Raw genomic sequence first — 56,985 nt, forward strand, 5'->3', positions numbered from 1 at the left:
CACCGCAGAAAACATCGCCGCACACTACGGCATCAGTCGCCAGACCCAGGATGAGTTGGCGCTGCTTAGCCAACAGCGTGCCGCCCGGGCGATTGCCGAAGGGCGTTTTGCCGGGCAGATCGTACCGATCGAAGTGGCGACCCGTAAAGGTACGGTTTCGTTTGCGACCGATGAGCATGTGCGAGCGGAGGTTAACGCCGAACAATTGAGCCGCATGAAACCTGCGTTCAAAAAAGACGGCAGCGTCACCGCCGGCAACGCATCTGGTCTGAATGACGGTGCCGGCGCGCTGATCATGGCCACCGGGAAAGTCGTACAGGAACAAGGCCTCAAGCCGATGGCCCGACTGGTGGGGTATGCCCATGCAGGCGTTGAACCGTCGATGATGGGACTGGGACCGATTCCCGCCACCCGCCTGGTGCTCAAGCGCGCGGGCCTGAGCGTTGCCGACCTTGATGTCATCGAATCCAACGAAGCCTTTGCGGCCCAGGCCTGTGCCGTAGCGCAAGAACTGGGCTTCGATCCGGAGAAGGTCAACCCCAACGGTTCGGGCATCTCGCTGGGCCACCCGGTAGGCGCCACCGGCGCGATTATCGCCACCAAAGCCATTCACGAACTGCACCGCACTCAGGGCCGTTATGCCCTGGCAACCATGTGCATTGGCGGCGGCCAAGGCATCGCCGTGTTGTTCGAGCGGGTTTGAGTACAAGGACATGAAGATGAACCTGCAGAACATTGGCGTTATCGGCGCAGGCACCATGGGCAACGGCATTGCGCAAATCTGCGCACTGGCCGGCTTCAACGTGACCTTGCTGGACATCTCCGACAGCGCCTTGCAAAAAGCGCTGGCGACTGTCGGCAAGAACCTCGACCGGCAAGTTGCCAAGGCGTCGCTGACCGAGGAGCAAAAGCTCACGGCTTTGGACAAGATCCGCACCAGCACCGACTACAGCACCCTGCACAACGTGCAACTGGTGATCGAGGCCGCGACCGAAAGCCTCGAACTGAAACGGCGAGTGCTGCAGCAGATCGCTACCCAGGTCAGCGCCGACTGTGTCATTGCTTCCAACACCTCATCGCTGTCGATCACCGAGCTCGCCGCCAGCGTCAGTTCGCCGGCGCGTTTCATCGGCCTGCACTTCTTCAACCCGGTGCCGGTCATGGGGCTGATCGAAGTGATTCGCGGCCTGCAAACCAGCGACGCGACTCATGCCCTGGCCATCGAGTTGGCGCAACGCCTGGGCAAGACCGCGATCACCGCCGGCAACCGTCCGGGCTTTGTGGTGAACCGGATTCTGGTGCCGATGATCAATGAAGCGATCCTGGTGTTTCAGGAAGGCCTGGCCAGCGCCGAAGACATCGATGCCGGCATGCGTCTGGGCTGCAACCAGCCAATAGGCCCATTGGCGCTGGCCGACCTGATTGGCCTGGATACGTTGTTGGCGATCATGGAGGCGTTCTACGACGGCTTCAACGACAGCAAGTACCGCCCTGCTCCGCTACTCAAGGAAATGGTCGCGGCCGGTTATCTGGGGCGCAAGACCGGACGTGGCTTCCATGCCTATGACTGAGCGCTGCTCACGCTTCGCCGAGAGCCGGGACAAGGCCCTGGAGCTGTTCGCCAGCAAGGGTTTTGGCCAGGTCGGCATGCGTGAGCTGGCAGCTTACCTGGGGCTTGCCCCAGGCTCGCTGTATCACCATTACCCGAGCAAACAGCACTTGCTGCTTGACCTGATCGAGGAATTTTACGACGAGCTGCTGGCAACCCTCGGACGTATCGAACGACAACCGCGAGACCTGCGCGCCAGCTTGCAAAACGTCATCCACGCGCACCTGAACCTGCATCGGGAAATGCCCTGGCATTTTCGTCTGGTGGAACGCGACAGCGGTTGCCTGAACGACGATCAGCAAGCACGTGTGCGGCAGTTACAGGAGCGCTACGAACGACAATTGCTGATGTTCCTCTGCCCCTCGTCCCGATTCAGCGAGCAAGGGTTACTGGCTGCCGGGCACGCCATTGCCAGCATGCTCAACAGCGCACCCAGCTGGCTGACGCTCCACCCACTGGATGATCGGGAACGGGACGGATTACTGGAGAACCTGCTGACCGGAGCCATTGAGCGTTTGCTGACCCATGCCTCCTGTGATCTGCCAGATGTTCGGACAAAGGTTGCCTGAACAGCACTCTCCCGATTCATTTCAGCTCAGGCAGCGCCTGGATTGCTGACCCGTGCGGTTCGAATAAACAACGCGCGTACCTTCTCCCAAAAGTTACCGCCCAACACGAAAAAGCTGCCGATCAACATCAGGTCGCCCAATAACTGCAACTGCCAGAGATTCGGTCTGAGTCCAGGCCAGATGCTATCGATGTAGGGTTCAATAAAGGATGAGATCAATGGCAAGCAGAACATGACCAGACCCACTCTGTGGCGAACGGGGCCCACTTGAAATTCTGCGCTGGGCGCGAGCGCAGACACGTAGCCAAACACGCTGCGTTTCAACTGCTGAAAGCCGGACTTGCCCATGACCGCGATAACGAGGATCAGCAAAACCTTGTTGCTGATAAACAGGACCCCGGTCAGCGCCGCGATCCTTGAGCCAGGCACACCGGCTGCTGCAGCAAGCGGTACCATCAACCAGGACCCAAGCATCAAACAGATAATTGCAATGCCCACTTTGAAGCGCCAGCCGGCTGAATGCTGTTTAACTACGCCGTCGGTGCTATCCATAATTTTCGGACCTCTTCTTATTCGGCGACTTACTTTATGGCGCTTGAAAAGCGTAGCAGTTGCTTGCGAGAACGATCTTCCAGATTCGCGGTGGCCATAGAACTGATCTCGCATCCAACTACGGCTCGCGGATGGCAACCGACCACCCGCGAGCCAGTAGCATCAAGCCAGCAGCTTGAGCTCGTCTTTACCGTATTTGAGGGATTTTTCGTCCGGGATCATCAGACCAGTGTGCTCGTTGCGCCCCTGCAGGATGAAACGCGCGTCCGACTTGCCCAACTGGGTAGCGGCCTGCTGGCTGTCGGCGCCGATCTCGCCCTTCTTCATGCGGTTGACGATCACTCCGACCGCCGTATCGTTGAAGTCGCGCAGCATCCAGGCATCGCCATCGCTGTCGCCAGCCACCAGCACCGGACCATAGCCCTTCTGTTTAACCAGCACATTCTTGATGCCGACGGTCTTGCCCGGCCCGTAATTGAAGTGCCAGTCCGGCTGATAGCGAGTGGTGTACTTGCCGTCTTCCATCGCCATGCGCAGGCCGATCACGTTCTCGGGCGGTACGCCGTATCCGTAATGAGGATTGCCGGCGAACACCCGCACCACATCGTCGATCGAGGCGGTGCTGACATAGACGTCGATACCGTTGGCGCGCAGCGTGTGCATCAGGCCACGGATCTCCTCATGAATGCGGATGCCATGGAAGTGCGTATCCGCCACCACCCCTGCCTTGCCCGGAATCGTGCGTGAACTCTCGTACTTGACCTTGCGCAGCGCATCACCGATCGCGTAGTTATTTGACGCTTCAGCCATCGCCTGCAATTCAGCCGTGGTCATGTTCTTGTAGAAATACAAAATCCACTTGTAGCCGATGTCCACCGGGTAACTGTCGCAGATCGCGTCGTACATGAAGTAGAGCTTGGCGAGAAAATCCTTGTACTGCTCGCTCGTCTGGATTTCCTCCAGGCTCTTGTCGCCGGCGAGTCCCTTGTAGTTGGCGTGCAACCAACGGTAATCCGCTTCCACATCGCTGGCGATGTCTTCCATGGTGACCGGCTTGCCGTCCACCGTGGTGTAGTCCTTCATGAACGCGCCGTTCGGCACGTCCTGACGCACCACGGCGGCGAACTCATCCGGGGTCAGCTTGTACTGCAGATGATTGATCTGGTAGACCAGCAGCGCTTCTTCACAGTCGTTCATGATGCAGGTGTTGTCCCAGTCGAACACCGCATATGGGCGCTGCTCAGGACGATAGGACGCACTTTTGCTGCCGTGCTGGTCGATCACCGCCTGCAGGCGCTGAGTGTTGAGCGGCGACCAGCGCGCCGGATCCAGCGCGCTCGGCGTGGCCGGCGGCGTGGCCGGCGGCGTGGCGGCTTGCGTTATACGAGAGGACAACAACAGCGGGGTTACGACGGAAACGGTAGCGAGGGTGTTCAGAAACTGGCGACGCTGCATGGTATAGCTCCTACTTCTAGACGATAGGTTACAACCGAGGCGATGGCGGAAGCGTGTTTCGAAATATGGACGATAGGGAAAAACCGTCCGACGACGAGGCTATCTTCAAATACACAAAAATACAATATTGCCACAATATTACATTTTGATGATTCGCAGACTGCGCCTGAGCAATGCTTATGGGGCCGCACCAAACTTGACAGTGACCGACGCCCCTCCACAATGCGTGCTCGGACAGCGACTCAAACAGCAGGACACCCGGCATGTGGCAAGAAGAGCGTTACCAGCGGATTCGCGCACTGTTATCGACCTTGCAGCGCGTTACCACCGACCGCATCGTCACCGAGCTGAATGTTTCACGCGAGACCGTGCGGCGCGACCTGGTCGCTCTGGAAGAACTGGGGGAGTTGAAGCGGATACACGGCGGCGCCATCCGCGTCGAGGACGAGGCGCCCATCGCCGAGCGGGCGAACATCAATGTCAAATTCAAGCGTGACCTCGCGCGCGCAGCGGTCAGCCTGCTGTCGCACGGACAGACTGTATTTATCGACGCGGGCACCACCACCGTCATCCTCGCCGAAGAGCTGGCCAAGCTGGGCGGGTTAACCGTGATCACCAACTCGTTCAACGTGGCGCTGCAATTGCGCAATCCCGCCGCGCCGGGTAGCCAGCACAACGAGGTGATCGTACTCGGCGGTTCGCTCGACGACCGTGCTCCGGCTACGGTGGGTGGCACCACAGTGGCGGAAATTGGCCGCTATCGGGCCGATTTCGCGCTGTTGTCACCCGTCGGCATCGACGCCCTGCGCGGTGCCAGCAACTACGACCACCGCGAAGCCGAAGTCGCCCGCGCCATGGCTGACAATGCCGAGCGCGTGGTCATCCTCGCCGACTACAGCAAGATCGGTGTCGAGAGCCGCGTCGCCTTCTGCCCTCCAGAACGCATCGACCTGCTCATCACCAACCACAAGGTCAGCACCGAAGCGGCGTTCGTCGCACTGAATGCCAAGCTGAGACACATTGTCTTGGCGTAGCGCGGTATGGGTGAGGGGCATCGTGCACTCTTCGCCACATTGCTTTTCGGGACAGCCAATCGCTCAACTGCCACTGAACCAGTTGTAACCCTGATCCTCCCAATAGCCACCGGGGTAATCATTGGTCACAAATATCTCCACAACATGTTTGGGGTTCTTGAAACCCAGCTTGGTTGGCATACGCAGGCGCAGAGGGTAGCCGTATTCCGGCGGTAAGACCTGATCGTCATAACTCAGGGTCAGCAGCGTCTGCGCGTGAAGCGCTGTGGGCATATCGATGCTGGTGTAATAGTCATCAGCGCATTTCAACCCGACATATTTGGCACTGGTATCGGCGCCCACACGTTGCAGAAAGGTCGAAAAAGTCACCCCGCCCCACTTGCCGATGGCACTCCAGCCCTCCACGCAAATCAGCCGCGTGACCTGACTGGTCTGCGGTAGCTGGTTCAATTCGGCAAGGGTCCAGCTGTGCTTATCCTGGACCAGACCGCTAACCGCGAGTTTGAAGCCAGCACCGTCGATGTTCGGGATGCTGTTGCGGTCGTAATAGGCGTTGAAGGGAAACGGGCGCGTCATCATCGACTCAGGGTAAGTCGGTGCCAGTCTGTTCGGATCGAACAGCGCCGCCTGAACCTTGTCATTGAAGCGCGAGACCATTTTCAACATGGACTCTACGGAGTCGCTGTCATCCAGGCGACAGCCTGTCAGCAAGGCAATCCCCCCCAGTGTCCAGGCATGGCGAAGAAATTGTCTACGCGCGGGCAGGTCCAGTTCCTGCGCCACCGATTTTATGATGGCGGGTTCATCCACCCCATCTTTTCCAATCTTTCTGTTCATGAGTTAGCGCCCACGCAGCATGGCAATCAGGGTGCGTGGCACGAGGGCCACCATCACCAGATGCACCACGGTAAAGGCGACCAGCAGGGCCATGCAGACAAAATGCACGATGCGCGCCGAGTCATAACCGCCCATCAGCTCCCTCAGCAAAGGAAACTGCACGGACTTCCAGATCACCAGTCCCGACAGCACCAGCACAATGAGATCGAGCACGACGAAGAGGTAGGCGAGCTTTTGCAGGGTGTTGTAGTGCCGCAAGTCTGCATGAGCGAGCTTGCCTCTTAGGGCCGCCAGGAAATCATGAAAGACCTCGCTGGGACGGATGGGGAAAAATTTGTAGACGATGCGGCCGGAGAAGATATTGAGCAGAAGGTAAATAATGCCGTTGACGAGCAGTATCCACATCGCCGCAAAGTGCCACAGCAGCGCCCCCGCCAACCAACCACCCAAGGTTATACCGGCAGGAATCTGGAAGGAAAAAATCGGCGAGGCATTATAGATACGCCAACCGCTCATCACCAGGATGACCACAGCGATGACATTGATCCAGTGGGTCAGCCGTAGCCAGATCGGGTGAATAGTTTGGGGACGACTCATATGCCCTACCCTGCCGGTAAAGTACCGGTGAATTCCCCCCGACCACCACGAAATGTGTTGGCTCTATCCCCCGTTGTTGATGGGCCACTCCAGTGGAGTCGCGAACAACGTCGACCCTACCGACGTATTTACCAAGATTAGCATCGGTTTATAGACGCCGTTTTTACATTAGTCGTCCTGAGGTTCTTATTGACCGTCAGACTCAATCCGACAGGCTCTTGCTGACAGATTCACAATTGTACAGTCCGTCACCAGCGACTAGACTCCCCCGCATGAAACACTATCTGCGGTGTTGGCTCATTTTCCTGATCAGCCTGGCGCTTCCCCTCAGCGGGATGGCGGGCGTTCAGGCACCGACAGAACCTTGCCCAATGAAAACCGTGGGCATGGCGACGATGGATGATATGGGGCAAGACTGTTGCCACGACATGAAAAGCCCCACCGAGCACGGTAAACCCTGCAAACCGGGCCAGGAATGCAAAACCGGCGGCATGCTGCAAGTCTCGATCATCAAGCCTCCTGTTACCTTGTTCAGCCCTGTTGTACCTTCCTTCTCCAGCGATTTCCTGCCAGCACAAACCCCTTCGGGGGTGTGGCGACCGCCTCGCGTTTGATTCCTGTACCGCACTGAGTCCCATCGCACTTTGACGCGATGGCCTATCTGCGCGCATGTCTGAAAAGACGCGCAGTGATTCATCACAGGAATTGTGAACATGAACTTCCTACGTTATTGCGCAGGCTGGCCCCTCATGGCCGGCCTGGCAGCAGGCGTACTGGCATTGCCGAGCCTGGCCGCCCCACTGACACTCGATGAAGCCTTGCGACTGGCCGAAAACAACGCCCCGTCACTGACCGCCCAAGCCGCCAAACTCCAGGCTGCCAGCAGTGCTGCCGTTCCAGCCGGCGAACTACCCGACCCGAAGTTAAAGCTCGGCGTGCAGAACTATCCGATTGGCGGCCCCGAACGCTGGAGCATTAACCAGGACTCCATGACCATGCAGATGGTTGGGGTCATGCAGGAAGTGCCCAACCGCGACAAGCGCAAAGCACGTATTGAAGTGGCCGATGCGGCCGTTGACCGAGCTGCAGCTGAAGGCCGTGTCGAGCGCCTGAACGTCCGTCAAGCCACAGCACTGGCCTGGATCAGCAGCTACTCCGTCGAGCGTAAGGAAGCGCTATTCCAGGACTTTTACAAAGAAAATCGTCTGTTGAGCGATACCGTGCGGGCACAGATTGCCGGTGGACGAGCCCAGCCTGCCGATGCGGTAACGCCCAAGCAGGAAGCGGCTCAATTGGCGGATCAACAGGACGACCTGGTCCGCCTGCGCACTCAAGCTCGAGCTGCGCTCAAGCGCTGGATTGGCCCGGCCGCCAACGACCCGCCCACCGGCAGTTTGCCGCAATGGCCCGTCGAGGCCTCTGGCTACACCCATCAGCTGCAACATCACCCCGCTCTGGCGGCCTTCGAACCGATGACCCGCGAAGCGCAGGCAAAAGTCCGTGAAGCCGAAGCGGATAAGCAGTCCGATTGGAGCTGGGAACTCGATTACCAACACCGTGACCGTCAGTTCGGTGACATGGTCAGCGTGCAGCTCTCGTTCGACCTGCCACTGTTTCCCGGCTCCCGACAAAATCCAAAAATCGCCGCCAAACACGCCGAACTCAATCAGCTGGAGGCAGAGCGTGAAGATAGGGTGCGCGAACATACCCAGCAATTGGAGGACAGTCTGGCCGAATACGAGCGTCTGAATCGGGCCGTGCGGCGCAGCCAGGACAGTCTGGTGCCCCTGGCCAAGGAAAAGGTCGGACTCACCATGGCCAGCTACCGCGCCGGTAAAGGTGACTTGGCGGCAGTCATCGCTGCCCGACGTGAGCTCATAGAGGTCCGCCTCAAACAGATCGACGTCGAAGAACAGCGAGCCCTGACCAACGCACGCTTGTATTTCAATTATGGGGAACCCAGCCAATGAGCGCTCGAATCTGGAAAACGGCTGTGTTGACTGGCGTGTCGGTTGCCCTAGGGGTTGCAGGCGGTTACTGGTTCGCTCGGCAACACATGAACGCCATGCCTGATGCACTCGCCACACAGAGCCCCAAGACGCAAGACGAACGCAAGGCCCTGTATTGGTACGATCCGATGTACCCGCAGCAGAAGTTCGACAAACCGGGCAAGTCGCCCTTCATGGACATGCAGTTGGTGCCGCAATACGCCGACGCGGCAACGAACAGCGCGGCCATCAGCATCGACCCCAGCCTGACCCAGAATCTCGGCCTGCGTCTGGCCACGGTGACCCGTGGAGTCCTCGCTTCCAGCCTGGACGTGGTCGGCATGCTGACGTTCAACGAGCGCGATGTCGCCGTGATCCAGGCGCGTACTGGCGGTTTTGTCGAGCGGGTTTATGCCCGTGCTCCCGGCGATGTGCTCAAGGCCAATGCACCATTGGCGGATATCCTGGTACCGGAATGGGCCGCAGCCCAGGAAGAGTTCCTCGCACTGAAACGTAATGGCGATGCCGACTTGCTGACAGCTGCCCGCCAACGGCTGCGCCTCATGGGGATGCCGGCAGCGCTGATTACCCAGGTAGAGCGCAGCGGCAAGATTCAGCCGAACCTGACCCTCACCAGCCCCATCAGTGGTGTGCTGCAAGAGTTGGATGTCCGTATGGGCATGACCGTGGCGGCCGGCGAGACGCTGGCTCGCGTCAATGGCTTGAGCAGCGTCTGGCTAGCGGTAGCCGTTCCAGAGTCGGAGACCGGATCGATCGTCGTCGGCCAGACGGCAGAAGCACGCCTTCCTGCCTTCCCGGGGACAGTGCTCAACGGCACGGTCAGTGCGATTCTGCCCGAAACGAATAGGGACAGTCGGACCGTTCGCGTGCGCGTCGAGCTGCCCAACCCTGACGGGCGTCTGAGACCCGGATTGTCGGCGCAGGTGCGCCTGAACCAGAAGACCGGGCAAAGTGTGTTGTGGGTGCCGAGCGAAGCGGTCATTCACACCGGCCGGCGCACGCTGGTGATGCTCGCCGAAGACGCCGGTCGCTACCGTCCGGTAGAGGTACAACTCGGGCAGGAAAACGACGGCAAGACGGCGGTATTGAAAGGCTTGCAAGAAGGTCAACAGGTGGTCAGCTCAGGTCAGTTCCTGCTCGACTCCGAGGCCAGCCTCAAGGGCATCGTCGCAAGTGAGCGCCTGGAAAAATCAGGGGGTCAGCCATGATCGCCGCCCTTATCCGCTGGTCAGTGGCCAACCGCTTCCTGGTCCTGTTGGCCACGCTATTCGTCACCGCCTGGGGCGTCTGGTCGGTTCAAAGCACCCCTATCGATGCACTGCCAGACCTCTCCGACGTTCAGGTGATTATCCGCACCCCTTACCCAGGTCAAGCGCCACAAATCGTCGAGAACCAGGTGACCTACCCGTTGGCCACCACCATGCTCTCGGTACCCGGAGCGAAAACCGTACGCGGTTACTCCTTCTTCGGCGACAGCTTCGTGTACGTGCTGTTCGAAGATGGTACCGATATGTATTGGGCCCGCTCGCGCGTGTTGGAGTACCTGAGCCAGATACAAAGCCGCTTGCCGGCCAGCGCCAAACCGGCCTTGGGACCCGACGCCACGGGGGTGGGCTGGATCTATCAGTACGCCTTGGTGGATCGCACCGGTGGACATGATCTGGCGCAATTACGCGCACTTCAGGACTGGTTTCTCAAGTTCGAGCTGAAGACCCTACCGAATGTCGCGGAAGTAGCCACCGTGGGCGGAATGGTCAAGCAGTACCAGGTGCAGCTCGACCCACTCAAACTCGCCAGCCTGGGCATCACTCAGGCGCAGGTCACTGAGGCGATTGGCAAGGCCAATCAGGAAACCGGTGGGGCTGTGCTGGAAATGGCGGAGACGGAATTCATGGTCCGCGCTTCCGGCTACCTGAAGACACTGAATGACTTTCGCGCGATCCCGCTGAAACTCGATGCTGGTGGTGTGCCAGTGACCCTTGGCGATGTGGCCACGATCCAACTGGGGCCGGAGATGCGTCGCGGCATCAGCGAACTCGACGGTGAGGGTGAGACTGTCGGTGGCGTGGTGATCCTGCGCAGTGGCAAGAACGCCCGCGAGACCATCGCAGCGGTCAAAGCCAAGCTCGACGAGCTGAAAAGCAGCCTGCCGGCGGGCGTGGAAATCGTCACCACCTACGATCGCAGCAAGCTGATCGACCGCGCCGTGGAAAACCTCAGCCATAAACTGCTCGAGGAGTTCATCGTCGTTGCGTTGGTCTGCGGGATTTTTCTCTGGCATCTTCGCTCATCCCTGGTGGCGATTATCTCGCTGCCGGTGGGCGTGCTGATTGCCTTCATCGTCATGCGGCACCAAGGGATCAACGCCAACATCATGTCCCTGGGCGGGATCGCTATCGCCATCGGCGCCATGGTCGATGCCGCCGTGGTCATGATCGAAAACGCCCACAAGAAAGTCGAGGCCTGGCACAAGGCCCATCCCGGGGAAGAGCTGAAGGGCGAACATCACTGGCACGTGATGACCGAAGCGGCGGCCGAAGTCGGGCCGGCGTTGTTCTTCTGTTTGTTGATCATCACCCTGTCGTTCATTCCGGTATTCACCCTGGAGGCGCAAGAGGGTCGCCTGTTTGGTCCCCTCGCCTTCACCAAAACCTACGCCATGGCGGCGGCAGCCGGATTGTCGGTGACCCTGGTGCCGGTGCTGATGGGCTACTGGATTCGCGGACGGATTCCCAATGAGCAACAGAACCCGCTGAACCGTTGGTTGATCAGGATCTATCAACCGGCCCTGGACGCGGTGCTGCGCCGACCAAAAATCACCCTATTGGTCGCGCTTCTGGTGTTTCTCAGCGCGGTATGGCCGATGTCCCGGTTGGGTGGCGAGTTCCTTCCACCGCTGGACGAAGGCGATCTGCTCTACATGCCTTCGGCACTGCCGGGGTTGTCGGCACAGAAGGCAGCACAACTGTTGCAGCAGACCGACCGCCTGATCAAGACGGTGCCCGAAGTCGAGCACGTTTTCGGTAAGGCCGGTCGTGCCGAAACCGCCACCGACCCGGCGCCACTGGAGATGTTCGAGACCACTATCCAGTTCAAACCACGCGAGCAATGGCGACCCGGATTGACCCAGGAGAAGTTGGTGGAAGAGTTGGATCGGGTGGTGCGTGTTCCGGGGCTGACTAATATCTGGATACCGCCGATCCGCAATCGCATCGACATGCTCGCCACCGGGATCAAGAGCCCGATCGGGGTGAAAATTGCCGGTACCCACCTGACGGAGATCGATGCGGCGACTCAGGCCGTCGAGCGCGTGGCCAAGGATGTGCCCGGTGTCCGTTCGGCCCTGGCCGAACGCCTGACCGGTGGCCGTTATATCGACGTGGATATCGACCGCAAGGCCGCTGCCCGCTACGGACTGAATATCGCCGATGTGCAGTCGATCGTGGCCGGCGCTATCGGTGGGGAGAACGTTGGGGAAACCATCGAGGGTCTGGCTCGTTTTCCAATCAACGTGCGTTATCCCCGTGAGTGGCGTGACTCGCTTGGCGCCTTGGAACAGTTGCCGATCTACACCCCACTGGGGAGCCAGATAACCCTCGGCACGGTGGCGCAGGTCAAGGTCAGTGAAGGCCCGCCGATGCTCAAGAGCGAGAACGCCCGGCCTTCCGGCTGGGTGTATATCGACGTACGTGGCCGGGATATTGCCTCGGTGGTCGCCGACCTGCGCCGGGTCGTCAGTGAACAGGTGAAGTTGCAGCCAGGCATGAGTCTGAGCTACTCGGGGCAGTTCGAATTTCTCGAGCGAGCCAATGCACGGCTCAAGCTGGTAGTACCGGCCACGTTGCTGATCATTTTCGTGCTGCTCTACCTGACCTTCGCCCGCTTCGATGAAGCCGTGTTGATCATGGCCACTCTGCCGTTCGCATTGACTGGCGGCGCATGGTTCCTCTATCTGCTGGGGTACAACCTGTCGGTGGCCACCGGTGTTGGCTTTATCGCACTGGCCGGTGTATCGGCCGAGTTTGGCGTGATCATGCTGCTCTATCTGAAGAACGCCTGGGCCGAACGTGAAGATCTCGGCGACAGCACCGAGCGTGGGCTGGTCGCAGCGATTCGCGAAGGCGCGGTGCAGCGCGTTCGGCCCAAGGCCATGACCGTGGCCGTCATCATCGCTGGTCTGCTACCCATCCTGTTGGGCAGCGACACCGGCAGCGAGGTGATGAGCCGTATCGCCGCGCCTATGGTTGGCGGCATGGTCACCGCCCCCTTGCTCTCCCTGTTCGTCATCCCGGCAGCCTACCGTTTGATGCGCCGCCGAGACCTTCGGCGGCAACAAATCCTCGAGAGGGGCGCGAGTTTGGCAGCGCCTTTATCGAAGACTTTACGGAGTTCGAATCAGTGATGATTCGCGACTGAAAGCGAGGCTACGGAATTGGCCCTGCATCCTGGAAGCCGGCTGCAAAAAGTCGAGCAAGGCCTGCCGAGTGTCATGCCAGGCCGCCGGGTGCTCCATATCGAGGAAGTGCCCGGCGTTCTTGATGGTATGGAACCGGGACTGACGGGCATGAGCGGCAAAAAGCCGGGCGTCTTCCACCGAGGTGTACTCATCCCATTCACCGTTGACAAACAGTAACGGGACTTCGATGGCGTCGGCACAGGCAACGTAGCAGTGAGTGTCCTGGGTCAGGACCTCATTGACGTGAAAATGCATCTGCCGGTATTCGTGTTCGGCCAGGCTGCAGACATGGCGGTGATTAAAACGTTTGAACAACGATGGCAGGTGCTTGCCGATGGTGCTGTTGATCAAGCGTCCGACATTGAGGCGATCGCAGGCCTGGAGAAAGTTCAGGCCGCTCTCCAGGTAATCGCGCATCGGCGTATTGATCCTCGCCGCAAATGAATTGATCACCGCCTTCTCGATTCGTCGCGGCCGCTGGGCCAGCGCCAGCAAGGTAGCCGCACCGCCCCAGGAAAAGGACAGCACATGGTGCACGGAAAAGTGTTCGATCAATTCCAGCAGTATCTCTGCCTCGTCTTCCTTTCGAATCGGTTGGCCATGGAGGTTGTGCAGTCTCGACTGACCGGCGTAAGGCTGGTCGTAGAGCACCACATTGAATCGCGGCTGCAGGTAACGCACCGTTTGAGCAAAGGATGCGGTAGTTGCCAGCGAGCCATTGACCAGAATGATCGTTTTGTCAGCGGCGGCGTTGAGATAGTGCTCGGTATAAACCTTGTATTTCTTGCAAATCTCGACGATGGCAGTTTTCGGCATCATTTCATTTTCTTCCCTGAACAGATTGGACTAAGCGCACAGCATGAGCGGTTGCCCAGACGGCATTCATGACTGATCAGTCACTGACTGACCAGAGGTTCAGAGTTAAGCAGGGATTTTCCCGTCTGCAAGAACCCGGACGAGTTATTCCGTCGGGTCGCAAGCGATCAGCTGACCTCGGGGCCCGAATGCACAAACCCGGTGCAGACACCTCGCCCGGGATTACTGCCTTCGCATAACCCATGCACCTATGGGAAGATGCTTGCCGCCTTGAGTCGGCGATGAATTGAGTCGAGCCTCTCCTTTCCATGCCTGAAATATCAATCATGAACCGGATCACACGCGTATCAAGTACCCGTACCAAGGCGCTTTGCAGACTGTGTCTGTCGGTATCGCTGCTGATGACCCACAACGCGTGGAGCGCACCCTTACCGATTGAGCTGTTTATCCCCGACGCTCCCCCACTGACGTTTGTCGATGATTCCAAAGGTCACGGAATCGTCGGAGATCTGGTGCTGATGGCCGTTGCCAAAGCCGGCTATGTCGCTCATGTACAGGCGCTTCCCTGGGCCCGATCGCAAAAGCATGTCAGTGAGAATCAGGACATCTTGATAGCCCCCTTGTCTCGCACGCCAGAACGTGAAAATCGCTACACCTGGATCGCCCCGATCATGCCCATGGAGCGAGCTTTTTTCAGCCTTGAGCAGCAAGTGAACAGCTTCGAAGAAGCCCGGAAGGTCTACCGTGTGATCGGTGTAGGTCTGGGCAGCGCGCAAGAGGAAATCCTGCGCGAACAAGGCTTCGGCAACGAGCAGATCTACCCGCTGACCATTGGTGACAACCCCGCGCAAATGCTCTTGAGGGGGCGTATCGATGCCTGGTTCAACGGCATCCCGGAGAGTCGATACATCTGGCCGAAGGTGTCTCGACGCAAACTGTTCATGAGTCCCGTCATGAACAGCGCGACTCTCTATCTGGCCTGCTCGAAGCAATGCTCCCCGCAACGGGTACAAGACTTGCGCAAAGCGGTTGAAACGCTTCGCAGTGACGGTGCTCTCGCGCGTATACAAAAGCGCTATTTGTCGCAGTAGTGAATCCTGAATAAGCGCTTTTTCAAATAAGCACTGGCGGTCAAGGTCAGTGACGCAGCAGTTTGCGCAGCGGCACGCCGTCCTTGAGCACCGGAGACTTGATGACGATGTAACTGAAGTACTTGGAAATACCGATGTTCTTGTCCAGCAGGCTTTCGATCACTTCCTGGTAATGCTGGATGCTGCGGGTCATGAAGCGCACCAGATAATCGTAGCCACCGCTGATCAAATGGCATTCGAGCACTTCATCCACCAGACGGATATTGGATTCGAACTTGGCGAAATCTTCGCGTTTGTGGTCGCTCAGGGTGACCTCGGTGAAGACCGTGACCGAGTCGGTGATCTTCGCCAGATTCAGGTGAGCCTTGTAGCTGGAAATATACCCGGCCGATTCAAGTCGTTTGACCCGTTGCAGACAGGGGCTGGCCGACAGCCCCACAGCATCGGCCAGGCTGACGTTGGTCATGCGCCCGTCTTTTTGCAGCTCAACCAAGATGCTGATGTCGATCCGGTCCAGTTTCACTAAACCTTCCATTGCGTACCTCTTGATTGTCGTTTGTAGGACAATCTTCTAGCAAAATCAGCGCCGTAAAGACAGCTGATGCTGAGCCACCAGATCAGCCATGCTGTTGATGCAGTAATCCGCCGCGCATGGCGATGGGTGTTTTGCCTGGCCGCGACAGATCAGGCACACATCGGTGGCCGCCTGTCGACCGGCCGAAGGTCGGGTCACTTGCAGTATCGCACCGGTTTCAAGGTTATTGGCCTGTAGCCAGTCCTGATCGAGCAAAGGGTCGCTGGCCAGTGAAATGAAGTCGTCGGGCATGACCCCCAAACGCTCACAGAGCAGCCCTCGATCTTCGGCATCCCGATCGCCATGCACCAGCAAACGATAGAACTTGCGCAGGTACAACATCGCGCCGGGCGCGTCCTCGAACAGCGACCAGTTGGCGACCGAACGGGCAAAGCTCATGCCCTCCTCCCAACTGGCTTTCAACCCCCAGCGCTCAGCCAACTGGCGATGGGCGAAACACAGCAACCCACTAAAGCCCAGCTCACCGAAACGCGGGTAGAGCGCACGCACGACCTCGCTGTATTCGGCCAGTATCCGGTCCTTGTCCGGGTTACCGCCAAGGCTTTCGAGCAGGGGTTGCAGTGCCGTCCAGACCCCCGAATCCCGATCGACCAGGACTTCATCGCAATCGATGAGCAGCGCTCGATAATCAGTCAGCCCCATGGTGTGCAAAGCCTCCGATGATGCATTCCATCAATCCATGCTCCATAAACGCTCACGAGAGATACCTTGCGGTACCGCCCGGAGTACGCATGAGCTCAGTTCAAGACTCGTGCCAGTGCTGCTTGAAGAATCTGCAGCGCTTCGTCGACCTGTTCTTCTGTTGTCACCAGCGGCGCGAGGAAGCGCAGCACGTTGCGGTACACGCCGCATTTGATCACCAGCAGGCCACCCGTTCGGGCTTCGTCGATCAGCCGTTGATTCAGATCCGCATCGGGAGTGCGGGCCTCGTCATCCTTGATCAGTTCGATCGCCAGCATGAAACCGCTGCCGCGCACGTCACCGATTTGCCGGTGACGGGCCTGCAAGCGTAGCAGCCCCTGACGCAAACGCTCGCCCAAGGCGTCGCCACGGGCCAGCAGTTGTTCTTGCTCATAGGCCTCGATCACCGCCAACGCTGCCGCGCACGACAGGGCGTTACCGCCGTAAGTGCCGCCCAGGCCTCCGGGCAATGGCGCGTCCATGATCCGGGCCTTGCCGACCACGCCGGACAACGGCAAACCACCGGCGAGACTCTTGGCGACGGTCACCAGGTCTGGCTGGATGTCGGCGTGCTGGAAACCGAACCACTTGCCGGTACGGCCAAAACCGGTCTGGATTTCATCGAGAATCAGCACGATGCCGTGCTTTTCAGTGAGAGCACGCAGCGCCTGGAGGAACTCCACGGGTGCCGAGAGGAAACCACCGTCGCCCTGGACCGGTTCAATGATGATGGCCGCGACCCGTTCAGGTGCGACCTGGGTGGCCAACAACTCGTCCAGTGCCTTGAGGGCCATCTCACTGCTGACGCCCCGATAGGCATTCGGATACGGTGTATGAAACACCTCGGGCGCGAACGGCCCGAAGTTCTGCTTGTACGGTTGACTCATGCCGGTCAGCGTGGTGCCGAGCAACGTGCGACCGTGAAACCCGCCACGAAACGCGATCACTGCCGAGCGGTTGGTGTGGGCTCGGGCGATCTTGACGGCGTTTTCGACCGCTTCAGCACCGGAGGTAAAGAACGCCGCTTTATACGCTTCGTTGCCACCGATCATTTCGCACAAACGCTGGGCCAGATCGAGATAAGGCTTATAGGCCACCACCTGGAAACAGGCGTGGGAGACTTTTTGCAGTTGGGTCTGCACCGCAGCGACTACTTTCGGATGGTTGTGGCCAATGTTCAGCACGCCAATGCCGCCGACAAAATCCAGGTAGCGCTTGCCATCCACGTCCCACAACTCGGCACCTTGGGCGCGATCGATCACCAGCGGGTGAGCGGTAACCAGGCCACGTGGCACGAATTGATCGCGCTGACGGAGCAAATGAGGGGTTTCGTCGACTTTGCTATTCATGGCATTTCCCATCGTGAGTCCGGCAACCGGGAAGTGGTTGCGATGCTGTTCAGGTTAAGGCTTGTGCGAAACGAACTACGCCGAACTTGCCCTCTGAGAAATTCGGATCGACTGTTTTCACCCTGCCAAACGGCAGATTCCTTCAGCCCGCCGAATCTGCCGGGCCGTGGTCGATAGAACGTGGCACAACGCGTTTAACCCGGCCCTTTCAACAGATCCTGCGCTGTCATTGCTCCATGATGGACAGCACCTCCTCCCTCAGGAAATGCCCATGGCCCTGCTTTATAAAGCTGACCCCGTGCGCGGCGAACAGTGGAAAGCGCTGTTCGCCGAACACGCCCCGGATATCGAATGGCGCGCCTGGCCAGACATCGGCGACCCCAGGGATATTCAGTACCTGGCCGCCTGGCAGGCACCTGACGATCTCGATATTCTGCTGCCCAATCTGCGCGTGTTGTTTGCGGTGTCCGCCGGGGTCGATCAACTGGACTTGAGCCGCTTGCCGACGAGCTTGCCGGTGGTACGCCTGCTGGACCCTGGCATCACCCGTGGCATGTGTGAATACGCCAGTTTCGCGGTGCTCAGCCTGCATCGGGACATGCTGCGCTATCGCCAGCAACAAATGGCCCGCTGCTGGCAGGCACACTTGCTGCAACCGGCGGCCAAGCGTCGGGTTGGCATCATGGGCCTCGGTACCCAGGGCCGGCAGATTCTGGCGACCTTGCAGCCCTTGGGTTTTGCGCTGTCAGGCTGGGCGCGAAGTGCCCATCAGATCCCGGGCGTCGATTGCTATGCCGGTACCGAGCAGTTGCCAGCGTTCCTGAGCCAGTGCGACATTCTGTTGTGCGTGCTGCCGCTGACCGAACAGACCCAAGGCATTCTCGACCGCAAACTATTCCGGCAACTACCTCATGGCGCGGCGCTGATCAACATGGGGCGTGGCGGGCATCTGGTGGAAAGTGATTTGCTTGAGTCACTGGACAGCGGGCAACTGAGCGGTGCCGTACTCGACGTGCTACAGGAAGAACCGGCGCCGGCCGACCATCCGTTTTGGGATCATCCGCAGATTCTGCTGACCCCGCACATTGCGGCGATGACACAGCCGGAAAGTGCGTTCGGGGTGTTGTTGGAGAATATTCGCCGGCATCAGCGGGGGGAGTTGATGGTGGGCCAGATCGATCGCAATAAGGGTTACTGAATAAAACACAAAACAAATGTGGGAGCGAGCTTGCTCGCGATGGCGATCTGTCAGTCAACATCAATGTTGAATGTCAGCCCCTCATCGCGAGCAAGCTCGCTCCCACAGTTGTTCAGTGGTGTGGGTCAAAGCCTGTCGGCAATCGCCTTTCCGACATCCTGAGTCGAACCCTTCCCGCCCAGATCCGGGGTGATCGGCCCGTCGGCAATCACCCGCTCGATCGCCTGCAGAATCCCGTCATGCGCCGCGCGATAACGCTCATCACCGTTACCGAGAAAATCGAGCATCAACGCCCCGGACCAGATCATCGCAATCGGGTTGGCGATGTTCTGCCCATAGATATCCGGTGCCGAGCCATGCACCGGCTCGAACAGCGACGGAAAGCGCCGCTCGGGATCGAGGTTGGCCGACGGCGCAATACCGATAGTCCCGGCACACGCTGGCCCGAGGTCGGAGAGGATGTCGCCGAACAGGTTCGACGCCACCACCACATCAAAGCGATCCGGTTGCAGCACGAAACGCGCGCACAGAATGTCGATGTGCTGTTTGTCCCAAGTGATGTCCGGGTACTGCGCAGCCATCAATGCGGTGCGCTCATCCCAGTACGGCATGCTGATGGAAATGCCGTTGGACTTGGTCGCCGCCGTCAGGCGTTTGCGCGGCCGGGTCTGGGCCAGCTCGAAGGCGAACTTGAGAATCCGGTCCACGCCACGCCGGGTGAACACCGACTCTTGCAACACGAATTCATGCTCGGTGCCTTCGAACATCTTGCCGCCGACCGAGGAATACTCGCCCTCGGTGTTCTCGCGGATCACCACAAAATCGATGTCCCCCGGTTTGCGCCCGGCCAATGGGCACGGCACACCGGGAAACAACCGCACCGGGCGGATGTTCACGTACTGGTCGAAGTCCCGACGGAACTTGAGCAACGAACCCCAGAGGGATATGTGATCCGGCACTTTGTCTGGCCAGCCCACGGCGCCGAAGTAAATCGCGTCAAAACCCTTGAGCTGTTCGAACCAGTCGTCGGGCATCATCTGCCCGTGTTCCAGGTAGTAATCGCAATGGGCCCAGTCGAGCACCTCGATGCTCAAATCCAGCTGCCATTTCTTCGCGGCCTGCTCAAGGACTCGCAGCCCTTCGGGCAGGACTTCCTTGCCGATACCATCGCCGGCAATCGCGGCGATTCTGAATGTCTTGCTCATCAATCGTGCCTCCCCGTATCTGTGAATTACAGCCCACCGATATGGAAGGCTTTGACTTCAAGGTACTCATCCAGGCCGTACTTGCTGCCTTCACGACCAAGACCCGACTGCTTGATGCCGCCGAACGGCGCGACTTCCATGGAAATGATCCCGGTGTTGAGGCCGACCATGCCGAACTCCAGCGCTTCGCCGAAACGCCACGAGCGGCGCAGGTCCTGAGTGAAATAGTAGGCGCCCAAGCCATAAGGCGTGGCATTGGCCAGCGCGAGTGCTTCGGCCTCCTCGGTAAAGCGCATCAACGGCGCCACTGGGCCGAAGGTTTCTTCGTTAGCCAGCAACATGCCGGCGTGGGCATCACCGAGGACCGTTGGCTGGACAAATTGACTGTCGCCCTCGGGAACACCACCGCAGAGCAACCGCGCGCCCTGGCTCAGGGCATCGTCGATATGTCGGGCGACTTTGCTCACCGCCGCCGGATTGATCAGCGGGCCGATAGTGACGTCGGCATCCAGGCCGTTGCCAACTTTGAGCTTGCCCACCTCCTCCACCAGCCGCTGGGCGAAGCGTTCGTAGATGCCGTCCTGCACCAGGATGCGGTTAGCGCAGACACAAGTCTGCCCGGCGTTGCGAAACTTGCTGAGCATGATGCCCGCCACCGCCTGCTCCAGGTCGGCGTCGTCGAACACAATGAACGGCGCATTGCCGCCCAGTTCCAGGCTCAAGCGCTTGATGTGTTCGGCGCTCTGGCGCATCAGCAACCGGCCGACTGCCGTCGAGCCGGTGAAGGAAATCTTGCGTACGCTCGGGTTACCGGTCAGCTCTTCGCCGATCCCCGCCGGCATCCCGGTCAGCACATTGAACACCCCGGCCGGAATGCCGACCCGCTCGGCCAACACCGCCAGGGCCAGAGCCGACAACGGCGTCAGGTCCGAAGGTTTGACGATGATCGGACAGCCGGCCGCCAAGGCTGGCGCGCACTTGCGGGTGATCATCGCGTTGGGGAAGTTCCACGGGGTGATGGCGGCGCAGACTCCGACCGGTTGCTTGAGGGTCAGCAGTCGTCGATCGCCGCTGGGGGCCGGCATGGTTTCGCCGTAAACCCGCCGAGCTTCCTCGGCGAACCATTTGACGAAACCGGCGCCGTAGCGAATTTCACCTTTGGCTTCGTTCAGCGGTTTGCCCTGCTCGCAGGTCATGATCAACGCGAGATCGTCGAGGTTGTCGATCATCGCCCGATACCAGCATTCCAGCAGCACCGCGCGCTCGGCCGCCGGACGTGCGCGCCACGCCGGCCAGGCTTTTTCGGCCGCTTCAATGGCACGGCGGGTTTCCGTGCCTTGCATCGCCGGTACGCGGGCGAGCAACTGGCCGTTGGCCGGGTCGATGACGTCGAGCGTCGCGGCGTTGTCGGCGCCGATCCACTGCCCATCGATATAGGCGAGTTCTGTCAAAAGGCTTGGGTCTTTCAAACGATTCTTGAGCATGGTCGAGGTCCTGATCCGAGACACTTGCCAGTCTAGGGAGGTGCCACGGATGAGGATGCTGAAAGCGCCTTGAGGGCAGTGTCGGATGCTGAAATTTTCGGTGGGACGGCAGGCTCTACCGAGGCGATTCATGGACTTTCAGACAAACACAAAACCCTGTGGGAGCGAGCCTGCTCGCGATAGCGGTGTGTCAGCTAACATCAATATCGACTGGACGGACGCCATCGCGAGCAAGCTCGCTCCCACATTTGATCTCTGTTTGCCCTACAACCTATCAACACCACAGTTCTACAATTTCAAGGAACCGAGCAGGCCTTCAAGAAACCGCTCACCGGCCTCCATCTGGCTGATCTCGATAAACTCGTCCGGCTTGTGCGCCTGTTCGATCGAGCCCGGCCCGCAGACCACCACCGGCACATCCAGGCGCTGCTTGAACAACCCGCCTTCGGTGCCGAACGAGACTTTGGCGGTACCGGTATCCGGCGCAGCGAAGTTCTTCAGAAAGCGCACGGCTTCAACGCTCGGATGCGTTTCCAGCCCCGGATAAACGTTGAGGGTTTCGATCTCGATGTCCGCCACGCTGGACAGCTTTTTGGCCTCGCGCACGATCACCTCGGCACGCTCTTGCATCTGCTCCAGGAATTGATCCAGATCGTCTGCCGGCAGGTTGCGCACCTCGAAATCCAGGGTGCACAGGTTCGGCACGATGTTCAGCGCCTTGCCGCCAACGATCTGCCCGACATGCACGGTGCTGTAAGGCACGTCGTAGTCCGCATCCCGAGCGCCCTGCTCTTGCAATTGCTGCTGGCTTTGACGCAGTGCCGCAATGAAATCGCAGGCCACGTGAATCGCATTGACCGAGCGCGGTGCCAGTGACGAGTGAGCCTCCAGACCCCGGCAGTAGGTGCGGTAAGAGCCCTTGCCCTTGTGCCCGAGCACAAACTGCATGTTGGTCGGTTCGCCAATCAGGCACAGGAATGGCCGTACCGGCGCCAGGTGCAACACGTCCAGTAAGCGCCGTACGCCGACGCAACCGGTCTCTTCATCATGGGACAGCGCCAGTTGCAGCGGTCGACTCAACGAATGATCAGCGGCGTCGAGCATGGCGTCGATCGCCAGGGCGATAAAGCCTTTCATATCGCAGCTGCCGCGACCATAAATCCGCCCCTCCTGCAGCGTCGCCTGAAACGCCGGAACGGTCCAGGCCTGGCCCGCTGCCGGGACCACGTCGGTGTGCCCGGACAGCAGAATCCCCGGTAACTCTTTGGGGCCGGTGCTGGCGAACAGGTTGGCCTTCTTGCCGGTTTCATCCTTGACTATCAGCGACTCGATGCCCTTGCTCAGCAGCAAGTCACGTACGTACTCGATCAAGGCCATATTCGACTCCGAAGACACGGTATCGAAGGTCATCAAGCGTTTGAGAATTTCCAGTACACGGGGTTTCATGAGGCCTTGCTCCGTTGCTCGGACAAAGTGGCGAACCGGCGGATGGAGAACGGCTCAATCGAAGTGCTGGTGCTGCCGGTGCTGATCAGCTCGGCCATCACGTCGCCGACGCCCGGGCCGAGCTGGAAACCGTGACCGCAGAAGCCGAACGCGTAGAACAACCCGTCGACCGTACCGCTGGGGCCCATCACCGGCAGGGAGTCAGGCAAGTACCCTTCGATGCCGCTCCAGACGCGGATGATGTTCAGATTGCCGACACCCGGCAGCAGGCGACGCATCTGCTGAATCTGGTTGAGGATGCTGCGCGGCTCGACCTGAGCCCGACGGGTCAGCATGTCCGGCTTGCTGCGGTAGCCGCCACCGATGACGATGTTGCCACGCGGGATCTGCCGGAAGTAAATCACTTCTTCCGGTATTTTGGTGTACACGCCGATCACCGTCGGCAAGGCGTACGGCACCGGCTCGGTCACGGCCATTTGTGGGCCGTGAGTGTCCAGCGGCACCGGCTCGCCGAACTGCGCCGAGAGTTTCTGGCCCCAGGCACCGGCGGTAATCAGCAAACGTTCGGCGCTGAACTGGCGACCATCGGTGGTGGTGATGTTGAACTCACCGCCAACCTTTTGCACTTGCGCGACTTCGGTCTGCTCTTCGATCCGCGCCCCCAGGCGCCGCGCTGCCCGGGCAAACGCCGGGGCTGCCAAACGCGGGTTGGCGTGCCCGTCGTGTGGCGCGTAGGAGCCGCCCTTCACGTCCGGCCCGAGGAACGGAAAACGCCGGTGCAGCTCAGCGCCACGAAAGATTTGCAAGTCCAGTTGCGCCGCCTCGGGGGCGGCAGCGTAGGCCTCAAGTTCAGCGATTTCGTCTTCGCGATAACACACCCGCATGTGGCCGCTGGCGATGAATTCGAGGTCGTCGTCGATCAGTTCCGGCAGGCGCTTCCACAACGCCCAGGAACGGTTGGCCAACTCCAACTGGCCGAGGAACCGACCCTGACGCCGGACGTTGCCGAAGTTCACGCCGCTGGCGTACTGACCGATCTGGTCGCGCTCCAGCAGGACCACCGACTGCCCGCGCTGGCGCAGGAAAAACGCCGCCGCCGAGCCCATCAGGCCGCCGCCGACAATCACCACATCGGCTTTCTGTAGCGTCATGGCGACACCTCCTCGGTGAGCATCGAAAGCGGTTTGACCGGTGCCTGGCCGCGCTGGCGGCCGACCTGTTGCACACTGACGCCCGCCGCCGCGGCAATCACCTCGGCTCCGGCCTGGGAGCAATAACGGCCCTGGCACCGGCCCATGCCGACCCGGCTGAAGGCCTTGGCCCGATTGACTTCGCAGGCGCCCTTTTCGCTGACGGTGCGACGCAATTCGCCGGCGCTGATCATCTCGCAGCGGCAGACAATGGCTGCGTCCGGCAAGGCTTTGGCTTGTGCCGACGGCCAGGGAAACGCCTGGGCCAGGCCGAGGCGAAACCGGTCCATCAGCGCCAGGGCGTGGCGTTGTTTGTCGCGCAACCCGGCATCCACCGGCTGGTGCAAATCCTCCAGCAACGCCATGGCGACCAAGCGCCCGGCGTGTTCGGCGGCATCCGCCCCGCGAATTTTCGAGCCATCACCGGCGGCATATACACCGTTTACCGAAGTCCGACCTTCTTCATCGGTGGCCAGCAACCATTGGCTGGACGCCTCATCGAAACGCAAACGGCAACCGGCCAGATCCGCCAGTTGGGTTTCCGGGCGCAAGTGATACCCCAAGGCCACGGCATCGCACTCCACGGTCAAGGTCGCCCCTGCCGCCGTACGCACCCGCACACCGCTGACACCGCTGACCGCATCGCCCAGCACTTGCAGCGGAGAAATGCCCAGATGCACCGGAATCTTCGCCCGGTACAACTGCGCCAACAGTTTCATCCCGGTGAACAGCACTCCGGGGCGCGCCAGCAGTTTCGGCAAGGCGCCGATGCGCTTGCTCAGCGGCGAAGTATCGAGCACCGCCGCCACGTTGGCACCGGCCTTGAGGTATTGACTGGCGACCAGATACAGCAACGGCCCGCTGCCCATGAACACCACGCTGTGGCCGATGGACACCGCCTGGGACTTGAGCGCAATCTGCGCGCCGCCGAGGCTGTAGGTGCCCGCCAGTTGCCAGCCTTCGATCGGCATCAAGCGGTCGGTGGCACCGGTGCAAAGGATCAGTGCGTCGTACTCCACGGTCGAGTGTTTGCCCTGACTGACGCAGCACAGTTGCCCCGGCGTGAGGTTCCACACCAGCGTATCCGGGCGGTAGTCGATCAACCCGCGCAAACGGTCGAAGCTTTGGTGCAGGTCCCGGGCCTTGGCGGCCTCGGTGCCATACAGCGTGGCGTAATCGCGGGTAAAGCCTTCCGGTTGGCGACGGTAGATCTGCCCGCCATCCCGGCGATTTTCATCGATCAGGATCGGCTTGCAACCCGCCGCCAGCAAGGTTTCGGCGCAGCGAACACCCGCCGGCCCGGCGCCGACGATCACCACTCGATGAGTGCTCAGCCGTGCAGTGGCCATATCGCCTCCGGTTGTGTAGTGACGATATCCAGCCCTTCACGGACTTCGTTGGAACAAGCGCGCAGACGTTCGCCGCTGCGGGTCCAGACCCAGCAATCCTGACAGGTGCCCATCAGGCAGAAACCGGCACGCCGGCCCGAATCGAACTCCGACTGACGCAGCGCCGAACCCTGGGTCAGCAACGCAACCATCAGCGTGTCGCCCTGCAACGCCTCGATGGGTGCGCCGTCCACCCTCAATTTGACGGTCGGCCGGCCCTGCTCGGCCAGCCTCACAAAACGCCCTTTCATGCATAGGCTCCCTGGATCATGCTGTTCAAATCCTGCTGGGTTTTCAGCAACTCGGCACTGTCGTGATGACAGAGGATTTCACTGCCGCCGACAATCGTCCGGCGGTTCGGCGCAGTGTGATTGCACAGACCGTCGATCCGCACCGGGCAACGATTGAGGAACATGCACAACTCCGGCACGTTGGCCTTCGCACCGATCGGCGGCAGCGTCCCGCAGGTGGTGCCGCAGTTCTCCAGCCAGCCCTGGCGCAGTTCCGGCACCGAATGAATCAACAGGTCGGTGTAAGGGTGGAACGGCGCCTGGGCAAACGACTGCCGACTGCCCTCCTGAACCTTGTAACCGCTGTACATCACCACGATGTCGTCACACAGCGCGCGCACGGTGGAGATGTCGTGGCTGATGAACAGATACGACACTCCCAGCTCCTGACGCAGGTCGCGCAGCAGTTCAAGAATCGCCGCGCCGACCACCGTATCCAGCGCCGAGGTCACCTCGTCGCACAGAATCAGGTCCGGCTTGGCGGCCAGCGCCCGGGCCAAGTTGACCCGTTGCTTTTGCCCGCCAGAGAGCTCATTCGGCCGACGCTCGGCCATGCTCCGTGGCAAGCGCACCAGGTCCAGCAGTTCACCGATACGCTCGCGCAAGGCGGCGCCCTTGAGGCCGAAATACATCTTCAGCGGTCGGCTCAAAATGGTGCTGACGCTGTGCATCGGATTGAGCGCGGTGTCGGCGTTCTGGAAGACCATTTGAATCCGGCGGAATTGTTCGTCGGTACGCTCGGAAAGGCTGCCGCCCAATGGCTGACCATCGAAGGTCAGGCCACCCAACGCCGGTGTCAGCAATCCGGCCACCACCCGCGCCAGGGTCGATTTACCGGAACCCGACTCGCCAATCACACCGATGGCCTGGCCCCTGCGCACCGTCAGGTCGATGTCTTCCAGCACGCGGATCGACGGCATGCCTTGGGTGTTTTTGTTGCCATAGCCGGCGGTCAGACCTTTGATGGTCAACAACGGTTGGTCTTCGGCGATACCGCTGGGCGGGCGGATCGTCGTATCCGGCCGCGCCGCCGCCAGCAGGCTGCGGGTGTATTCATGGGCCGGGCCTTTGAGCAAGGGCGCGGTGGCGCTCTGTTCGAAGATCTGGCCACCATTGAGCACCACAATCTGATCGGCCATCTGTGCCACCACGGCCAGGTCGTGGGACACGTAGACCGCCGTCGCCCCACGTTCACGTACCACCCGTTTGAAAGCGCGCAGCACGTCGATTTGAGTGGTCACGTCGAGGGCGGTGGTCGGTTCGTCGAGCACCACCAGCAGCGGATCGCTGATCAGCGCCATCGCCGCCATCACCCGTTGCAGTTGCCCGCCAGACACTTGGTGCGGATAGCGCTGGCCGATGTGTTCAGGGTCCGGCAGGGCCAGGTCGCGGAACAGCTCGATGGCTTTGGCTTCGAGCACGGTCCGGTTGCCCAGACCATGAATCAACGCGCCCTCCACCACTTGGTCAATGAGCTTTTTCGCCGGGTTGAACGCCGCCGCAGCGCTTTGCGCGATATACGACACACGGTTACCGCGCAGGCCTTGCAGTTCGCGTTCGCTCAACGCCAGCATGTCGTGTTCGCCGACTTGCACCACGCCGCCGGCCAACCGGCAACCGCGCCGGGCGTAACCGAGCAGCGCCAGGGCGATGGTGGTCTTGCCGGAGCCCGACTCACCGATCAGCGCCAGCACTTCGCCTTTTTCCAGGGAGAAGCTCACACCCTTGACGATCTCTACTTCACCGCGCTCGCCACAGGCGACTACGCGCAGGTCCTGGACTCGAATCAATTCACTCATCTCAATGCCCCCCCGTACGTCGACTACGCCGGGACGACAGCCTGTCGATAAACAGATTCACACCAATGGTCAGGGTGCCGATGGCCAGGGCCGGAATCACGATGGCCGGCGCGCCCTGATTGAGACCACCAATGTTTTCGCGCACCAGAGATCCCAGATCGGCATCCGGCGGTTGCACGCCCAGACCGAGGAAACTCATGCCGCTCAGCAACAACACAATGAAACCGAAGCGCAGCCCCAGGTCGGTCAGCACCGGGTTGAGCATGTTTGGCAGGATTTCCACACACGCGATATACAACCGGCGCTCGCCACGGGTTCGGGCCACTTGTACATACTCCAGCGCTTCGATATTCACCGCCATGCTGCGGGCAATGCGGAACGCGCCGGGGGTGAAACTCAGCACCGCCGTGCAGATCAGCAACGTGACCGAAGAGCCGAAGGCCGAGACCATGATCAGCGCCAGCATCTTGCTCGGGATCGAAATGAAAGCGTCCATCAGGCGACTGATTATTTCATCCAGCCATTTCGGCGAGACCACCGACAGCAGTGCGCAACTGGTGCCCAGACCGCTGGCCAGCACCGCCGCGACCAACGCCAGGCCGACCGTGAAACGTGCGCCGACGAGGATCCGGCTGAGCATGTCGCGGCCCAGGTAATCGGTGCCGAAGGGGTACGCAGCACTCAGGCTGTCGAAGACATTGTCGGAGACCACTTCGCCGACCGGGTGCGGCGCCAGCCACGGGCCGAAGACCGCCACCAGCAACCAGATAAAACACATCGCAGCCCCGACCAGACCCAGCCAGGACGGCCCATGAGACACCTTGCCAACCGACAGGTCGGGGGTCACAGGCGTCGATTTCACAATGAGCTTGTTCATTGGTTTCTCAGCCTTGGATTGGAAAGAATCGCGCACAGGTCGGCAATCAGCACCAACCCCAGGTACGCCGTGCAAAACAGCATGGTGCAGGCCTGGACCAGCGCCATGTCACGGTTGGTCACCGCATCGACCATCAGGCTGGCGATGCCGGGGTAGTTGAAGATCGTCTCGACGATCACCACCCCGCCCAGCAGATAGGACAGACTCAAGGCGATGGCATTGGCAATCGGCCCGATGGCATTGGGCAAGGCATGGCGCAGGACGATCCGCACCGGGCTCACGCCTTTGAGCCGGGCCATTTCCACATAAGGGCTATCGAGTTGATCGATTACCGCGGCCCGGGTCATGCGCGCCATTTGCGCGACGATCACGCAACAGAGCGTCATCACCGGCAAGGCGTAAGTGCGCAGAAATTGCAGCGGTGAGGTGATGTCACTGGCATAGGACAACGCCGACAGCCAGCCCAGGTTCACCGCAAAAATCAGTACCGCCAGCGTCGCTACCAAAAACTCCGGTACGGCAACCATCGCCAGGGTGACAAAGCTGAGGAAGCTGTCGATGCGCCCGCCCCGGCCCATGGCCGAACCGATCCCCAGAATCAAGGCCACCGGCACTGACACCAGCGCCGTGGCGGCCGCCAGCATCAAGGTATTGGGAACCCGCCCGGCCATCAAGTCTGTAACCGGCATGGCGTTGGAGACGGACTGCCCCATATCGCCGCTCAGCAGGCTCATCAACCAATGCAGGTAACGCAACACACCGGGCTGATCCAGCCCCAGTTTCAGGCGCAAGGCCGCCACCTGTTCCGGCGTGGCGAACTGCCCCAGAGCCTGTTGCGCCGCGTCCCCCGGCAGTACCGCCGTGATGGCGAAGACCACCATGGACACGATCAACAAGGTCACGATCGCGGCGCCCAGACGCCGGCCGATCAACCACAGTGTGTTGCTATTCATCGCCCTGTTCTCCTGCAATGTCGCGGCGGCACAAACATCATCGGCCCATCAAGCATCCAGCCAGACCTGCTCGGCGAACATGTAGCCCATGAAGCCGCCCAACGGGTTGCTGCCATAGCCTTTGACGCGCTGGTCGACCGCATCGATGTTGCTGATGAACACCGGGATGCCGATACCGCAGTGGTCATGCGCCAGGGTCTGCATGTCCGCGTACATCTTGCTGCGCTTGGCGTCGTCGGTTTCACCCCGGGCGAGCATCAGCAACTGGTCGAACTGGTCGTTCTTCCAGCCGGACTCGTTCCACGGCGCGCTCGACTGGAAGAACTGCGAAAACATCACGTCGGCATTCGGCCGCGGGTTGATGTTGCCGAAGCTCAACGGGTGTTTCATCCAGTGGTTGGACCAGTAGCCATCGCTGGGCAGACGGTTGACGTCGAGCTTGAGTCCGGCCTGTTTCGCCGATTGCTGCAGCAGCACGGCGATGTCCACCGAACCGGTGGCGGCAGGTGACGCCACCAACGGCATGTTGATGCTGTCCATGCCGGCCTTCTTCAGCAGGAACCTGGCTTTCTCCGGGTCGTAGACGGTCTGCGGCAAGTCCGCGTTGTAGTAGCGCGAACCGGGGGCAATCGGATGATCGTTACCGACCACTGCATAACCACGGAACACCGCGGATTTGATCTGCTCGCGGTCCATCAGGTGCTTCATGGCCTGGGTGAATTCCGCGCTTTTTCCGGGCATCTGATCCTGACGGATGATCAAGTCAGTGTAGTTGCCCGACGGTGCATCCACGACGCGGTGGCCGGCGCTGGCCTTGATTCGTGCGGTGGATCGCGGGTTGACCTCGTTGATCATGTGCACGTCGCCCGAGAGCAGCGCGTTGATCCGCGACGGCTCGTCGGCAATGGCGATGAACTCGATCTCGTCCAGATAAGGCAGGCCCGGTTTCCAGTAGCCGGTATTGCGCGCAGCAATCGAACGCACACCCGGTTTGAACTCCTTGACCTTGAATGGCCCGGTACCGATGCCCTGATTGAAGTCGGTGGTGCCTTCGGGAACGATCAGCAGGTGCGACACCGCGAGAATCGACGGCAGTTCGGCGTTCGGCGCGCTCAGGCGGATCTGCACTTCATTGGGGCCAGTGGCCTTGATCTCAGCGAACTGTTCCATCAGCGGCATGACCTTGGAACCGGTCAGTGGATCCTTGTGCCGCGACAGCGAGAACACCACGTCGGCAGCGCTCAGGGTTTTGCCGTTGTGGAAGGTCACATCCTTGCGCAAGGTGATGGTCCACAGCGTGGCATCGGTGTTGTCGATACGCTCGGCCAGCTCCAGTTGCGGCACCAGATGGCTGTCGAAACGGGTCAGGCCGTTGTAGAACATATAGTGGCGTGCATAGTCGGTGGACAGCGCACCTTTGGCCGGGTCCAGGGTATCGGCGGTGGAACTGGACATGCCGGCGACACGAATCCGCCCGCCCGGCTTGCCTTTGCCGGGGCTCGCGGCTTCGTCGGCAAACAGTTTGCCGGCGGCGCCGAACAGACTACCGGCGCCCGCTGCAGCCACTCCGGCGACACCGAGCAGTTGCAACGCGTTGCGGCGTGACATGCCGCGATTGAGGCCTTCGAACACTCTCAGGCTTTCCTGGCCGGAGATCAGTTTGGAGTCGATCTTGTTATCAGTCATATCAGTTGTACCTGTCGATAATGAGAAGGCTCATGCTCGCGGTTGTCCGGAGCGTTTTGAAACGCAAACGACGGTGACGCCACAACTTCAACTCAATGCAAATAGTCCTGGAACCGGTAATAGGCGCCCACCAGCGGCAGGAACCACGGTTTGCCGAAATGCCCGGGAATCGCCGGCCAATCAAGTTCGCGCCAGGGGTTGGCCTCGACCTTGCCGGCCATCACCTCCGCCATCACCTGCCCCATGTGCACCGACATCTGCACCCCATGGCCGCTGTAGCCCATGGAGTGATAAACCCCGCCGTGCTGGCCGGCACGGGGCAGCCGGTCGGAAGTCATGTCCACCAGTCCGCCCCAGCAGTAATCGATCTTCACGTTGGCCAACGCCGGGAACATCTGCACCATCGCCGCCCGCAGCACCTTGCCGCTCTTCGCGTCGGAGACGCTGTCGGACATGGCAAACCGCGCACGGCCGCCAAACAGCAGGCGGTTGTCCGGGGTCAGGCGAAAGTAGTTACCGATCATGCGGCTGGTGACATAGGCTCGCCGACCGGGCAGCAACTGGTCGATCAGGCTCTGCGGAAGGACTTCGGTGGCGATCACGAAACTGCCCACCGGTACGATCCGCCGCCGATACCAGCCCAACCCGCCGTGCTGACAGGCGCCGGTCGCCAGCAGCACTTGCCCGGCGTGCAGCGAACCCTTGGCGGTGTTGACCTGATAGCCGCCGGCCTGGGCTTTCCAGTCCGTCACCGGCGTGTCTTGATAGATCAACGCACCGTGCCGTGCGGCCGCTTCGGCCAGACCGACGCCGAAGCGCCCGACATGCATCTGCACGCCGTTGCGCTGCAGCAATCCTCCGTGAAACTGGGCCGAGTCGACTTCAGCGCGGATCTGTTCGGCGGTCAGCAACTCGACATCGGCATCGACCTCCCGGCGAATCAATTCGCAAGTCCGCGCCAAGCCCTCGTAGTGCATCGGCTTGGCGGCCAGCTTGAGCTTGCCGTTACGCTTGAGGTCGCAGGCGATTTGCTCCTGCTCCACCAGCGAAACCACGCTGTGCACGGCACTCTCGTAAGCCTTGTAATAGGCCCGCGCCTTGTCGGCGCCGAGACTGGCGCTCAGGCCGGCGTAATCCTGAGCCACGCCGGTATTGCACTGACCGCCGTTGCGACCCGAGGCTTCGCCGATCACCCTGCCGGCTTCCAGCACCACCACACTGGCGCCCTTCAAGGCCAACGCCCGAGCCGCCGCCAGGCCGGTGAAACCACCCCCGACGATGGCCACGTCGACCTGCCCGGGCAACGCGCCGGACTGAGCACCGGTGAACGCCGGTGCAGTGTCGAGCCAGTAGGATTCACTGCCCATATCTAACCCGCCTTATGCCAAAAAGAGTGCCGTTGCCGTTACGACTCAGAGACCGACCAGTGCCGCCAGCCCACCGATGTCGGTGATCTGCCGGTACTCGTAGAACGCGTTGGCCGGGACTTCGTGACCACGGGCGACGAAGGCCTTGTTCTTGATCTTCATGTCGTGGGCCGGCATCAGGTCGTAACGGAAGCTCGACGACACATGCAAGATGTCTTCCGGGCCACAGTTGAGGTTGTCGAGCATGTACTCGAACGCGGCCAGGCGCGGTTTGTAGGCTTGTGCCTGTTCGGCGGTAAAAACCTTGTGAAAGGGTGCGCCGAGCTTATCGACGTTGGACATGATCTGGCTGTTGCTGGCGTTGGAGAAAATCACCAGCGGGATCTTGTCGGCGATTTTCGACAGGCCGGCCGGTACGTCCGGGTGCGGGCCCCAGGTCGGCACGGCGTCGTAATACAGCTGGCCTTCGCCACGGTATTCAATACCCCAACGCTTGCAGGTCCGCGCCAGGGCGGTCTTGAGGATTTCGTCATATGGCATCCAGTCACCCATGACCTGGTCCAGGCGATAGGCCGAGAAGTCCTTGACGAACTGCTCCATCTGCTCGGGCACCACGCGATCGGCGAACAGTTCGCGAGTCATCGTACCCATGTGGAAATTGGTCAGCGTACCGTAACAGTCGAACGTAATGAATTTGGGGCGAAGAAAGCTCATTGAGTGCGGTCCTGAAGTTCGTTGAGGTCATGGCGTGACAAGCATTCGCTCCGTTCCGGGAGCCGTGATGCAACGCTGCAGCACACCGTCATTACACCACCGTGAAATCAGCAGATGGCGTTAAAAGCGACCTCTGCTCGATACAAACCACCGTTTTAGCGCCCGCCCTCAGCAGACTTTGCGGGGCGCTCCAGCCTTGGGCAAACCCCGTATTCATGCGCCCATATGGGCCTTTATAACGCCGCAAGGCTCAAGCGCACACCGATTCACCGCAGAACCTGCGCCGGGCTGAACGAAAACGGGCGCTTCCCTGAGGAAGCGCCCGTTTGGGTGCGAATTAAAGCGTGTTGAAGATCCGTAGGTTGTCGAGAACCTGTGGGAGCGAGCCTGCTCGCGATAGCGGTCTGACAGGCTACATTGATGTTGAGTGGACTGGCCTCATCGCGAGCAGGCTCGCTCCCACAGGGGTTCGCGCGTTACTGCACGATATCGATCAGCACACTCTTGAAGCGCAAATTGGCTTCGAACGCTTCGCGCCCCAGGTCCTTGCCAATACCGGAACGTTTGTAGCCACCGGTCGGCAGGATGTAGTCGTTACTGCGTCCGTAACGATTGACCCACACAGTCCCCGCTTCCAGGCGCCGAACCAGGCGCAAGGCGCGATTGATGTCGGCCGTATGCACACCCGCCGCCAGGCCGTAAGTCGCATGCGCCGCCAGGCTCAGCGCCTGCTCTTCATCATCGAACGCCTGCACCGTCAGCACCGGGCCGAAGATTTCTTCGCAGACCGCCGGGTTCTGGTTGTCCAGACCAGTCAGCAAGGTCGGCTGGTAATAGGCGCCCCCCAGACCTTCAAATAGCCCACCGCCGGTGAGCACTTCGGCACCGGCCTGACGCGAGCGCTGGATGATGCCATCGATGCGGCTGGCCTGCTGCCGGGAAATGATCGGCGACAGCGTGCTCTCGGACGACCAGGTCGGGCCGGGGCGCAGCTCCTCGAAATACGCCTGCAAGTGCGCGATAAACGGTTCCATGATCGAACGCTGAATCAACAGCCGAGACCCGGACACGCACACCTGCCCGGCATTACCGGTAATGGCCAAGGCCACCGTGCGAGCGGTTTTGGCGATATCCGGTACATCGGCGAAGACCAATTGCGGACTCTTGCCGCCGAGCTCCAGGGTGACCGGTTTCGGACCGACCAGCGCGCAGGTGGACATGATGCTCGAACCGGTCGCAGTGGAACCGGTAAAGGTCACCTTGCCCACCCGTGGATGACGGCACAAGGCATCGCCCGTGACCCGGCCATCGCCCTGAATCACGTTGAAAATCCCCGACGGCATCCCCGCCTGCAACGCCAGCTCGGCAAAACGCAGACTGGAAAACGGCGTCAGCTCTGAAGGCTTGAGCACCACGGCATTGCCTGCGGCCAGCGCCGGCGCGACTTTCCAGGAGGCCATGCTCAGGGGGAAATTCCACGGCGCGATGGCGGCGATCACGCCGTAAGGTTCGGCGATTTGCATGCCCAGTCGATCGGTCTGGGTGGCGGCAACCTGGCCGCCGTGCTTGTCCGCCAGTTCGGCAAAGAAACGAATGCCCTCGGCGACGTAGGGAATATCCCAGGCGATCACATCTTTATGCGGACGGGTCGAGCCCACCGCTTCCAGCGGCGCCAGGACGGCCGCGTCAGCTTCAATCAGATCGGCCCAGCGGCGCATGACCCGCGCCCGCTCCCGGGGTGGGCGACTGGCCCAATCGCTGCGATTGAAAGCCTGCCAGGCATCGTTGACCGCTTCATCCACCAAGTCAGCATCGGCAATCGGCAACTGGGCGTAGACCTGGCCATCCGACGGCCGCACCACCTCAAGCCCCGGTTGAGCATCGCGGTATTGACCGGCAATGAAATGAGCGCTGCGCACAGCGATAAGGCGAGGATCGAAGCTATCCATGGAGCACTCCAAAAAAGGGACGGAGAGTCGTGAACTCAGGCTTCCATCGTAGAAAAAAAGCCCAAGCATTTGCTGCCGACCTTGCCGGGCAATTTAGTAGTAAGTGTGGTCTTGCGGCCTCGAGCGTGCGGAATCTGCCGAATCTTCCAACCCCTCTTGTCAGGCCTTCGCGCAGATGGGATACAGGCACCATCGCGCCGCACAGCCGGTTGATCGCGCACACTCAACGGAGACTCGCCATGTCCGCCCCGCACCCTTCTGCTTATGTCTATCGCCCGATGACGACCGCCGACCTGCCCTCGGCCCATGCCTTGTCCGTGCAATTGAAGTGGCCCCATCGCCTGGACGACTGGGCCATGGTGTTGCGCATCAGCGACGGCTTTGTAGCGCTCGATGGCGAGCGTCTGATCGGTACGGCGTTCGCCTGCCCCCAGGGCGGTTTCGCCACCATTGGCCTGGTGATCGTCAGCGACGACTATCAAGGCAAGGGCATCGGTCGCAAGCTGATGGAACAGGCGCTTGACGCTTGCCAGTCACGCACCCCGGTACTCAACGCGACCCTCGCCGGTGCACCGCTTTACGCGAGTCAGGGCTTTGTCGAGTTCGGTCGGATTCAGCAACACCAGGGCCCGGCGCAAGCCCCTGCACCTGTGCCGCTGGCCGACGGTGAAACCTGTCGCCCGCTACGTGACACCGATAAGGCCCGCGTGCTGGAACTGGCCAATGCGGGCACCGGGCTGGACCGGCAAACGGTGCTCAACGACCTGTTTGATGTGGTCGAGCATTCGGTTGTCATCGAGCGCGATGGCCAGGTGTGCGCCTTCGCCTTGCTGCGCCCCTATGGCCGTGGTCGCGGTATCGGCCCGGTGGTCGCCGAGAACATCGAACAGGCCAAACACCTGATCGCGGTATTGCTGGCCCAAGTACCGGATGCCTTCGTGCGCATCGACATTCCGGCGGACAGTGGTTTGAGCGATTGGCTGGCGTCGGTCGGCCTCAAGCAGGTCGACACCGTGGCGCAAATGGCCCGGGGCACACCGCCGCAAGCGGTCAACGGCGTGCGACAGTTTGCGCTCGTCACCCAAGCCATCGGCTGACCGCTGCGCTCGATCAGGCAAGCGCTATCCAACACCCTCTATACCCCATTTCCATGGAGCGTCACCCGTATGTCCCAGCCTACCATTCTGTTGCTGGCTCGCGCCGACGGCAGCTGTGTTGCCAGCTCTTTCAAAGCAGCATCCTTGAGTGCTGCCGATCCATTTATGGACGCCCGTCAGGTTGCTCATACCGGCGCAGATGGCGTGTCTGCCGGTATCGTCGATGCAAGCGAAGTGTTTGATTGTGATGATTTCCCGCACACCGAAGTGATCGTGGTCCACATCGGCCACGTCACGCTGAAAACCCGAGAGCAGACGCTGGAACTGGATGTCGGCGCCAGCGCGGTGATCGGTCGCGGGACGGCACTGCGAGTTGAGGCGCAACCCGGCACACGCTGGGCATTCTGTGCCGTCAACACCGTGAAGCCGACTCCCGGCCTGACCCTGCTCGACCCACTGGCGATGCTCTCGCCATCGGCCGCACCGGAGCCACAAATATTGATCGGGCCTACCCCGCAGTGCCGGTCACGCAATGCCTTCGAAGACAGCACCACCGACCTGCGCGTCGGTGTCTGGGATTCGACACCCTACGAACGCCATGGTCGAGCGCACAAACTCAATGAGCTGATGCACCCGATTGAAGGCAGCGTCACCCTGCTGGCTCCCGATGGAACGAGTCTGACGGTCAACACCGGTGACAGCGTATTCGTGCCTCAGGGGGCGCCGTGTGCCTGGAAAAGTACGCGGTATGTACGCAAGGTGTATGCGGTTAAATAGACCCGACCGATGAAAAAATACGCACAAACGAAAACCCCTCTCAATGCAGACTGTGCGAAAAATCGTTCATTGTGGATTCAACCGGTCGATGCAACAGATTGGCTAAATCGTTCAGAGGTGGATACTCAGAAACTCAACCGCGTACCAAGTAGGCTCCTAACGGAACCCGATATCGCAGCTTCTTGCAGCTGCCGGGTGCGGGCTGATGCCCCGGCGGGCGATCAGGAAACCAAATTCGGCATTTACCCGGAGGCGGCAAATGGCCGCGGGGAATCTCAACCTCGTCGTACGCGGGCTCTGGCTCGACGGAAGCCATTTGCAATCTTCCTTCGGACCGAGGTCTGCCAGCCGTCGGTGAATCCGATACCCAATCTGCCTTTGCGTGAGCGAAGTTGCCAGCGTCGCGCCCAGTATCCAGAGTGGATTGTTCAGCAACGGCCATTTCTGCTTCGCGGCGCCTTGGGGTCTCCTCTTCCAGCCCCTTCTGTACTGTGACCAGATCCTCTTTGGCGTTGGCCGGGGTACTCGAAGACTGGGCCTGCTGCGCCGCCTGGATCAATTGGAAGTTGCGGTTGCGTAACGCGACGTTGCGACCAACCCCCATGTTCGAGCGCACCGCCAACGTTTCAGCCTGCTGGTACTGACCCTGCTGAAGACGCAATACACCGAGGTAATGCAGTGTCGCGGGATTGTTCGGCTGGATATGCAGGGCACGCTCCAGCGTGGCAGCGGCTTGGTCCAACTGGCCATTTCCATACTGCCGCGAGGCCGTTTCGATCAGGGTGGTTGATGCGCTGTTACTTTGCGAGGGCGAGCTTCGCTCGGCAGCAACCGAACAAAGCGACGCGACGGCGCAGAACACCAGGATGAGACCCGGCATAAAACTCTTGGTTGGCATCAGGGGGCGGACTCGACTGATCTCGGACGGCACTGCCGTAAAACAGGCCACAGCGCTGCTCGGCATCTCCGGTACAGGCTGCCAATGGACCTGACTAGTACCCTGAAGTTCCCGCTGCATCGGCCACCGCGACCAGTATCATTTTTTACCACCCCATCCTCCAAGCGTGAAGTCAGAGTGGGTGGCGACCACGCACAGTGCTTGCGGATAAGACACGGGATTTGGCCCTCTTCAACTTGGCAACATTCAGTGAGTCCCTTCCCGCACCGACCGTCTGACCTCAGCCTGTATGGCATAAGCCGGCGCCTCCACAGCATTGAAATCTTGTGTATACCGCTGGGCAAATCCTTCCACCCCCCATTCCTGATACTGCTGCACATGCTTTAGTTCGTGAGCCCAGAGCGCGATGTCCTGTTCTGCGGTTTGAGCGTCCCGGAAGAGGATGATGTCGATCAGCGTCACGGCACCGACATCGGGGTTTTGCAGCATGGCAGTGGCGGTACTGAATTGGCCGTTGTCGCTAACTTTGTAGCGCGCGGCATCGAGGACGCTGGGGGCGTACCAGCGCAGCAGTTGCTCCCGGATGTGCGGTGGAATGGGCTGGATGTCGGCGTTGGCTGCTTCATCGCGGGCTTGGGTTAGCCACAGCGCCAGGGCAGGTGCCGCGATCTGGTAGATGCCATCAGGCATCTGCCCCAGATCTGGCAGGCAGATACAGCCGTCCAGGCACACTTGTTTCTCGCCAGCTGGGCAGTCGTTGGTCTGGGCTGGCACTTCAAGAGTCAGGCAAAGAACAAACAGCGCCACCAGGCACGTGGTGATAGGCCGCATTGGGCCCTCCAGGGACGGAAGCAGCACGAACAGTGGATCACAATTGATCGACGCCCCGCATAACTTTAGCGTATCCCTATCGGTCTCTTCTCGATGACTGCTTTGGGTTGTGGATTCAACCGGTGGACGCAACGACCCAAAGCGCTCCCCCGTGTCTTGGTTAGATATTGTAGTTACTGGGGCGAAGGATTTAGCAGACAGCCGATCCCAGACTGTCATACAGGCGGAAAGTCTTCATACGATTTTGGGAAGTACCCCCAAATTCTCAGAACGTCAGCGCGCACGTCAAACTCGAATCCAATTTGTGCGACGACCTTCGATATTTCGTCTGTATGTGTCCTTGGATCGAACGTCCACGCGGGCGGGTCATGGGGTCAACCGATAGGTGGATTGCACCAAACCCGAAGGAAAGCAGCGGCTGGATACCAGTTTCAATTCAATGTCCTGCTGAAGGGCCCCGAATAATGGCCTTCCCGACCCGATCAGCACAGGAACAGTGGTAATCACCATATCGGCGACTAACCCATCGCGCAGGAATGATTGCACCAACTGCCCGCCATCGACATAGACCCGACGCACGCCTTGCCTCGCCATTTCCTCCATCACGGCCCCGGGTTTGAGGTTGGAAAAACGCAGCTTGCCCTTCAGCGCCTCGGGCACCGACGAATCGGCCAGCTGTTCTGACAGCACCACTACAGGCCGGTCGTAGAACCATGTGTCGAAGGTCAGCGCCTTTTCATAGCTTCCCCGCCCCATCACAATCACATCCTTATCGGCGATGAAGGTTGAGTAGCCATGATCCTCGGTCTGATCATCGCGCTGCAACAGCCAGTCGATGTCACCATCAGGTCGGGCGATGAAGCCATCCAGACTGGTGGCGATGAAAACATGTGCAGTGGCCATCAGGATCTCCTTTGGCCGATTTTTGAAAAACCGGCGCTTTGTACAATACTTGGGGTTTGCCTGTTGATTTGCCAACGTTCAGCCCGACTGACTGTGCGGCTGGAATGAAGGTATCAGACCTGATTCTGGAGACGCAAAATGGTCAGCAAAAACACGATTTGCCTCTGGTACGACGGCTCTGCGCAGGATGCTGCAGAGTTCTACGCCCAGACATTCCCCGACAGCGCGGTAGTCGCCGTCCATCACGCGCCAGGCGACTATCCGGCGGGCAAGCAAGGCGATGTAATAACGGTCGAGTTCACGGTGATGGGCATCCCTTGCCTCGGGTTGAACGGGGGGTCGGGGATCAAGCAGGCGGCAATCGAAGCGGCACTCGCAGGTTAGCCGGTCGACATTCCGGCCGATGGATTTCAGACGAGACGCAGCAGGCACCGATTCACCGGCGGTTGCCTGTGCGGCAACGTGCGACTTATGGCAGCGGGCCTACCCTACCGGGTCGGCCTTCGGCCGTTTTCTGCCTGTCATGCATGACCAGTTTGGGTTGTGGATTCAACCGGTTGAATCCACAACCAACAGCAGTCATTCAAAACGTTCGCCATGAGCGGCTCCCGGCCAGCCGGCCTGATGCAAGGCTTTGAGCAGCGTCTCGGAGTCCAGGCCCGGCACGGCATGGCCGTTGCCTTCGGCGGTGTCGGCGGCCAGCAAAGCATTGATGATGGCTTCTTCCACCGCTTCGGTGGCGGCCAGGAACAACTCGCTGATGTGGTCGTTGTTGACCATGCTCAGGTTGTCGGTAGTCGGCGTACGCTTACTCTCGTAAGCGGCCGGCGGCACATGCTGATTACCGGTGGCGAAGGCGATGAAGATGTCACCGCTGTGGTCTTCATTGCCGCCGCCGGTGCGGGCGAGGCCGAGGCTGGCACGTTGCGCCAGGCGCGTGCATTGATGCGGCAGCAACGGCGCGTCGGTGGCCAGGCAAACGACTATCGAGCCCATGCCTGGGTGCGGCAGCGACGCCTTGAGGAACGGCGAGTCGGCCTGTTCCATGTAGCGTCCGACGGGGTAGCCGTCGACGCGCAGTTCGTTGCGGATGCCGTGGTTGGCCTGGACGATGGCCCCAACGGTCCAGCCGCCCTGAGCACTGCTCAGACGCCGTGATGCGGTGCCGATGCCGCCCTTGAATTCATGACAGATCATGCCGCTACCGCCCCCGACGGAACCTTCCGTTACCGGTCCGCTCTTGGCCGAACGCAGGGCCTCGGCCACATGTTCAATCTTCACATGGAAGCCATTGATGTCGTTGAGCAGGCCGTCGAAGGTCTCCAGCACCACCGGCATGTTCCAGTAGAGGCGCCCGTCATCCGGCTGCTGTTCACGGTCCAGCACAACCAGCGCATCGCGTACCACGCCCAGGCTGTGGGTGTTGGTGAAGGCGATGGGACTGGTCAAAAGACCCGCCTCGCGAATCCATTCCAGACCGGTGGCGTCGCCGTTGCCGTTCAACACATGGACGCCGGCAAAGCACGGTTGCTGGCTGGTGGAACCGGCACGCGGTTCGATCAGGGTGACGCCGGTCAGGATGTCGCGGCCGTTGGCGGTGCGTCCTCGCACATTACTGTGGCCGACCCGTACACCGGGCACATCGGTGATGGCATTGAAGGGGCCGGGTTGCAGTTGGCCGAACTGAATGTTCAGGTCGCGAGCACGTGGTTTCATCGTCTCTTTCATCATCTCTCTCATGTTTGATTTGTTGCATGAAGGGGCGTGGCTTGTCATCAGCAGAGCCGAGTCAGCCAATCAAGCGCCGGTCTTGATCGTGTTCCACGCGCGGGTGCGCACGCGCTCCGTCTTCAGCGGGAGTGGTTCTAGCGGAAATAGCGTGTCAAGGACTTGCTTGGACGGATACACCCCGGGGTTGTCGCGGACTTTCTTCTCGACAAGCGCGGTGGCATCCTTGTTGGCGTTCGGATAGCTCAGGTAGTTGGATGATTCAGCGATGACTTCGGGGCGCAGCATGTAGTTGATGAAGGCTAACCCTTGCTCCGGGTTCGGCGCATCGTTGAGCTGCACCAGACTCTCCACCCACACCGGGGCACCTTCACGTGGAATGCTGTAGACGAGGTTGCGATGGTTGCCAGCCAGCTCGGAGGCCTTTTGCGCATCGGCGACACCACCAGCCCAGCCCAGCACGACGCAGATGTTGCCATTGGCTAGATCAGAGATGAACTTGGAAGAATCAAAGTAGACGATATGGGGACGCAGTTTCAGCAGCAGCTCCTGGGCTTTTTTGTAATCATCCGGGTTCTGGCTGTTGTAGGGCAGTCCAAGGTAGTGCAACGCGATGGGAATGACCTCGCTAGGGGCGTCCAGCATGGCCACACCGCATTGACTCAGTTTGGCCAGGTTTTCTTCCTTGAAAATCAGGTCCCAAGAATTAACTGGCGCATCTGGGCCGAGTATCGATTTAACCTTGTCCGCGTCATAGCCGATGCCAGTCGTACCCCACAGATAAGGGGCCGCATAGCTGTTTCCGGGATCGTTGTTCTGCAACTTGGCGAGGATGTCAGGGTCGAGGTGGGACCAGTTGGGCAACTTTGAGCGATCCAGTTTTTTGAGCACACCCGCTTTGATCAGGTTCGGTAGCAGGTCGCCACTGGCAACCACTACGTCATAGCCACTGCGGCCGGCCATCAGTTTGCTTTGCATGACGTCGCTGTTGTCGAACACATCGTATACAGCGCTGATGCCCGCTTCTTTCTGGAAGTCTTTCATCGTGTTCGGGGCAATGTAGTCATACCAGTTGTAGATGTGCACGCTGGGTGTGGCAGGCTCGTCGGCCTCGGCGCAGACCAGGCCTACACTGAAAAGCGTGACCAGCACGAATTGCATGTAACGAGTCGGTTTCATCGGGATGCTCCAGAGCGTTAGCGCCGGGTCCATGGACACGAGCACTGCTCCTGCTAGTGTGTGAATTATTGTTGTGGCAGGGTCGAAATCGGAATCAAGACGGAACAATCGCTGTGGTGTGGAACACCCCTCGCGCCTGGTTCAGGGGATTAGTAGTTCACGTCGACCATCACCGTGCTCAATCTGCTCGCCGATCAGGAGCAGGCGGCGGTCACTGAGGTAGTCATAGTCGCGGCGAGCGGTGCGCAGCAGGTCGAGATCCAGCTCTACCACCTGACGGCACTCTGCGCGCCCAGCTTCAAATAGCGTGCGCCCGAAGGGATCGATCGCTGCACTCCCACCGGCAAAAACGAGGCCTTCAGCGCCGTCGCCGACTCGATTCACCATCACCGCGAATGCCTGGTTTTCCTGAGCGCGAGCCATGATCGCGGTGCGGTGGACAGGGCCGTAGGGATCCATGTTGCCGTTAGTGACCAGGATCAGCTCGGCGCCGAGTTGGCCGAGGGCTCGAGCACTTTCCGGCAACTCAATGTCGTAGCAAATCAGGATGCCAACACGGACTCCCTTCCAGAGCGCAGTGGCATAGCGGTCTCCCGGCTGGAACAGGCCGCGTTCCGAAGGCCAAAGGTGAGTCTTGCGATAGCTCAAGGCGATCCCTTGTGGGGTTACCAGCAGGGAGGTGTTGTAGAAGGTGCCGGAGTCGTTCTCAGCCATGCCAACCACCACCGAGACGTTCCGTTCGCGTGCGGCGCGCTGCACGGCCTGCACACTTGGCCCGTTCAGGGGCTCGGCAACTTCGGCGAGCTGTTGCGCGCTGGAGAATCCCATCAACTGGGTCTCTGGAAATATCAGCAGATCGGTATCTGCTGCGCAGGTAGCGATGGCCTGCAAGGTACGCTCTAGGTTATAAGCGGTATCGCCATCGCGACCGGTAAGTTGTACGAGTTCAATCTTCATCGGTGATCCTTTCACGTGTATGTGGGCTCGCAATCGCCAAACTGAACAGCACCCGCCAGGGCTGGATGGAGTATGGAGAGCCATGAAATGGAAAGTAATCACATCGATGGGGTAACCCCGTATGGGTAGAAACGTGAGCATTACATTGCAGGATATGGCCTGGCACCAGGCGATTGGCAGGCTGATTGAGGCACTTGACCGTCCTGATTTCTGGCTGGCCCTGGTGCGTCTGCTGGATAGATACATACCGGTGGACAGTTGGGTCGTGCTGATTTTCAGCAATGGCCGGCCGCAGGTGCTCGCAGAATGCCCTGGCAAGGATGGCGGGCCGGACCCGCTCTTTCAGGATTACCTCAAAGGCCTGTATCTACTTGACCCCTTTTACCTGGCCAACCGAGAAGCACCGCAGAACGGTTTGTTGTGGCTAGCCGATGTGGCGCCGGAGTGCTTCGAACACACCGACTACTACCAACGCTACTTCCGCCTCAATGTTGTTGCCGACGAAGTACATATCAACGTCCAACTCGACACGGAACGCACCCTCAGCCTGTCGCTGGGAAGTGAGGGCCTCTTCAGTCCAGAGCAGATCGCCCTGCTCACACTCATCCAGTCCTGGGTTGCCGCCCTGATGCGTCAGCGCATGGCATTCGAGCGGGAGGTGCTGGAGCAGAACGCGTCGGCGACGCCAAGCTGGCAGAGCTGGCTGGACTCCACTGACCAGCAGTTGGATACCCCGCTCTCCGCCCGCGAACTGGAAGTCGGCCGGCTAATGCTCAGCGGCTGCTCAAACAAGGAGATCGCGCGCAAGCTGGCGATTTCCGCCGAGACTGTGAAGGTCCACCGCAAGCACATGTATAGCAAACTCGGCATTAAATCTCAGTCCGAGCTGTTCTCACTGTTTCTGAACGCTCAGAGCTGAAGTCGAAGTTTCCATCGCCATCAGCGACGAATTTACCTTGGCCAGAAAGGCTGGCTCATCCCGGCGCATGCCCGCGCCAATCGGTTCGAGGGCCATCGGCTCCTTGGCCAGTGCTAGTTCGGGTCCAACAATCCGCCGCTCCAGTTGCGCGACACCCGGGTTCCGGTGAATTTCGCCACCACCATGCCCTGAGGCACAAGGCGATCCCGATAGCGGGTCACCATTCGCCCCGCCTGCTCGGCAAACAGCACCACTTCGGAAGACCGATCACCCGGCCGCCCCAGAATCCGCGCGAACCGCTGCCCTTCTTCGACAAAATCGCCGAGCGCTTTTTCAAAGATCAGTACCCCGGACTGTGGGGCGAGAATGGTCTCCATATGGCTCATTTCCATTGCCTCAACGGGCCAATCGCCTGGCGACAGCGCCTCATCGATGACCCCACACGCGCAAAGCCAGGCGTATAGGCCCGCAGCATCCTGCTCGGCAAGCCGATCGCTGACATCGCCCTGCCCGCGCAATTCCAGGGTCGCGGCCATGCGCTGATCGGTGACGCCATCGCGCAGCCAGGGCGCAATGATGGTTTCCTCGAAGGAGCCATCGCCACCGTCATCCCAGATGATCGCCACATCCATCTGCATCGCCGCCGCCAGTTCGCGGCCACGTGGCCAGAAACTGCGGTGAACGTAGAGGTACGGTATTGCCTCGTCATCCGTGTGCAGGTCGAGCATTAAATCTGCCGTGGCCGCCAGTTGTACCAGGCTTTTTTGCCATTCCTGGACATTGGTCGAAGGTCGAGCCATTGCGGTCGACTGGTCGAACGAACGGTTGAAGTTATGGCCGGTGGCGTCGTGAAACCGACCGAGAATTCGCCCTTGGCGAAACTGCCCGATGCCCAGGGGATTGGCCTGCGGCACCACCGTCACGCGGCCCTTGAGGCGACCCTCGGCCTCGGCGACCTGAAGCCGCTGCATCAGCACATGCAGGACCAGCATCCCGGCGATTTCATCGGCATGTACCCCCGCCTGCAAGTGCACCTTCGGCCCGCTGCCATCACCCTCGAAACGCCAGGCGCCGACCAGCACCGGGTCGCCGTTATTGTTCCTGACATTGAACGAAACATCCTGCGCCATGCACTTGCCCTCCCCTCATGACCATTGATCCCGATGTTCGACGGACTCTGGATCGAAGGGTGCCTGAACCCCGAGACCTTCAGCCCCGCCAACGGCCTCCCTATCTGTCGTTGCTGGATAAAGGGGTTGCGTCACGGAGCATTCAGCGCCAACGACGTCCTGTGACGGGTGGCGGCCAAAGATCATCGCCAGGGTGCCGCTGACTGCGATCAACCCGGCACCGATCATCAGCGACACATCCATCAGCGTGCCCCAGACCAGGTTCGACAGCGCGAATGCCCAGATCAACCCGGTGTATTCGAACGGTGCCAGCAAGATCGCCGTGGCCCGCTGAAAACTGGCGAACAGCAGAAACTGCCCGATACCGCCCACCAGCCCGGCGCCAAGCATCCCCAGCCAGGCCAAGGTCGGCGATGGGGTGTGGGTCCAGGGCAACGCCAGCATCATGCAAATGACAAACACCACATTGGTGATCAGCATCTGTTCCAACACTGAAGTCTGGTCATCCACCTGCCGCAACTGGATGTAGGTGAACGCCCAGCACATCGCCGCCAACAGCGTCAGAATGATCGGCAATGGGTCGGCCATGTTGCTGGGGCGACAGGCAATGATCACGCCGACAAAGCCGATGATCAGGGTGAACCACTGCCAGCCGCTGGCACGCTCCTTGAGGATTACTACCGCCAGCACCGTGACCATGATCGGCGCTGAAAAATACAGCGTGGTCATCTCTGCCAGCGTCAGGTCCCGGGCAGCCGTGTAATACAGCAGCCAGGCAACAATCGACAGCAGCCCGCGCACCACCAGCAAGCGCCGGCTCGGCGAGCGCCAGGCCCGCTGAACCAGCCGCAGGCGCCCTGCCAGCAGACAGGCGAGCACTACCACGAGGCCGCGCCAGAACAGAATGCTGATCACCGAATAGTCGGCCACCAGCCACTTGATGCCCGCATCCTGCAAAGACAGGAACGCGTAACCCAAGGTGCACAGGCCAATGCCCTGTAACGACCGGTCAACCCGTGGCGCGCTCATTACACCGACCTGCGCAGCGGCGTCCCGCGCCGCTCGGCAAAGGCGAACAGCGCCTCGATCAGGAACGTCAGGCAGACATACACCCCGGCCACCAGCAGCAACGGTTGATAGACTTGCAGGGTCTGGGCACGGACCACGTTGGCGGCGCCCAGCAAGTCGATCACCGCGATGGTCGAGGCCAGTGCCGTGGACTTCAGCAACATTACGGTCTCCCCGGCCAATGTCGGCAACAGCAACCGCATGGCCCGGGGCAGGCGCACCCGCAGCAGGGACTGGCGCGGGGTCATGCCAAAGGCCGAGGCGGCTTCCATTTCCCCCTTTGGCACCGCCAGCAGGCCGCCGCGAATCACTTCGCCCACATAGGCGCCCACCGACAGCACCAGGGCGAATACGATGTACCAATAGCCGTCACGCAGATAAGGCCAGAGAAAACTGCCACGAATCAGCGGAAACTGCGCAAACAGGCTGCCCAGCCCGTAGTAGAAGATGTAGATCTGGATCAGCAACGGTGTACCGCGAAACACGCTGGTGTAGAACAGGCTGGCCTTGGCGATGACTTTGTTCTTCGAGATCCGGGCCAGCGCCACCAGCACCGCGAGCACTAAACCGAATGCACTGGCAATCAACAGAAGGGTGATGCTCGTTTGCAGCCCTCGGCCCAACAGCGCCGCGTATTCAACTATCCACGCTGGAATCATTTCATTCACTCAGCCAAGGGCATCCAGCGACGAGTACGTCGCTCAAGCCGTCCCGACAGATAGTTGGACACCAATGTCACCGCGTAATACATCGCCGCGGCCGTGAGGTAGAACAACAGGTAGTGACGCGTCGAACCCGCCCCTTGCTTGGCGGTGTACAACAGCTCGTTAGTGCCAACCACGCTGATCAATGCACTGTCCTTGATCAGGTTGATCCACAGGTTGGCCATCCCGGCCATCGCATAGGGCGCCATGATCGGCAGCGTTACCCGCCGGAACAGCCCGAACCCGCTCTGGCCGAACGCCCTCGCCGCCTCGATCTGGCCAAAGGGAATCGCCTGGATCGCCGCCCGAAAAATCTCCGAGGCGTAGGCGCCCTGCACCAGTCCCAGTACCAGGATCGCCGCCAGAGGGCCGCTGACATCCATCGCGCCGTAACCCATCCGGGCCATCAGCGAATTGAGGAGCATGGAGCCGACGTAGTACAGCAACAGGATCAGCAACAGTTCCGGAACCGCCCGGAACAACGTGGTGTAGCCGCGCATCAGCGCCGCGATCGGTTTGGGGGCGTTCAACTTGAGGCAGGCCACCACCAGTCCGATGAACAGCCCGACCACAAAGGCCCCGGCCGATATCTGCAGGGTCATCCAGAGCCCCTTCAACAGCGCACCGCCCCATCCTTGTTCGCTGAAATCGATCAACTCGAACATTGCTGGCATTTCACTCTCCGGTTAGCAGGCGTGAGGGCACCGCTGGACCTTGTGGGAGCGAGCCTGCTCGCGATAGCGGTGGGTCAGCAAACATTGATATCGAATGTGCTGCCGTCATCGCGAGCAGGCTCGCTCCCACAGGATCTGTGTTCAGGTCAGAACGCGGGTTTCACGCTGGTCCCGAAGTAGCTCTGGGAGAGGTCGTCATAGTCCTTGCTTGCCAGCAACTTCTGGATCGCCTTGTCGAGATTGGCCTTGAGCGCAGTGTCATCCTTGCGCAGACCGGCGCCCACGCCTTTGCCGAAGATCGGGTCATAAGGCACCGTGCCCAGGTAGGCCAGGTCCTTGGCATCGGGCGTCTTGACGAATGCCGCCATGGCCGTGCCATCCGCCATCATCAGGTCGACACGACCGGCAATCAGGTCGGCGTTGGCCGAGTCCTGGGTGTCGTAATACTTCACTTCAGCAATTTTCTCGTAGTAAGCCTTCAGGTAGCTGGCGCTCACCGTCGAGTTCTGCACAGCGATGATCTTGCCCTTGAGATCATCCGGATACTTGTTCACCGCAGTGCCCTTGGGCCCGACAACCGCGATTGCCGAATCGTAGTAGGCCTTGCTGAACGCGATCTGTTTTTCGCGCTCTTCGGTCACGGACATGGAGGAGAAAATCACGTCGATCTTCTTCGCAAGCAGAGACGGGATGATCCCGTCCCACGCCACTTCCTTGATCTCGCACTCGGCTTTCATTTCGCTGCACAGCTTGTGGATCAGGTCGACTTCAAAGCCTTTCCATTCACCGTTGGCCTGCTTCTCGGTGTACGGCGGATAGGGTTCTGCTGCGACCGCGAACCTGATCGGCTGGGCCTGGGCCGCGCTCATGCCGGCCAGCATTACGCAGGCCAAGCCGGTTAACCAGTTTGCCAAACGTCGATTTCCCATGATTGTTCCCCGTTTTTTTTATGTTATTAGCGAGTCTGATGAGCGTTGACGAACTGCCGGCAACGCTCGCTACGTGGGTGTACGAACACTTCGTCCGGCGAACCGGTTTCCTCGATCAACCCTTGATGCAAGTAGGCGACTTTGGAAGAGACATCACGTGCAAAAGCCATCTCATGAGTCACCAGGATCATGGTCCGGCCTTCTTCGGCGAGAGAGCGGATCACCCGCAGCACTTCTCCGACCAGTTCCGGGTCGAGTGCCGAGGTGGGTTCATCGAACAGCATGACCTTGGGCCGCATGGCCAGGGCCCGGGCGATGGCCACCCGTTGTTGCTGTCCCCCGGAGAGAAACGCCGGGTACTCGTTGCGCTTGGCTGAAAGCCCAACGCGTTCAAGCAAGGCTTCGGCCCGTTCAATGGCCTCCGCACGGCTTTCACGCAGGACCTGAGTCGGCGCTTCGATGAGGTTTTCCAGCACCGTGCGATGGGGCCAGAGGTTGAAATTCTGGAATACCATGCCCAGGCTCGAACGGATCCGTACCAGCTGTTTGGCGTCGGACACCAGCGGCGCGCCCGGACGCGAGTGGTTCAGATGAATGCTTTCGCCGTCCACCAGAATGCGCCCCTGGTCCGGCACTTCGAGCATGTTGATGCAGCGCAGCAAGGTACTTTTACCCGAGCCGCTGGCGCCAATCAGCGAGATCACATCGCCTTCGCGGGCTGTCAGGGAAACGCCTTTGAGGACCTCGATGTTGCCGAAGCGTTTATGCAGGCCATCGACTTCAATCATGGTCTTGGCCGCGACTGTCTCAATGGCCGCTTCGCTGGTCACGCGGGTGATCGCCGGCCTCGGCGCTTCGCCCTTCAACACCAGGACAAAATCGCGAATACGCTGGCAGGCCTGGGCCAGTCGTTCTTCACCCAGCGTGAACGAGAGCCGCACGAAGCCTTGCGCCGGCTCGCCGAAGGCGGCTGCATCCAGGACCGATACACCCGCCTCGCGCAACAGACGCCAGGCGAATTCCAGAGAGCTCAGGCCAGTGCCGCGCACGTCCACCAGCACGAACATGCCGGCATCGGGCTTGAGCACTGAAATCCCCGGGCAATCAGACAGGCTCGCCACCACCAGATCGCGACGACGGCGATAGATTTCGCGCATGCCGTGGGTCACGTCCTCATGGGCTTGCACTGCCTTCAGCGCGGCCTCCATGACAAATCCCGGCAAGCCGTAGAGCATGCTCAGCATCAGGGTTTCAGCATGCGCCACCAGGGACTCATCGGCGACGATCCAGCCGATCCGCCAGCCGGTCATGGCATGGGATTTCGACAGGCTGCCGATCACCACGCAACGCTCGGCCATGCCCGGCAAGGCCGCCAGGCTGAGGTGCTCGCGTTCGAACGCCAGGCTCTCATAGACCTCGTCCACCACGACCCACAAATCATGGGTAATGGCGAGGTCGGCGATGGCTTGCAGCTCTTCGCGGTTGAGCACCACCCCAGTGGGGTTGTTCGGATTGGAGAGGAAAATCGCTCGGGTGCGCGGGGTGATGGCCTTGGCCAGCACGGCGGCATCGAGCCTGAAACCCGAATCCGCCGCGCAGGGCACGCGCACCAGCGTCGCACCGGAGGCCTTGAGCGTCGCCTCGTAGGTCACGTACATCGGGTCCAGGGCAATCACTTCGTCGCCGGCAGTGAGCAGGCACATCGAGGCGATGAACAGCGCGTTCTGCGCCCCCGCCACATTGATGACGTTTGACGCTTGCAGCTCACGGTCGAACAGCTGGCTGTACCGGGCGGCGATGGCTTCGCGCAAGGCCAGGCGACCGGCGATTTCGGTGTAGTGAGTGTCGCCCTCACGCAGCGCGTGAATGGCGGCATCGGTGATGAAATCTGGAGTAGGGAAATCCGGGTCGCCGATGCTGAGGATGATCACATCCTCGCCCCGGCACTGGGCTTCATACGCCGCATTGTGAATATCCCAGGCTGCAACGCCTTGGCCTGAGATCCGCTCAACAAAGGGTGAAAACCGCATGCCAGTGCCTCGTTCGAATAGAAGAAACGCAAGCCCGCAACCAGCCGGGGGAGAAGGTGGAACGAACATAGACGAAGCTGAACAGTCGTTCAACAGAAAAGTCACAGGGGTTCGCGTTCAGCGTAAACAGGTCGTTTTTACGACAGTCGGGCTGTTTTCCACACTCTCGTCAGGGAAGCGGACTTTCGTCGATCAGGATCGAACCACTGAACCCGAGACCGGTAGATTGCCCAGCAGGTTGAGTCCCGTGATCTTCACGAAAGTCTCATAGTCCACCGGCTTCTCAATGCGTGTTTCCGCGTTGGGTAGCACATAGGCCCAGGCACGTTTGGACGAAGCGTCGTAGACCAGTTTGAACAGACGGTCAGGTACCCAGACTTTGTTGTCGCCAATGGTGGCATGGCCTGCGTCAAAGAGCGGGCCGGTAAAGACAAAGACATTGCCATCGGCGCGCTTCGCGAACTTCCTGACATCAGACTCTACCTTGCTCCAGATCTTCCGGTTATTGGTCGGGTTTTGCGGCACCATGTTCGAAAGCGCAAAGGACTGGGCCATTGCATGTGGACTCGGTGCATCGGCCGCCGGGGACTGATGGCCGCGATCCACTGCCGGATGTTGGCCACGGTAGTCGCTCAACTCTGCCCGCCCGCTCTTGGGAATGCGTGGATCTGGATAGAACTGATTGGTTCGTTCCTCCCCCTTGGCATCCTCAAGCAGAGCTGAATTGAGACGCTCGACCACAACCAACGGAGTCTTGCTGGTTTGCGAGTACAGCACCGCAAAGTTGTCGGAACACAGGGCCAAGGGCTTCATCGTTGCCGGCACACTGGCCATGCTGATCGGCCTGGCTGACGGGAACAGGTCTGCGCACCCATCAAACGATGCCTGCGTCTGTTGGCTTGAATAAAGCTCGATCGCCGCGTTCTGGCTGATTGAGCCTGAACGGTGCCCTTGCTCCTCATGCTGGCTGGGCGGTTTGAGGAAATCCAGCAGGTTGCGAGCTTCTGCCGCACCGGTCGAGAACAAAACAAGGGCCGACAGCCCCACTGCTATTTTGCGTAGGTTCATGCTTGGAATCTTTGAGTTGGATTAAGGGGAGATACTTGCGGCAAAGCCCTGAAATTGCCGGTACGAAAAAAGAGGCCAAAGCCTCTTATTTCAATGCAGACAACACAGTAACGAGACTCGCAGCTAGCGTCTGACCCTTTGAAATTAAAGGAGTTTCTTTTACTCCCGAAACAGGAATGGACATGATCCACAAAGACGTGATCGACGACTCCGAAAGCCCAGGGAACCTTCCCTGGACTTTTTCATTTCTGCGTCGCTTTTGCATTTCTGTGCAACAGATCCCACTTCAGGGACTCCCCTACCGCGCGCTCGTGGTGTCCACGGCCGGATCTGGTTTTCACACCAACTGTTATCAATGTGCCTGTCTTGCTCTACAAAAAACACCGGCCAAGCAATGAAGACCCTGCTACTTATTAATGTTTGTAGGCTAACCAAACTCCCGCCAGGGCTGCCAGCCAAATCAGAACGACGAGCACCGCCGCCACTTTACTCACTGGGCGCTTCACGTGCGTTTCCTCCCACTCGCTAGCCTTTAGCTGACACTCTTCAAGCACAAGCGGTGGCATCAATCGGATAGCGAGCAGAATGCCAAGAGGCAGAATGATTACGTCATCCACATAGCCCACTATGGGAATGAAGTCTGGAATGAGATCGATTGGACTCAGTGCGTAAGCCACCACAAAAACTGAAATCCACTTGGGCAGCCAGGGAGTTTGTGGATGCTGATAACAAAACCAGAGAACCATGGTTTGACGCTTGAGATTTTTGGCCCAGCGACGCAGGTGTTCGAGGATGCCTTTCATTCAGTGCTCTTGTTTAGGGTAGTGAATTCGATGACTCAGTCTGCGCCAAGCACTGTCAAGAACCCGTTTCGCCCCGGTCGCCCCCGTTACCCGTCGTACTGCCGGCCTGCGGCTGCATGACTTTTCACCGCTGAACGAGCACGGTTTACCGCTGTTCAAACAGCTGACCCTGACTTTGGCACCCGGCGAACGACTGCTGCTGCGCGGCCCTCGCGGCATGGGCAAGACCACCCTGCTTCGCTCACTGGCGCGATTGTAGCCACGGCACCAGAGCAGCGTCGAACTGGGAAACCACCTCCGGCCTGGACGAAGTCGCAGAGCGAAAAATCAATCTTCAGCGTTATTTTTCCACCTAGCGCATATCCGCATAAGGCGAGATCGGTTGCACCGGTAGCGGCAGGTTGCCTTGCCAAGGGTCAAACGTGTAGCGCAAGTAAAGCAAGGCGCGGCTCGGGGCGTAGCCTTCGCTGTGTTGCCAGGTGATACCGGTCCCCAGTACCAGGTTGTCGGATAGGCGACGCTCCACGAGGCCCTGAACACGGAAGTTGATGCCGTTGCTGCTACTGCCACTCTTGGTCAGCGACGGGCTGTCCGCCAGGTCCCGACCCGATTGCGCCAGCAGGTTTTGCAGTTCGCCGTCGCGGTTGTCTTTGGGGTAGAGGTCGGAACCGTCGATTTTCGCGAACGACCAGCCCACCGAGCTTTCGAGCAAGGCCGACCAGTCAGCGTTACGCCAGGCATAGTTCACCGGCACGCTGACCGAGTAGTACTGCTGTGGGCTGTAGTATCCGCCCTCGCCGAGAGTGAGTTCGCTTAAGTCCTTGTCGTAGCCCATGTACATCAGGGTCAGGCCAGTGCGCAGACGTTCGTCGGCGCGTTCCACCAGGCGATAGTAATAGCCGCCCATGGCTGTGCGCCGCTGATTGTTCTCAACGTTCTGGCCTATTAACCAATGACTGCTCAGGCTTGCCCACACGCCATCAGCGCCGCCTTCGTCATGGCTCAGGCCCAGGGTGAAACCGTTGGCCGTAACGCCGCCCCACTTGGTTCCGGTGACCGGGTCGACCGCACCGGCATACGACACCAGTGAGTTGGTCAGGGGCCGCCGAGATGCCGTGAGGCGATAGCCCACGCTGCTCCAGTCACCGCTGTAGGTGACACCGCCCACCCAGTTCGACACCGTGAATTCTTGTGGCGTATGGCCAAGGTCGAAGGCCCAGCGATCATCGTGCCAGCCCATGCCCAGCAGGGTACCACGCACGCTCTGCGAAGCGGTGGCACAGCCATCCTTCACCACCGCGCACAAGCCGAACTGGTCGGTGCTGGAAAAACTGCTGACATCCAGATTGATGTCTTCGGCCTGAACGAAACCCTGTCCTTGCGCCACCGGCGCGTCGATGCGCAGGATGGTGGTTTGGGTGGTCAGGTCCGAGACTCCCGATGAGCTGTTGTCGGTACGCCAGGCGAGGTCATGGTACAGGTTCACCGTCGGGTTCTGCTTTTGGTACAGCTCGTCGACGTCGCTGCGGATGCTGCGCTGCAACCAGCCATCACTGTCCTTGGCACGGCTGGCCAAGGTCATGGCACGGTTGTCACGCGGTTCGGCCTGTTGCGGCTCGATCATCTTTGCCGCGGCCATGCTGCGCGCATAGTCATCCAGAGCCCGCTGCGGTTCTTCTCGAGACAGCAGACGTGCCGCATCCCGATAGACCAGCGGATCACTTTGCGGGGTCTTGAGCAACTGCGCGAACAGCGCGTTCGCACGCGTCTTGTCGCCCAGCGACGCCCAGGCATTGGCCAAGCGGCGCTGGAACGACGCATCGGCCGGCACTGGCGCCGTCACTGCCATAAGGCTGGCCTTGGCGGCGTTCGGCTGACCGCGGGCGATCAGCACTTCGCTCAGGCCCAGTTGGGCCTCGGTATTTTTCGGCGCGCTGGCCAGCACCTTGCGGTAGCGGCTTTCGGCCTGCGCCAGGTCGCCACGCTGCTGGGCCCAGTCGGCCAGGGTCAGGTAGTCGTCAGTGGTCGGCGCGCGCATCAGCAGCGCTTCGGCCTGAGCCTCATGGCCGCCGTCGCGAAGTGTCCGGGCCTTCGCGAGCAACTGGCGACGCTGCAGACGTGCCCACAGCTCGTTCATGTTGTCGCTCCAGGCGGCACGGGGGATCTGTTGCAGACTGCCCATGGCATCGCCGTCACGTTCAGCATTGGCCAGAAACAGCCCATGGGCATAGCGCGCCTCGGTGTTCTGGCCCTGACGTTGTAACAGCCAGTGGAAGCTTTGATCGGCCTCGGCATTGAGGCCCAGTTCGCGCTGGGCATTGGCCAAGCGGTACACCAGCCAGGGATTGTCCGGGTCCAGTACTCGAGCCTTGCTCAAGGCGACCGTCACCTGCGCCCAATCGCTGCGTCGGGTGGCGTCATCGGCCTGCGCGTTGAGGCGATCCAGCGTCAGCCCCCGACGCACACTTTGGAACTCCTGCTGCTCCTTGGGCGTCAGGCTGTCGAGGTAGTGTTCGGCCTTTTCCGCTGATTGCGACTGATACAGGCGGACCATCGCACGCACCACGCTTGCGTTGCTCGGATCGAGCTTGCGCGCCCGCACCAACAGGGCTTCTGCGGTGATGTCATCGGATTCGCCACGGGCAACATAGGACAGGCCGATCAGCGACGCAGGATCGTTCGGCCTGGCTTTGTCCGCCTGCCGGTACCATTTTTTCGCGGCAGGATAATCCTTTCGCTCAAGGGCTTCATCACCCTTTTGCAACAGCATCCACTGGTAGTTGGCAGCCTTGAGATCCTGCCACTTGGTCATCCAGTAGGTGTCCTGCTCGATGGCCGAGGCCTGGACGAACGTGTTGTAGGCCGCTTCGTTCTTGTTCTGGCGCATCAGCGAAATACCCAGCGAACCGAGCAGGCTGGAGTCTTGCGGATAACCCTTGATCGCCCGACGCAAACTGGCTTCAGCGCCGACGTTGTCGCCGGCTTCGAGCAATGCCTTGCCTTTGACTCCGGCTTGCCAGGCCGGATCAGCCAGGTATTGCTCCTGCCCTTGCAACTGTCGGGTCGCGTCCGCGTGCAGGCTGGCGTAGGGATAGAACTTCAGAAAGGTCCGCCAGCCCTGCGCGGTTTCGGGCCCTACCGGTTGCTTGAGCCAATAATTGTATTCGCGTTCGGCAGCATTGTTGCTGGCGTTCGGATCGCCAGCCAATTGATGCAGGACGTCCAGCGCCTCGGGATCACGTTTTTCGGCAAACAACAGGCCGACCAAGGTCTGGCGCAGCGAGGCATTGCCGGGATACTGCCGGTCCAACTCACGCAACTGCTCTATCACGACCGGGCGCTCGGCCTTGATGCCGCTACGCACGTTCAGATACTCCAAAGCCGTGGCAAAGTCCGGCATGTCATCGCCGAACAATTGCCGATAGGCTTTGACCGCGTCTTCGGAACGGCCGGCGACGGCCAGCAGGCGCGCCTCCTGCAGGGCCCTCTGACCATCGGTGCCGTGCATTTTCAGCAAGCTCTCGGCCTGACGCAGGGCCGCAGTGCCTGGCGCCTGCTGGCGCAGTTGGGCGACCAGGCGTTCGGCTTCCGGCTGGTTCTTTTGCAGCAGTGCCTGGCGGACTTCAACGACTTTCACCAGCGGATTGTCCGGGGCGATCAGCTCCAGACGAGCCAACGAGTCATGCACCAGGTCTTCGCGGTACAGAGCCTCACCAATGCGGACTTGCTCCAGCAGCCATTGCTGCTGGTCGGGAGGACTGAGAGGCTGACCCAGGGCGACCCCATAAACGCTGCTCAACAGCAGCCCAAAACCGGTCATTTTGTGCATGCGGCAGTCCAGTTTGGCACGAGGTTCCCGTTTTTATCGAAGCGATAACGTTGTTGGTCCCAGCCCTGCCCGAACAGCGTCAGCGACTGGTTGTAATAGGCATCCGCCAAGGGCGGCTGTTGTTGCAGGCGTTGGCGCTCAGCCTTGAGGGCGCCCGCATTGTCCGGGCTGGCGGCCAGCAACGGCAGCAATGCGGCACTGAAGCCGACCGGGGCGGTGCCATTGTCGAGGCCGGTGGTGATGTCGACTTTTTCCGGCACATGACC

Annotated in this window: 52 protein-coding genes and 3 pseudogenes (2 of these 55 only partly in view); 16 read left to right on the forward strand and 39 right to left on the reverse strand. The window is 60.3% G+C overall.

What is annotated here, in order from left to right; translation table 11 throughout:
* The 3 genes in view from AC1RKH_RS22510 to AC1RKH_RS22520 are tightly spaced (at most 16 nt apart) and all read left to right on the forward strand, a layout consistent with a single transcriptional unit that may run on beyond the window.
* Positions 1-703, forward strand: the 3' portion of a protein-coding gene (locus tag AC1RKH_RS22510) for an acetyl-CoA C-acyltransferase family protein (RefSeq protein ID WP_493064134.1). Its footprint begins 482 nt before the window's first position; only the last 703 of its 1,185 coding nucleotides appear in the window; its start codon lies beyond the left edge, outside the window; its stop codon occupies positions 701-703.
* 16 nt (positions 704-719) lie between these two features.
* Positions 720-1,571, forward strand: coding sequence for a 3-hydroxybutyryl-CoA dehydrogenase (locus AC1RKH_RS22515; RefSeq protein ID WP_493064133.1), 852 nt, complete (start codon positions 720-722; stop codon positions 1,569-1,571).
* Positions 1,558-2,178: a TetR/AcrR family transcriptional regulator gene (locus AC1RKH_RS22520; protein WP_493064132.1), complete on the forward strand. Its 621-nt coding sequence runs from the start codon at positions 1,558-1,560 to the stop codon at positions 2,176-2,178. Before AC1RKH_RS22515 ends, AC1RKH_RS22520 begins: the two co-directional genes overlap by 14 nt.
* A 26-nt stretch (positions 2,179-2,204) precedes the next feature.
* Here the strand turns inward: AC1RKH_RS22520 and AC1RKH_RS22525 are convergent, their stop codons facing one another.
* Both AC1RKH_RS22525 and AC1RKH_RS22530 read right to left on the reverse strand, forming a co-directional pair.
* Positions 2,205-2,729, reverse strand: a complete 525-nt coding sequence (locus AC1RKH_RS22525; protein WP_493064131.1) for a transporter suffix domain-containing protein — start codon at positions 2,727-2,729, stop codon at positions 2,205-2,207.
* 162 nt (positions 2,730-2,891) lie between these two features.
* Positions 2,892-4,184, reverse strand: a complete 1,293-nt coding sequence (locus AC1RKH_RS22530) for a haloacid dehalogenase-like hydrolase (protein WP_493064130.1) — start codon at positions 4,182-4,184, stop codon at positions 2,892-2,894.
* A gap of 263 nt (positions 4,185-4,447) precedes the next feature.
* Here AC1RKH_RS22530 and AC1RKH_RS22535 point away from each other — a divergent pair, with 263 nt between their 5' ends.
* Positions 4,448-5,218: a DeoR/GlpR family DNA-binding transcription regulator gene (locus AC1RKH_RS22535; RefSeq protein ID WP_493064129.1), complete on the forward strand. Its 771-nt coding sequence runs from the start codon at positions 4,448-4,450 to the stop codon at positions 5,216-5,218.
* A gap of 63 nt (positions 5,219-5,281) precedes the next feature.
* Here AC1RKH_RS22535 and AC1RKH_RS22540 read toward each other — a convergent pair whose 3' ends face one another.
* Together AC1RKH_RS22540 and AC1RKH_RS22545 are read right to left on the reverse strand one after the other, a co-directional pair.
* Entirely contained in the window at positions 5,282-6,055 is a 774-nt protein-coding gene (locus AC1RKH_RS22540) for a molybdopterin-dependent oxidoreductase (protein ID WP_493064128.1), read from the reverse strand.
* 3 nt (positions 6,056-6,058) lie between these two features.
* Positions 6,059-6,652 carry a cytochrome b/b6 domain-containing protein gene (locus tag AC1RKH_RS22545; protein WP_493064127.1) on the reverse strand — a complete coding sequence of 198 codons (594 nt, stop codon included), beginning with the start codon at positions 6,650-6,652 and terminating at the stop codon, positions 6,059-6,061.
* A gap of 272 nt (positions 6,653-6,924) precedes the next feature.
* Between AC1RKH_RS22545 and AC1RKH_RS22550 the strand changes: the two genes are divergently transcribed.
* From AC1RKH_RS22550 to AC1RKH_RS22565, 4 genes are all read left to right on the forward strand, one after another.
* Positions 6,925-7,266 carry a hypothetical protein gene (locus AC1RKH_RS22550; protein WP_493064126.1) on the forward strand — a complete coding sequence of 114 codons (342 nt, stop codon included), beginning with the start codon at positions 6,925-6,927 and terminating at the stop codon, positions 7,264-7,266.
* A gap of 99 nt (positions 7,267-7,365) precedes the next feature.
* Positions 7,366-8,622 (forward strand): TolC family protein, encoded by a 1,257-nt coding sequence (locus AC1RKH_RS22555; protein ID WP_493064125.1) that lies wholly within the window; start codon positions 7,366-7,368, stop codon positions 8,620-8,622.
* Positions 8,619-9,869, forward strand: a complete 1,251-nt coding sequence (locus tag AC1RKH_RS22560) for an efflux RND transporter periplasmic adaptor subunit (protein ID WP_493064124.1) — start codon at positions 8,619-8,621, stop codon at positions 9,867-9,869. The genes AC1RKH_RS22555 and AC1RKH_RS22560 overlap by 4 nt, the downstream gene beginning before the upstream one ends.
* A complete protein-coding gene (locus AC1RKH_RS22565; protein ID WP_493064123.1) occupies positions 9,866-13,063 on the forward strand; it encodes an efflux RND transporter permease subunit in 3,198 nt (1,065 codons plus the stop codon). Before AC1RKH_RS22560 ends, AC1RKH_RS22565 begins: the two co-directional genes overlap by 4 nt.
* Here the strand turns inward: AC1RKH_RS22565 and AC1RKH_RS22570 are convergent.
* Positions 13,043-13,936 (reverse strand): alpha/beta fold hydrolase, encoded by an 894-nt coding sequence (locus AC1RKH_RS22570; RefSeq protein ID WP_493064122.1) that lies wholly within the window; start codon positions 13,934-13,936, stop codon positions 13,043-13,045. The two genes, AC1RKH_RS22565 and AC1RKH_RS22570, sit on opposite strands and share 21 nt — an antisense overlap.
* Before the next feature lie 323 nt (positions 13,937-14,259).
* On the opposite strand from AC1RKH_RS22570, the gene AC1RKH_RS22575 reads away from it, so the two are divergent.
* On the forward strand, positions 14,260-15,024 hold the full coding sequence (locus AC1RKH_RS22575) for a substrate-binding periplasmic protein (protein WP_493064121.1): 765 nt from the start codon (positions 14,260-14,262) through the stop codon (positions 15,022-15,024).
* A gap of 46 nt (positions 15,025-15,070) precedes the next feature.
* On the opposite strand, the gene AC1RKH_RS22580 is transcribed toward AC1RKH_RS22575, so the two are convergent.
* From AC1RKH_RS22580 to gabT, 3 genes are all read right to left on the reverse strand, one after another.
* Complete coding sequence (locus AC1RKH_RS22580) at positions 15,071-15,559, reverse strand: Lrp/AsnC family transcriptional regulator (protein WP_100943735.1); 489 nt, start codon at positions 15,557-15,559, stop codon at positions 15,071-15,073.
* Between the two features lie 45 nt (positions 15,560-15,604).
* Positions 15,605-16,261: an HAD family hydrolase gene (locus AC1RKH_RS22585; protein WP_493064120.1), complete on the reverse strand. Its 657-nt coding sequence runs from the start codon at positions 16,259-16,261 to the stop codon at positions 15,605-15,607.
* 95 nt (positions 16,262-16,356) lie between these two features.
* On the reverse strand, positions 16,357-17,649 hold the full coding sequence (gabT, locus tag AC1RKH_RS22590) for a 4-aminobutyrate--2-oxoglutarate transaminase (RefSeq protein ID WP_493064119.1): 1,293 nt from the start codon (positions 17,647-17,649) through the stop codon (positions 16,357-16,359).
* Positions 17,650-17,920: 271 nt separating this feature from the next.
* Here gabT and AC1RKH_RS22595 point away from each other — a divergent pair, with 271 nt between their 5' ends.
* Positions 17,921-18,847 (forward strand): 2-hydroxyacid dehydrogenase, encoded by a 927-nt coding sequence (locus tag AC1RKH_RS22595; protein ID WP_493064118.1) that lies wholly within the window; start codon positions 17,921-17,923, stop codon positions 18,845-18,847.
* Between the two features lie 125 nt (positions 18,848-18,972).
* On the opposite strand, the gene AC1RKH_RS22600 is transcribed toward AC1RKH_RS22595, so the two are convergent.
* From AC1RKH_RS22600 to AC1RKH_RS22660, 13 genes are all read right to left on the reverse strand, one after another.
* A complete protein-coding gene (locus AC1RKH_RS22600; RefSeq protein ID WP_493064117.1) occupies positions 18,973-20,052 on the reverse strand; it encodes a tartrate dehydrogenase in 1,080 nt (359 codons plus the stop codon).
* Between the two features lie 26 nt (positions 20,053-20,078).
* Positions 20,079-21,536 (reverse strand): NAD-dependent succinate-semialdehyde dehydrogenase, encoded by a 1,458-nt coding sequence (locus AC1RKH_RS22605; protein WP_493064116.1) that lies wholly within the window; start codon positions 21,534-21,536, stop codon positions 20,079-20,081.
* 288 nt (positions 21,537-21,824) lie between these two features.
* Positions 21,825-22,982, reverse strand: a complete 1,158-nt coding sequence (gene argE, locus AC1RKH_RS22610) for an acetylornithine deacetylase (RefSeq protein ID WP_493064115.1) — start codon at positions 22,980-22,982, stop codon at positions 21,825-21,827.
* Positions 22,979-24,133 (reverse strand): NAD(P)/FAD-dependent oxidoreductase, encoded by a 1,155-nt coding sequence (locus AC1RKH_RS22615; RefSeq protein WP_493064114.1) that lies wholly within the window; start codon positions 24,131-24,133, stop codon positions 22,979-22,981. The genes argE and AC1RKH_RS22615 overlap by 4 nt, the downstream gene beginning before the upstream one ends.
* Positions 24,130-25,521 carry an FAD/NAD(P)-dependent oxidoreductase gene (locus AC1RKH_RS22620; protein ID WP_493064113.1) on the reverse strand — a complete coding sequence of 464 codons (1,392 nt, stop codon included), beginning with the start codon at positions 25,519-25,521 and terminating at the stop codon, positions 24,130-24,132. Before AC1RKH_RS22620 ends, AC1RKH_RS22615 begins: the two co-directional genes overlap by 4 nt.
* Entirely contained in the window at positions 25,503-25,811 is a 309-nt protein-coding gene (locus AC1RKH_RS22625; RefSeq protein ID WP_493064112.1) for a (2Fe-2S)-binding protein, read from the reverse strand. The genes AC1RKH_RS22620 and AC1RKH_RS22625 overlap by 19 nt, the downstream gene beginning before the upstream one ends.
* Positions 25,808-27,649 carry an ABC transporter ATP-binding protein gene (locus tag AC1RKH_RS22630; protein ID WP_493064111.1) on the reverse strand — a complete coding sequence of 614 codons (1,842 nt, stop codon included), beginning with the start codon at positions 27,647-27,649 and terminating at the stop codon, positions 25,808-25,810. Before AC1RKH_RS22630 ends, AC1RKH_RS22625 begins: the two co-directional genes overlap by 4 nt.
* A 1-nt stretch (position 27,650) precedes the next feature.
* Positions 27,651-28,526, reverse strand: a complete 876-nt coding sequence (locus tag AC1RKH_RS22635) for an ABC transporter permease (RefSeq protein ID WP_493064110.1) — start codon at positions 28,524-28,526, stop codon at positions 27,651-27,653.
* Positions 28,523-29,479 (reverse strand): ABC transporter permease, encoded by a 957-nt coding sequence (locus tag AC1RKH_RS22640; RefSeq protein ID WP_493064109.1) that lies wholly within the window; start codon positions 29,477-29,479, stop codon positions 28,523-28,525. Before AC1RKH_RS22640 ends, AC1RKH_RS22635 begins: the two co-directional genes overlap by 4 nt.
* 48 nt (positions 29,480-29,527) lie before the next feature.
* On the reverse strand, positions 29,528-31,165 hold the full coding sequence (locus AC1RKH_RS22645) for an ABC transporter substrate-binding protein (protein ID WP_493064108.1): 1,638 nt from the start codon (positions 31,163-31,165) through the stop codon (positions 29,528-29,530).
* 92 nt (positions 31,166-31,257) lie between these two features.
* A complete protein-coding gene (locus AC1RKH_RS22650) occupies positions 31,258-32,532 on the reverse strand; it encodes an NAD(P)/FAD-dependent oxidoreductase (protein WP_493064107.1) in 1,275 nt (424 codons plus the stop codon).
* A gap of 45 nt (positions 32,533-32,577) precedes the next feature.
* Positions 32,578-33,246: a haloacid dehalogenase type II gene (locus AC1RKH_RS22655; RefSeq protein WP_123426032.1), complete on the reverse strand. Its 669-nt coding sequence runs from the start codon at positions 33,244-33,246 to the stop codon at positions 32,578-32,580.
* A gap of 476 nt (positions 33,247-33,722) precedes the next feature.
* Positions 33,723-35,195, reverse strand: coding sequence for an aldehyde dehydrogenase family protein (locus tag AC1RKH_RS22660; RefSeq protein ID WP_493064106.1), 1,473 nt, complete (start codon positions 35,193-35,195; stop codon positions 33,723-33,725).
* A 239-nt stretch (positions 35,196-35,434) separates the two neighbouring features.
* Here AC1RKH_RS22660 and AC1RKH_RS22665 point away from each other — a divergent pair, with 239 nt between their 5' ends.
* The gene (locus AC1RKH_RS22665) at positions 35,435-36,292 is read left to right on the forward strand and encodes a GNAT family N-acetyltransferase (protein WP_493064105.1); all 858 of its coding nucleotides are present in this window, start codon (positions 35,435-35,437) and stop codon (positions 36,290-36,292) included.
* Between the two features lie 69 nt (positions 36,293-36,361).
* Positions 36,362-37,069: a cupin domain-containing protein gene (locus AC1RKH_RS22670; RefSeq protein WP_493064104.1), complete on the forward strand. Its 708-nt coding sequence runs from the start codon at positions 36,362-36,364 to the stop codon at positions 37,067-37,069.
* A gap of 133 nt (positions 37,070-37,202) precedes the next feature.
* Here the strand turns inward: AC1RKH_RS22670 and AC1RKH_RS22675 are convergent, their stop codons facing one another.
* The 4 genes from AC1RKH_RS22675 to AC1RKH_RS22690 form a co-directional block, all read right to left on the reverse strand.
* A complete protein-coding gene (locus tag AC1RKH_RS22675) occupies positions 37,203-37,967 on the reverse strand; it encodes a tetratricopeptide repeat protein (RefSeq protein ID WP_493064103.1) in 765 nt (254 codons plus the stop codon).
* Positions 37,968-38,213: 246 nt separating this feature from the next.
* Complete coding sequence (locus AC1RKH_RS22680) at positions 38,214-38,798, reverse strand: eCIS core domain-containing protein (protein ID WP_493064102.1); 585 nt, start codon at positions 38,796-38,798, stop codon at positions 38,214-38,216.
* 215 nt (positions 38,799-39,013) lie between these two features.
* Positions 39,014-39,121: a hypothetical protein gene (locus AC1RKH_RS22685; protein WP_493064181.1), complete on the reverse strand. Its 108-nt coding sequence runs from the start codon at positions 39,119-39,121 to the stop codon at positions 39,014-39,016.
* Positions 39,122-39,164: 43 nt separating this feature from the next.
* Positions 39,165-39,701 (reverse strand): dihydrofolate reductase family protein, encoded by a 537-nt coding sequence (locus AC1RKH_RS22690; protein WP_123426025.1) that lies wholly within the window; start codon positions 39,699-39,701, stop codon positions 39,165-39,167.
* Between the two features lie 138 nt (positions 39,702-39,839).
* On the opposite strand from AC1RKH_RS22690, the pseudogene AC1RKH_RS22695 reads away from it, so the two are divergent.
* A pseudogene (locus AC1RKH_RS22695) lies at positions 39,840-40,052 on the forward strand (VOC family protein); the annotation flags it as partial.
* A 42-nt stretch (positions 40,053-40,094) separates the two neighbouring features.
* A pseudogene (locus AC1RKH_RS22700) lies at positions 40,095-40,226 on the forward strand (hypothetical protein); the annotation flags it as partial.
* Between the two features lie 54 nt (positions 40,227-40,280).
* Here AC1RKH_RS22700 and AC1RKH_RS22705 read toward each other — a convergent pair.
* The 3 genes from AC1RKH_RS22705 to AC1RKH_RS22715 all read right to left on the reverse strand — a co-directional run bounded on the left by AC1RKH_RS22705 (position 40,281) and on the right by AC1RKH_RS22715 (position 43,565).
* Entirely contained in the window at positions 40,281-41,417 is a 1,137-nt protein-coding gene (locus tag AC1RKH_RS22705; protein WP_493064180.1) for a DmpA family aminopeptidase, read from the reverse strand.
* Positions 41,418-41,498: 81 nt separating this feature from the next.
* Positions 41,499-42,608, reverse strand: coding sequence for a polyamine ABC transporter substrate-binding protein (locus AC1RKH_RS22710; RefSeq protein ID WP_493064101.1), 1,110 nt, complete (start codon positions 42,606-42,608; stop codon positions 41,499-41,501).
* 141 nt (positions 42,609-42,749) lie between these two features.
* On the reverse strand, positions 42,750-43,565 hold the full coding sequence (locus AC1RKH_RS22715; RefSeq protein ID WP_493064100.1) for a carbon-nitrogen hydrolase family protein: 816 nt from the start codon (positions 43,563-43,565) through the stop codon (positions 42,750-42,752).
* A gap of 133 nt (positions 43,566-43,698) precedes the next feature.
* Between AC1RKH_RS22715 and AC1RKH_RS22720 the strand changes: the two genes are divergently transcribed.
* Positions 43,699-44,484, forward strand: a complete 786-nt coding sequence (locus AC1RKH_RS22720; RefSeq protein ID WP_493064099.1) for a helix-turn-helix transcriptional regulator — start codon at positions 43,699-43,701, stop codon at positions 44,482-44,484.
* Between the two features lie 3 nt (positions 44,485-44,487).
* On the opposite strand, the pseudogene AC1RKH_RS22725 reads toward AC1RKH_RS22720, so the two are convergent.
* The 9 genes and pseudogenes from AC1RKH_RS22725 to AC1RKH_RS22765 form a co-directional block, all read right to left on the reverse strand.
* A pseudogene (locus tag AC1RKH_RS22725) lies at positions 44,488-44,610 on the reverse strand (ABC transporter); the annotation flags it as partial.
* Positions 44,598-45,614, reverse strand: coding sequence for a M14 family metallopeptidase (locus tag AC1RKH_RS22730; RefSeq protein ID WP_493064098.1), 1,017 nt, complete (start codon positions 45,612-45,614; stop codon positions 44,598-44,600). The pseudogene AC1RKH_RS22725 and the gene AC1RKH_RS22730, both read right to left, overlap by 13 nt.
* A gap of 15 nt (positions 45,615-45,629) precedes the next feature.
* Complete coding sequence (locus tag AC1RKH_RS22735; RefSeq protein ID WP_493064097.1) at positions 45,630-46,643, reverse strand: DMT family transporter; 1,014 nt, start codon at positions 46,641-46,643, stop codon at positions 45,630-45,632.
* Complete coding sequence (locus tag AC1RKH_RS22740; RefSeq protein ID WP_123426105.1) at positions 46,643-47,341, reverse strand: ABC transporter permease; 699 nt, start codon at positions 47,339-47,341, stop codon at positions 46,643-46,645. Before AC1RKH_RS22740 ends, AC1RKH_RS22735 begins: the two co-directional genes overlap by 1 nt.
* 5 nt (positions 47,342-47,346) lie before the next feature.
* A complete protein-coding gene (locus AC1RKH_RS22745; protein ID WP_493064096.1) occupies positions 47,347-48,060 on the reverse strand; it encodes an ABC transporter permease in 714 nt (237 codons plus the stop codon).
* A gap of 146 nt (positions 48,061-48,206) precedes the next feature.
* On the reverse strand, positions 48,207-48,989 hold the full coding sequence (locus tag AC1RKH_RS22750; RefSeq protein WP_493064095.1) for a transporter substrate-binding domain-containing protein: 783 nt from the start codon (positions 48,987-48,989) through the stop codon (positions 48,207-48,209).
* A 26-nt stretch (positions 48,990-49,015) separates the two neighbouring features.
* Positions 49,016-51,019 (reverse strand): aminotransferase class I/II-fold pyridoxal phosphate-dependent enzyme, encoded by a 2,004-nt coding sequence (locus tag AC1RKH_RS22755; protein ID WP_493064094.1) that lies wholly within the window; start codon positions 51,017-51,019, stop codon positions 49,016-49,018.
* A gap of 192 nt (positions 51,020-51,211) precedes the next feature.
* Positions 51,212-52,087, reverse strand: coding sequence for a DNA/RNA non-specific endonuclease (locus tag AC1RKH_RS22760; RefSeq protein WP_493064093.1), 876 nt, complete (start codon positions 52,085-52,087; stop codon positions 51,212-51,214).
* A gap of 413 nt (positions 52,088-52,500) precedes the next feature.
* Entirely contained in the window at positions 52,501-52,890 is a 390-nt protein-coding gene (locus AC1RKH_RS22765) for a YkvA family protein (protein WP_493064092.1), read from the reverse strand.
* A 169-nt stretch (positions 52,891-53,059) separates the two neighbouring features.
* Here AC1RKH_RS22765 and AC1RKH_RS22770 point away from each other — a divergent pair, with 169 nt between their 5' ends.
* A complete protein-coding gene (locus tag AC1RKH_RS22770; RefSeq protein WP_493184051.1) occupies positions 53,060-53,149 on the forward strand; it encodes an ATP-binding cassette domain-containing protein in 90 nt (29 codons plus the stop codon).
* A gap of 93 nt (positions 53,150-53,242) precedes the next feature.
* Here AC1RKH_RS22770 and bcsC read toward each other — a convergent pair whose 3' ends face one another.
* Positions 53,243-56,719 carry a cellulose synthase complex outer membrane protein BcsC gene (gene bcsC / locus AC1RKH_RS22775; protein ID WP_493064091.1) on the reverse strand — a complete coding sequence of 1,159 codons (3,477 nt, stop codon included), beginning with the start codon at positions 56,717-56,719 and terminating at the stop codon, positions 53,243-53,245.
* Positions 56,707-56,985 carry the 3' end of a cellulose synthase complex periplasmic endoglucanase BcsZ gene (gene bcsZ / locus AC1RKH_RS22780; protein WP_493064090.1) on the reverse strand. It continues 837 nt past the right edge of the window, so 279 of the gene's 1,116 nt are visible here — the last part of the coding sequence; its start codon lies off the right edge, out of view; the stop codon is at positions 56,707-56,709. Before bcsZ ends, bcsC begins: the two co-directional genes overlap by 13 nt.

The sequence above is a fragment of the Pseudomonas sp. GW822-FHT06B12 genome, assembly GCF_058799675.1.

Coding starts and splice junctions, on each gene's coding strand:
- AC1RKH_RS22515 (WP_493064133.1), top strand. CDS start 720: ATGAACCTGCAGAACATTGGCGTTATCGGCGCAGGCACCATGGGCAAC.
- AC1RKH_RS22520 (WP_493064132.1), top strand. CDS start 1,558: ATGCCTATGACTGAGCGCTGCTCACGCTTCGCCGAGAGCCGGGACAAG.
- AC1RKH_RS22525 (WP_493064131.1), bottom strand. CDS start 2,729: ATGGATAGCACCGACGGCGTAGTTAAACAGCATTCAGCCGGCTGGCGC.
- AC1RKH_RS22530 (WP_493064130.1), bottom strand. CDS start 4,184: ATGCAGCGTCGCCAGTTTCTGAACACCCTCGCTACCGTTTCCGTCGTA.
- AC1RKH_RS22535 (WP_493064129.1), top strand. CDS start 4,448: ATGTGGCAAGAAGAGCGTTACCAGCGGATTCGCGCACTGTTATCGACC.
- AC1RKH_RS22540 (WP_493064128.1), bottom strand. CDS start 6,055: ATGAACAGAAAGATTGGAAAAGATGGGGTGGATGAACCCGCCATCATA.
- AC1RKH_RS22545 (WP_493064127.1), bottom strand. CDS start 6,652: ATGAGTCGTCCCCAAACTATTCACCCGATCTGGCTACGGCTGACCCAC.
- AC1RKH_RS22550 (WP_493064126.1), top strand. CDS start 6,925: ATGAAACACTATCTGCGGTGTTGGCTCATTTTCCTGATCAGCCTGGCG.
- AC1RKH_RS22555 (WP_493064125.1), top strand. CDS start 7,366: ATGAACTTCCTACGTTATTGCGCAGGCTGGCCCCTCATGGCCGGCCTG.
- AC1RKH_RS22560 (WP_493064124.1), top strand. CDS start 8,619: ATGAGCGCTCGAATCTGGAAAACGGCTGTGTTGACTGGCGTGTCGGTT.
- AC1RKH_RS22565 (WP_493064123.1), top strand. CDS start 9,866: ATGATCGCCGCCCTTATCCGCTGGTCAGTGGCCAACCGCTTCCTGGTC.
- AC1RKH_RS22570 (WP_493064122.1), bottom strand. CDS start 13,936: ATGATGCCGAAAACTGCCATCGTCGAGATTTGCAAGAAATACAAGGTT.
- AC1RKH_RS22575 (WP_493064121.1), top strand. CDS start 14,260: ATGAACCGGATCACACGCGTATCAAGTACCCGTACCAAGGCGCTTTGC.
- AC1RKH_RS22580 (WP_100943735.1), bottom strand. CDS start 15,559: ATGGAAGGTTTAGTGAAACTGGACCGGATCGACATCAGCATCTTGGTT.
- AC1RKH_RS22585 (WP_493064120.1), bottom strand. CDS start 16,261: ATGGGGCTGACTGATTATCGAGCGCTGCTCATCGATTGCGATGAAGTC.
- gabT (WP_493064119.1), bottom strand. CDS start 17,649: ATGAATAGCAAAGTCGACGAAACCCCTCATTTGCTCCGTCAGCGCGAT.
- AC1RKH_RS22595 (WP_493064118.1), top strand. CDS start 17,921: ATGGCCCTGCTTTATAAAGCTGACCCCGTGCGCGGCGAACAGTGGAAA.
- AC1RKH_RS22600 (WP_493064117.1), bottom strand. CDS start 20,052: ATGAGCAAGACATTCAGAATCGCCGCGATTGCCGGCGATGGTATCGGC.
- AC1RKH_RS22605 (WP_493064116.1), bottom strand. CDS start 21,536: ATGCTCAAGAATCGTTTGAAAGACCCAAGCCTTTTGACAGAACTCGCC.
- argE (WP_493064115.1), bottom strand. CDS start 22,982: ATGAAACCCCGTGTACTGGAAATTCTCAAACGCTTGATGACCTTCGAT.
- AC1RKH_RS22615 (WP_493064114.1), bottom strand. CDS start 24,133: ATGACGCTACAGAAAGCCGATGTGGTGATTGTCGGCGGCGGCCTGATG.
- AC1RKH_RS22620 (WP_493064113.1), bottom strand. CDS start 25,521: ATGGCCACTGCACGGCTGAGCACTCATCGAGTGGTGATCGTCGGCGCC.
- AC1RKH_RS22625 (WP_493064112.1), bottom strand. CDS start 25,811: ATGAAAGGGCGTTTTGTGAGGCTGGCCGAGCAGGGCCGGCCGACCGTC.
- AC1RKH_RS22630 (WP_493064111.1), bottom strand. CDS start 27,649: ATGAGTGAATTGATTCGAGTCCAGGACCTGCGCGTAGTCGCCTGTGGC.
- AC1RKH_RS22635 (WP_493064110.1), bottom strand. CDS start 28,526: ATGAACAAGCTCATTGTGAAATCGACGCCTGTGACCCCCGACCTGTCG.
- AC1RKH_RS22640 (WP_493064109.1), bottom strand. CDS start 29,479: ATGAATAGCAACACACTGTGGTTGATCGGCCGGCGTCTGGGCGCCGCG.
- AC1RKH_RS22645 (WP_493064108.1), bottom strand. CDS start 31,165: ATGACTGATAACAAGATCGACTCCAAACTGATCTCCGGCCAGGAAAGC.
- AC1RKH_RS22650 (WP_493064107.1), bottom strand. CDS start 32,532: ATGGGCAGTGAATCCTACTGGCTCGACACTGCACCGGCGTTCACCGGT.
- AC1RKH_RS22655 (WP_123426032.1), bottom strand. CDS start 33,246: ATGAGCTTTCTTCGCCCCAAATTCATTACGTTCGACTGTTACGGTACG.
- AC1RKH_RS22660 (WP_493064106.1), bottom strand. CDS start 35,195: ATGGATAGCTTCGATCCTCGCCTTATCGCTGTGCGCAGCGCTCATTTC.
- AC1RKH_RS22665 (WP_493064105.1), top strand. CDS start 35,435: ATGTCCGCCCCGCACCCTTCTGCTTATGTCTATCGCCCGATGACGACC.
- AC1RKH_RS22670 (WP_493064104.1), top strand. CDS start 36,362: ATGTCCCAGCCTACCATTCTGTTGCTGGCTCGCGCCGACGGCAGCTGT.
- AC1RKH_RS22675 (WP_493064103.1), bottom strand. CDS start 37,967: ATGCCAACCAAGAGTTTTATGCCGGGTCTCATCCTGGTGTTCTGCGCC.
- AC1RKH_RS22680 (WP_493064102.1), bottom strand. CDS start 38,798: ATGCGGCCTATCACCACGTGCCTGGTGGCGCTGTTTGTTCTTTGCCTG.
- AC1RKH_RS22690 (WP_123426025.1), bottom strand. CDS start 39,701: ATGGCCACTGCACATGTTTTCATCGCCACCAGTCTGGATGGCTTCATC.
- AC1RKH_RS22705 (WP_493064180.1), bottom strand. CDS start 41,417: ATGAAACCACGTGCTCGCGACCTGAACATTCAGTTCGGCCAACTGCAA.
- AC1RKH_RS22710 (WP_493064101.1), bottom strand. CDS start 42,608: ATGAAACCGACTCGTTACATGCAATTCGTGCTGGTCACGCTTTTCAGT.
- AC1RKH_RS22715 (WP_493064100.1), bottom strand. CDS start 43,565: ATGAAGATTGAACTCGTACAACTTACCGGTCGCGATGGCGATACCGCT.
- AC1RKH_RS22730 (WP_493064098.1), bottom strand. CDS start 45,614: ATGGCGCAGGATGTTTCGTTCAATGTCAGGAACAATAACGGCGACCCG.
- AC1RKH_RS22735 (WP_493064097.1), bottom strand. CDS start 46,643: ATGAGCGCGCCACGGGTTGACCGGTCGTTACAGGGCATTGGCCTGTGC.
- AC1RKH_RS22740 (WP_123426105.1), bottom strand. CDS start 47,341: ATGATTCCAGCGTGGATAGTTGAATACGCGGCGCTGTTGGGCCGAGGG.
- AC1RKH_RS22745 (WP_493064096.1), bottom strand. CDS start 48,060: ATGCCAGCAATGTTCGAGTTGATCGATTTCAGCGAACAAGGATGGGGC.
- AC1RKH_RS22750 (WP_493064095.1), bottom strand. CDS start 48,989: ATGGGAAATCGACGTTTGGCAAACTGGTTAACCGGCTTGGCCTGCGTA.
- AC1RKH_RS22755 (WP_493064094.1), bottom strand. CDS start 51,019: ATGCGGTTTTCACCCTTTGTTGAGCGGATCTCAGGCCAAGGCGTTGCA.
- AC1RKH_RS22760 (WP_493064093.1), bottom strand. CDS start 52,087: ATGAACCTACGCAAAATAGCAGTGGGGCTGTCGGCCCTTGTTTTGTTC.
- AC1RKH_RS22765 (WP_493064092.1), bottom strand. CDS start 52,890: ATGAAAGGCATCCTCGAACACCTGCGTCGCTGGGCCAAAAATCTCAAG.
- bcsC (WP_493064091.1), bottom strand. CDS start 56,719: ATGCACAAAATGACCGGTTTTGGGCTGCTGTTGAGCAGCGTTTATGGG.